This is a genomic window from Sphaerimonospora cavernae, from assembly GCF_042435035.1.
Taxonomy (GTDB): Bacteria; Actinomycetota; Actinomycetes; order Streptosporangiales; family Streptosporangiaceae; genus Sphaerimonospora; species Sphaerimonospora cavernae.
This window is the reverse complement of record NZ_JBHMQT010000058.1, coordinates 1-55,241: the sequence shown is the minus strand read 5'-3', so window position 1 is coordinate 55,241 and position 55,241 is coordinate 1. Positions and strand designations below refer to the sequence as shown.

Genomic DNA, 55,241 nt, shown 5'->3' with positions numbered 1-55,241 from the left:
CCGGAGGCGGGCTTCCGGGCATGCACGGCGGCGCCCCTCCTGACGGTCGGCCGCTGGATAACCGGCCGGGCCGGGTCTCCGGGGCGGTCGGTCCGGGACGGTCCGGCCGGGCCAGGCGGGCCGGTTATGTCGCGGTGGGAGTGGCCTCCGCCGCCATGGCCATCGGGACGATGTTCATGGTGAACGGGGCGGGCGCCCACCAGCGGCCGGTCCCGGGTGAGGGCTTCGTCAACCCGCCGGTTCAGCACCTGGTTCCGACCGCGAAGATCTCACCGACCCCGTCGCGGAGCGCCACCCCAGGGCTCTCTCACTGACCGCTTTCTCGCCGGTGGTTTACCGTAGACCGTGTTGTCCGGATGGATGACGTCGTGTGCGAGGAGTGAGTGTCCCGATGACCGATCACACGCGTTCCTCGGGCGCGACGGACCGGCCCGAGTTCCTGCCTCCTCCGCTGCCGGGGGAGCACGGGGAGCCCCCCGATCAGGGTGGCCGCGGGCAGGGTGACTACGGGCAGGGTGACTACGGGCAGGGCGAGCACGGAGGGTCCTGGGAGCCGGGGGAGGCCTGGGGCCGTGGCACGGATGACGATCCCTACGGGAGGGAAGAGCCAGGCGGCTGGGGGCGGCCTGACGGCGGCCCGGCAGGGGATGCGGCCGGGGATTCGCCGGGTGGTTGGTCGGGAGCCTCGCCCGGCGGGGCGGCCACCGGTCCGTTCGGTGATCCGCCACCCCCTCGGAACGCGTACGGATTGGGGCCCGAGTGGGCGCCGCCGCCGGAGCCGTACGGCGGTCAGAGCCCGCACGGCCGCCAGGAGCCGTACGAACTGGGACACGGACCGCATGGGGCTTACGGCGGCCCGTTCGGTGGCGGGGGGCCGACCGGCGCGGCGACCGTGCGGCGCGGCCCGAGCGGGGCGCTGTTAACGGTGCTGGCCGTGATCATCGCACTCGTGGCCGGCGGCGCCGCGAGCTGGGGAACGTTCCTGCTGACCCGATCGTCCTCGGGCATCGACCCCGGATACACCCTGCCCTCACCCCGCGGCGCGGCCACGTCCCGGCCACCGGAGTCGGTCGCGGGGGTCGCGGCCAGGGTCCTGCCGAGCGTGGTGTCGCTCGAAGTCAAGGGCAACAGCGAGGCGGGCACCGGGTCGGGCTTCGTCATCAAAGGCGGCTACATCGTGACCAACAACCATGTGGTCGCCGTCGCCGCCCGGACGGGGGAGATCCGCATCCGGTTCAACGACCACACGTCGGCAAGCGCCAGGGTCGTCGGCCGGGATCCCAACTCCGACATCGCAGTGGTGAAGCCCGACGGTCCCGTCAGGGCACCGGAACTGCCGCTCGGAAACTCCGACAGCGTCGTCGTCGGCGACCCGGTCATCGCCATCGGTTCACCGCTGGGCCTCAGCGGCACCGTGACCACCGGGATCGTCAGCTCGCTCAACCGCCCGGTCGAGGCGGGCGGATCGACCGGCTCCGACTACGCGCTGATCAACGCGATTCAGACCGACGCGGCGATCAACCCGGGCAACTCCGGCGGCCCGCTGGTCAACGCCTCAGGCGAGGTGATCGGGGTCAACTCGGCGATCGCCACCGTGGGGGCGAACTCGCTGCTCGGCCAGCAGTCGGGCAGCATCGGGCTCGGATTCGCGATCCCGGCCAACCAGGTGCGCCGGATAGCACAGGAGCTGATCACGACGGGTACGGCCCGGACCTCGCGGATCGGCGTCAGCATCGACCAGAGCTACCAGGGCCAGGGGGTGCGCATCGCGAACCAGAGCGGATCGGTCACGGCCGGCGGCCCCGCCGACAAGGCCGGCCTGCGGCCCGGGGACATCATCCTGGAGGTCGACGGCCAGCCGGTGGGCGGCAGCCGCGAGCTGATCGTCACCATCCGGAGCAAGGCCCCGGGCGACAGGGTGAGCATCAAGTTCCGGCACGGCGGCGAGGAACGGACCGCCATGGTGACGATCGGTGCGGCCCCCGCTCCGACCGCCCAGCCCTCCTGAGTCCTGTGGGGCATTAGTCTGAAAGCCAGCCGTTGTCGCGGGAGGAGAACGCCGTGTTCGGACTGGGCTGGCCGGAGATGCTGGCGCTTGTGGTGATCGCCCTGCTCGTGTTCGGTCCGGAGAAGCTTCCTCAGGCGGCCGCGCAGGCGGGCCGTACGCTGCGGCAACTCCGCCAGATGGCGAACAACGCCAAGACCGATCTGCAGACCAATCTGGGGCCGGAGTTCTCCAACTTCGACCCCGCCGATCTGAATCCCAAGAATTTCGTGCGCAAGCACCTGCTCGACGACCTCGAGAAGGACTGGAACGCCCCGGCGGCGATCGACCGCGACCCGCTGCCGCCGACGGTCAACCCGGAACTGGGCTTCGGCGAGATCCCGCCCTACGACAACGAGGCGACCTGAGGCACCGCGTCGCCCCTGTACCGGCGCGGACACCGCCGCTTTCTCGCCGAGCGAGGCGGCGTCCTCCGCCGGAGGTGCTCAGGATCCGATCGTCTGACCGAGTGGCAGCTCGTCTCGCACTGGCGACCGCCGTACGGTCGCGGACTGGGCGAGCATGGCGCCGGCGAGCACCACGGCCCCTCCGATGATCTGGGCGGTGCCCAGACCCTCGCCGAGCAGTACCCACGCGATGAGAGCGCCCGCGATGACCTCGATCGACGAAACCGTGGCGCCGACGGCGGCCGAGAGCCTGCGTACGGCGATGACGCCGGTGACGTAGGCGGCGACCGTCGCGACCAGCACCATCCAGGCCGCGGCGCCGGCGACCGGCAGTGCGTGATCGCCCACCGCGGCGGTCCGGGCGAACGCGGACCAGGGGATGTCCCAAGGGCGCGAGATGGGCAGCAGGATCACTGCGGCGCCGACCATGCCCCAGCAGATCAGGCCGAGCGGGTCGATGTCGTCCCCGAAGCCATCGCTCATCAGGAAATACCCGGCGCTGCAGGCAGCGGAGGCGAGGGCTGCCAGGACACCGATCACGTCCAGCCGCATCCCGTGCCAGACCTCCACGACGACGGCGAGGCCGACGACCGCGACGAGCGCGCCCAGGTAGGCCGTGGCCGCCAGCCGTACCCGGCGGATGAGACGCACCCAGACGACGACCAGCACGGGCGAGGTGTATTCGAAGAGCAACGCCACCCCGACCGGCAGCCGGGTGATCACGAAGAAGAACAGGCCCTGGACTCCGGCGACCGCGATCACGGCGTAGGCGGCGAAGAACAGCATGCGGTCACGGGGGACGCGCAGCGCGCGCGGCCGGACGATCGCCAGCACCAGCAGCATGACCAGCCCGGCTCCCGCCATGCGTACCCAGACCGACTCGAGCGGGCTGAGGCCCGCCTCGCCGAGGAACCTCGCCATCGGCCCGGAGAACCCGAAACTGAAGGCCGAAACGACCGCGATCGCCAGGCTGACAGCCTTCATCCATCACCTGCTCTGTAATTACCATGGAAGGGATTTGATCCTGTCATATCCCGAACTTCTCCCGCCAGGTGGCGCCGCGCCCCTCGGCGGCGGCCCTTGCGTACCCTGACAGGGTGGATCGGATCTTCTTGGCACGGCTGGCCGGGCTCGCGGTCTTCGATCCGGTCGGCGACCAGATCGGCCGGATCCGGGACGTCGTGGTTTCGCTGCGCGGACCGCTGCCGCCGCGGGTGCACGGGTTCGTGGTCGAGGTCCAGCCACGCCGCAGAGTGTTCCTGCCGATCACCAGGATCACCAGCATCGAGGTGGGCGCGGTGATCTTCACGGGCAAGCTCAACATGCGGCGGTTCGAACAGCGCAGCACCGAGACGCTCGCCATCGGGGAACTGCTCGACCTGGCCGTGGAGTTCAAGGGCGAGCGGGTGACGGTCCAGGACCTCGCCATGGAGCAGCCCCGTCCCTCGGACTGGCTGATCGCGAAGGTCGCCGTACGGCGCGGCACCCGGCGCAGGGGCGAGACCCACGTGGTGGACTGGGACGAGGTCACCGGCTTCGGCGTGGCCCAGAAGGACCAGGGCGCGGCCAACCTCCTCGCCGCCTTCGAGGCGCTGCGCCCGGCAGACCTCGCCAACATGCTGCACGAACTGCCGGACAAGCGGATGGCGGAGGTGGCCTCCGCGCTCAACGACGATCGGCTCGCCGATGTGCTGGAGGAACTTCCCGAGCGGGATCAGGTGATCGTGTTGAGCCGGCTGAACCGGGAGCGGGCCGCCGACGTGCTGGAGGCGATGAGCCCCGACGACGCGACCGACCTGCTGCAGGAACTGCCGCCGGAGCAGGCGGAGGGGCTGCTGCGGCTGATGGTGCCCGAGGAGGCCGCCCCCGTACGGCGGCTGCTGACCTACGCCGAGCACACGGCGGGCGGCATGATGACAACGGAGCCGGTGATCCTCCCCCCGACCTCGACCGTGGCCGAGGCGCTCGCGCACGTCAGGCAGCAGGAGCAGACGCCCGCGGTCGCGGCCCAGGTGTACGTGACCCGTCCGCCCGGCGAGACGCCGACCGGCCGCTTCCTCGGCGTCGTGCACTTCCAGCGGCTGCTGAGAGAGCCGCCGTCGACCCTGCTCGGCGGCGTGATAGACATCACCGTGGACCCGATCAGACCGGAGTTCACGATCCCCGAGGTGGCCTGCTACCTCGCCACGTACAACCTGGTCGCGGCCCCCGTCGTGGACGAGCACGGGCGCCTGCTCGGCGCGGTGACCGTCGACGACGTGCTGGACCACATGCTGCCGCAGGACTGGCGGGAGAGGCAATGACCGAACGACTCGACCAGCCGCGTGAGTTGGCCCCCCTCCGCATCCGGCCCTACTACGACCCCGAGGCGTTCGGACGCCTTTCCGAGCGGATCGCCCGGTTCCTGGGGACCGCCCGGTTCATCGTGTACATGACCGTGTTCATCGCGGTCTGGCTGCTCTGGAACACTCTCCTGCCGGTCAAGTTCGATCCGTACCCGTTCATCTTCCTCACCCTGATGCTCTCGCTCCAGGCGTCGTACGCCGCGCCGCTCATCCTGCTGGCGCAGAACCGGCAGGCCGACCGCGACCGCGTGCAGTACGAGCAGGACCGGATGCGAGCCGAGCGCAACCAGGCCGAGATCGAGTACCTCATCCGTGAGATCGCGGCCCTGCGCCTGGCACTCGGCGAGGTCGCGACCAGGGACTACATTCGATCCGAACTGCAGCACCTTCACGAGGACCTCAGGGAAGACCTCAGGGACGGCGCCGCCCGGCACTGATCCGGCCTGGATTGTCCGTCAGATCACCCGCCCCGCATTAGGAAGAACCCGCCCGCGTCCATAGCATGGATTCATGGCACCATCCCCAGAACTGGTCAGGGCTGCGCTCGCAACCGTCAACGACCCCGAGATCCGCCGGCCGATCACCGAACTCGACATGGTCAAGGAGCCCATCGAGATCTCCCCGGACGGGGTGGTGCGCGTCGGGATCTACCTAACGATCGCCGGCTGCCCGCTCAAGGACCGGATCACTCGGGATGTCACCGAGGCGGTCTCGAAGGTCGAGGGCGTGACCCGGGTCCATGTGGACCTGGACGTCATGAGCGAGGGCCAGCGCAAGAACCTGCAGACCAAGCTCCGCGGCGACCGGGGACCGGAGAAGGAGATCCCCTTCGCCAAGGCGAACTCGCTGACGAGGGTGTTCGCGGTCGCCAGCGGCAAGGGCGGCGTCGGCAAGTCGTCCGTCACCGTCAACCTCGCCGCGGCGATGGCCTCCTCCGGCCTCAAGGTCGGCGTCGTGGACGCCGACATCTACGGCCACTCGGTGCCGCGCATGCTCGGTGTCGGCGAGCGGCCCACCAAGGTCGAAGACATGATCATGCCGCCGGTCGCGCACGACATCAAGGTGATCTCGGTCGGGATGTTCAAGCCGGAGGGGAACACTCCGGTGGTCTGGCGCGGGCCGATGCTCGACCGGGCGCTCTACCAGTTCCTCACCGACGTCTTCTGGGGCGACCTGGACGTGCTGCTGATGGACCTGCCGCCGGGCACCGGTGACATCGCGATCTCGGTGGCCCAGCGGATGCCGACGGCGGAGATCCTCGTGGTCACCACCCCGCAGCAGGCCGCGGCCGAGGTGGCCGAGCGGGCCGGTTCGATCGCGGCCCAGACCCACCAGCAGATCGCCGGCGTCATCGAGAACATGTCGTGGCTGCCGTGCCCGCACTGCGACGAGCGGGTCGCGGTCTTCGGCGAGGGCGGCGGCCAGGCGGTGGCCGACGCGCTGACCCGGACGCTCGGCGCCCGCGTGCCGCTGCTCGGCCAGGTGCCGATCGACCTGCGGCTGCGTGAGGGCGGCGACGAGGGCAAGCCGCTCGTCCTGACCGACCCCGACGCGCCCGCCGCGGTCGAACTGCGCCGCATCGCGGCCGAGCTGGGCAAGAAGCCCGGCGGCAGCCTCAAGGGCCGCAAGCTGGACCTCTCCCCGATCAAGCACTGATCCACTCACCCGGGACCGGCCGCCGTGAGCGGCACGACAACAGCGTGACGGCGGCCCAGGGGATGCGGTTTCCCGCTATGACTTCCGACCTGGTCGTACCGGTCCGCTCGAACTGAGCGCGAAATGAATGAGGCTATGCGGCGGGGGTGAGTCGTACGACGAAGGACTGCTCGGCCCAGCGGGCGAGCAGTCCTGCGGCGTCGTGGGCGTTGAGCCGCTCCCTGGCGAGCGCCGCCACCGCGTCCCCGGTCGCCGACTGATCGACGATCTCGACGGCGGCGGGGAAGCGGACGAGTTCGGCGCCGTTGTCCTTGCTCCTGAGGGTGATCTCGACCTCGGTCATTTCGGTCAACCCGGGCAGGGACTGCTCGTCGCCGCCGGTCACGACGTAGATCGCCCCGTCGTGCCACACGTGCCAGGCCAGCCGCCGTCCGGAGGGGAGCGTGATCCACAGCACGCTCGACTTCTTCGCACCCTCTTCGATCAGCGGCAGACTCATGCCTTCAGCCTCTCACGCCCTCGGAGGCGCGGTCAGCGGTTGGCGAGCTTCCAGGCGGCGGGGAGGATGCCGGCCGCCAGAGAAATCTTGAGGAGGTCGCCGACGACGAACTTCCCGGCGCCCGCCCACAGGGCGGTCCCGAGGTCGAGGCCGGTCACCGCGACCAGCACCGGCAGACCGAAAGCGTAGATGACCAGGTTGCCGAGGACCATCGTGCCGACCGTACGGAGCACCGTACGGTCACCGCCACGCTGCGCCATCCAGCCGACGAGAGAGGCGGCGGCGATGAAGCCGAGCACATAGCCGAACGTCGCGCCGCCGAATCCGTGCGCGCCACCGGCGAACCACGGGATTCCGGCCACCCCCGCCGCCATGTAGAGGAGCATGCTGAGAAACGCGCGGTTCATGCCGAGCGCGGCTCCGACCAGGACCACGGCGAACGTCTGGCCGGTGACGGGGACGAGGTCGCCGGGGAGAGGAATGCTGACCTGCGCGGCCAGACCGGTCAGCCCCGCGCCGGCCGCGACGAGTACGGCGTCGCGCACGCGGGCGGCGGTACTGCCGGGAACGGCGGGGATGAGGTCGGACAGCACGGCGGGGCGTGCCCCGGTGGCGGTGGCGTTGGCCATCGATCACTCCTAACAAGGCTGCGCGGTCGCCTCCACAGCCTGGCGGTCCTTCGGTCTGGCGCGGAGGTCTCTTTTACCGTTGACCATTCTTTGCCGAATCGCGGCGCGAGTCGTACAAGCTGAAGACCAAGAACGTCTGGCATGATTTGTAGGTATCCGATAGCGGCTGCCGTGCCGCACCGGGAAAAGTGCGAGATATCAGACGCCTGGTGAAGACGGGTTGTAGCAGTCCTACCAAGGGTGTCCGCGACCTCACCCTGACCTGCCGAGGCGGGAGGGTACCGCTAGCGTGGAGCTCATGCGTGCACGACGTTCGTGCCTGGCCGTGCCGGGCAGCAATCCCCGCTTCATCGAGAAGGCTCAGGGGTTGGCGGCCGATGAGATCTTCCTCGACCTGGAGGACTCGGTGGCGCCCGACGCGAAGGAGGACGCGCGTAAGAACGTCGTCGGCGCGCTGCGCGAGGGCGACTGGACCGGCAAGACCGTCGTCGTCCGTGTGAACGATCTGACCACGCAGTGGACCTACCGCGACGTGATCGAGATCGTGGAGGCGGCCGGTGACCGGCTCGACTGCGTCATGCTGCCGAAGGTTCAGGACGCCTCGCACGTGGTCTGGCTGGCCACACTGCTGGGCCAGATCGAGAGGGCGGCGGGGCTGCCGGAGGGCGGCATCGGGATCGAGGCCCAGATCGAGAACGCCGCCGGGCTCGTCAACGTGGACGCCATCGCCGCGTCTTCGCCGCGTCTGGAGACGCTGGTGTTCGGCCCGGCCGACTTCATGGCCTCGATCGGCATGCGGACGCTGGTCGTAGGCGAGCAGCCGCCGGGGTACGGCGAGGGCGACGCCTACCACTACATTCTGATGCGGATCCTGATGGCCGCCAGGGCACACGATCTGCAGGCGATCGACGGCCCGTACCTGCAGATCCGTGACGTGGACGGCCTGCGCAGGGTGGCCCGCCGGTCGGCCGCGCTGGGTTTCGACGGCAAATGGGTGCTCCACCCTGGTCAGGTGGACGTGGTCAACGAGGTCTTCTCGCCGTCGCAGCGGGATTACGACCACGCCGAACTGATCCTCGACGCCTACGAGTACTACACGACGGTCGAGAAGCGGGGCGCCGTCATGCTCGGCGACGAGATGATCGACGAGGCGTCCCGCAAGATGGCCCTGGTCGTGGCCGCCAAGGGCCGGGCCGCCGGCCTCGCCCGCACCGCCGCCTTCATCCCGCCGTCGTCCACATAGCCGTCGTCCATTCACCACCTGGCCGTCGTGAGTGATCCGATTAGTCGGGTATGAATGACGAGGTGTACCCGCCGCCATATCAGTGGCCGCCGCCCGCTCGCATGCCTTGGGTCATGCCGCCTCCGGCGGCGGTGAGGTACGACCAGTTGGCTCGAACGCCGCTGCATCGCTGGTGGCGGCCGATCCTCGGCACGCTGGCCGCGGTGGGCGGTTTCCTGATCGTGTCGCTCGGGCTCGTCATGGCCGCGTGGACGGTCGCCACGCTGGCACGCCTTCCCCTCGTGATGAGCGGGGACCGGATGTTCGTCGATCCGCTCCTCGACCTCGGCTTCCATCTCAGCGTGATCGCGTTGGCCATTCCGGTGGTGTACGGCACGGCATGGGCGATCCAGCGTCGCCCGCCGGGGACGCTCTCCTCGGTCGTCGGCCGGCTCCGCTGGAACTGGCTGGCGATTTGCCTGCTGGTGGCGGTCGGGGCCGTCGTGCTCGGCCAACTCGCTGAGGCGGTGACGCTGCTGCTCACGGGGATGGATCCGGTGTACGGCTGGGCCGGCTGGGAGACGTTCCTCCCGCCAGCGATCGTCATCCTGGTGCTCGTACCCTTCCAGGCCGCCGCCGAGGAGTACATGTTCCGCGGATGGATCATCCAGGCCTTCGGCGCCTATCTGCGTAACCCCTGGCCCGGCATCCTGCTGGGCGCGAGCGCCTTCGCCGCGCTGCACGGCTACACCGACTGGGGGATCGCGTACGTCTTCGGGTTCGGGGTGCTGATGGGGTGGCTGGCGGTCCTCACCGGAGGCCTGGAGGCCCCCATCGCGCTCCACGCGACGAACAACGTCATGGCTTTCGGCATCGTCGCCGCCTCGGGAGACCTGGACAGCGCGCTCCAGCAGGGAGAGCTGCCCTGGCAGTCCGTCGTCGGCACGGTCGTGCAGTTCGCTGTGTACGGCGGTGCGGTAGTAGTAATCGCCCGAAGACGGGCAATTCGGTCCCTCTCTAGATAAATCTGTCCCTGGAGGTCTGGTCGCATCGGCGTTCGCGTGTTGCTCTTGATTGGTGTTCGGGTATCACAATGATCACGTTCGCCTTGGCGTAACCCCGGTGGAGCGGCCAGGCACATCCTCCAGGAGGTACTGAACGTGGCCCCGGGCCCTCATGAACGTGACCACCCGTCCGCCGGCGACGGTGACCACCGGCCGTCGCCGCCGACACTGCACCATTCGCCGCCGGCCCCGTCCCCTTGGGCGCTTCCGCCGTTCGCCGCTCCTTTATCCGAAGACCCCGAATCCGAAGACCCCGAGTCATCGACGCGTGCGGAACCGTCCCGGCAGCCTCCCGCCGACGAGTTCGAGGAGATCCGAGAGCTGGAAGGGATCCAGGAACTGGAGGGGATCCACGAGCCGGCGGGCGTTCAGGGTCTCGGGGCCCAGGGTCTCGGGACAGCACAGGATTTCGGGACAGCCCAGGATCCCGGGGTGACACAGGCCACCGAACGGCCGGATGACATCGGGTCGGATGCCTGGGCCCCCCGGACTGACCCCTCGCACTCGGATCTTTCACAGTCCGAACAGCGGAGCGGCCGCAATCCCTACGCCGCGCCGTACGGCATGGCCCAATCGAGACAGGCCCAATCGAGACAGGCACAGCCACAGCCGAGACATGGCCGGAAGCCGGAATCCGAACCCAAACCTGAACCCGACCTCGACCTCGACCTTGGGCTCGATCCCGACCCCGATCCCGACCCCGGGCGCGGAAGCGGCACCGGATCGGCGGCGACGCCCCGGAGCGGACGACGGCTGGTGACGCGGCCGGACAAGCTGGTGGCCGCCGGCCGCACCAAGAGCTCGCCGGTGTCACCGGTACCACCATGGGAGACACCGGGACGTACGCCCCAGACCTCCCCGCCGAGGATCCCGGGGACGCCCACACCTCGCGCCCACATCGCCTGGGGCGAACCGGAGGTGAGGCCCTGGGAAGGCGCGAGCGGACCGGAGGTGAGGCCCTGGGAGGGCGCGAGCGGACCGGAGGTGAGGCCCTGGGAAGGCGCGAGCGGACCGGAGGTGAGGCCCTGGGAGGGCGCGGGTGAGCCGGAGGCGGAGCCCTGGGAGGGTGCTGAACCGCACCATTTCGCGTCGAGGCCCAGTGGCTTTCCGAGGCCGACGCGTCCCCTCGTGGTGGCGGCGGTCATTCTGGTGGCCGCCGTGCTCGGCGTGGTCGTGGTCAACCGCGTCGGGAGCCCCGCTGGAGCGGGGCTGACGTTGGCGGCGGGTGAGGGCCGCTCGGCCGACGCCGTGTTCACGGCGCCCGGCCTGCCCGGCAGCGGCTCGAGCCAGGTGCTCAACGCGATCGCCTCGGTCGGGTCGACGATCGTGGCGGCGGGCAGCGACACCACGGGCCCGGCCCCGAGGCCGCTGTTCCTGGTCTCCGTCGACGGCGGCAGGCGATGGGAACTGGGCAGGGTCGAGGGCTCTACCGCTGTCTCCGCTGGGGGATCGACGGTGAGCGCCGCCGGATATGAGCCGGCCACCGGGGCGGTCGGCCGCGTGGCCGGGGGCACCGGCGGGTGGCTGGCGGTGGGCACGGATGTCCCTGGCCGGGTGAGCGGGCCGCCCCCGGCCGAGCAGGCGGACCAGGAGGGCGAGGCCGGCCGGGGCGGCTGGGCGAACCCGGTGGCCGTCCGTGGAATGTGGGTCTCCTCCGACGGCAGATCCTGGACGGCCGTGGGCGCGGACCGGCTCGCCGCGTTCCGAGGTCAGGACAGGATCGTCGATGTGACGCGAACCGCGAGCGGCTTCCTCGCTGTCGGGGTCACCGTACTGGGCGATGGCACGGTCGGCCCCGTGGCCTGGGTGTCACCCGACGGCACGAACTGGACCAGGGTGGACCCCGACCGGATCGGCTCCGGGAACGGGGCGCGGGGGATCCGGGCGGTGGCCGCCAGGGGAGACCGGGTGGTGGCGCTGGCCGAACCGGGTTCGAACGGCACCCGGGGTGGTGATCGGGGTTCGGTCGTCCTTCGATCCGATGACGGCGGCCGCAGTTGGCTGCGCACGGCGGCGGCCCTCCCAGGCGTCCGCCCGGAGCCCGGGACGCTCACCGCGACGAAGAAGGGCTTCGTGCTCGTCCCGATCCGGCAGAGGTCGGCGTCCGGGGACGTACGGGTGCGCTGCTCGCGGGACGGCGTCCGCTGGAGCCGGTGCGGGACGATCGGGCGGCTGGGCCCGGACGGAACCGGGGTGCGGGGTCTCACCTCGTCGGCGGCCGGGGTCGCGGCCGTCACCGAGTACGCCTGGGAGAAGTACGCCGTCTACACCAGCAAGGACGGACGCGGCTGGACCAGACGTGCCGACCTGGGGGAGATCCCCGGCACGCTGCGCGGACTGGCCATCACCGACAAGGGTCTGCTGGTGGCGAGCGGGGACAAACGCGGCCCGGGTGACGTGGAGAACCTGCCCGTCCTGGTCGAGATCAAGAAGGGGAAGCCGGTCAGCGCCGTACGGCTCGAGGAGATCGCCGGGCTCGACCGGACGGTCAGGGACCCGGCGGACCTCGTGGCGGCCGGCGGCGTGTTCGTGGCGGTGGGCTCGGCGAACGGCGACGCGGCGATCTGGACGAGTGCCGACAACGGCGAGACCTGGACGGACGCCGGCTCTCCCGACCTGCTCGGCGGCCCCGGACGGCAGGCCCTGAGCGGAGTGGCCCACGGCCCGTACGGCTGGCTCGCGGTCGGTGGCACGATGACGGATCCGGCGGTGACCCGGCCGCTGCTGGTGACCTCTGCCGACGGCAGGTCATGGCACCCCGTCCCGATGCCTGAGGTCGCCGCCGGCCATTTCCTGCTCGCGCCACGTGTCGTGGCGGCGGGGCCGAAGGGATATGTGCTCGCGGGTGAGGATCACGGTTCGACCGGGGTGTTGCCCGCCCTGTGGTTCAGCCCCGACCTCAAGCGGTTCGCACGCGTGCCGCCCGAGAGGATGCCGGCCGGGGGCGCGGGAGTGCGCATCGCCGACGTCGCGGCGACGCCGTACGGGTTCGTCGCCGTGGGCGGGGCGGGTGCGGCCGACCGGGAAGCGGGCGTTGTCTGGGTCTCCCCGGACGGCCTCAACTGGACCTCCCGCGGCCGGGTGATCCCACCGGACGCCCGGTCGGCGGGGCTGCGTCACGTCGTGACCACCGCGGCCGGTGCTGTCGTGATGATCGGCGTTTCGGTGACCGGCGAGGGTGCCCGTCCGTTCTCCGCACTGTCCGACTGGAAGTCGGCTTCGGCTGAGGCGGCCGCCGAGGCCGGTGGCATGCGGTGGGAGTATGGCGCGATGCCGGCGGAGGCGGGAGCGAGCGTGCTCGACGTCACCGTCACTCGCTCGGGACTGGTGGCGGTCGGGGCGTACGGCTCGGCGGGCGAGGTCGACAGCACGGCGTGGATCTCCGGGGATGGCCGTGGATGGACCCGGGTGGCGGGTGACGGCCCGGGCGGGCCGGATGCCCAGACGCTCGGGGGGCCGGGGGCCCGGTGGTTCGGCATGGTCGCGGCGTCGGGTGACGCGGTGGTGGCCATCGGCAGGTCCGCCGCCGGTGATCACCTCACGGTCTGGCGCAGCCGGGTCATGACGGGAGATCAGTGACGCCCTGCTCCCTGCTGCCGTGGTCCCTGATGTCATAGTTTGGGGCGTCTTGCGACAAAATGCCCCATTCGTGGAGGGCCTCGAGGAGGCCATGTGTCAGCGGGAGCCGTACCAGATCGGTGGGCCGGCACCAGCGGGCGTCGGCGGCGTCGTCACCGGGGGAGAGCGGGGCCGGGGGATCCGCCGTCGCGACGTAGTCGTGGATCTCGTAGGTGACGCCACCGGGCCCGGGACGCTCGACGGCGCCGGCCCACCTGTCCACGGTGACATCGAGGCCGGTCTCCTCGCGAAGCTCACGGCGGACCGCCTCCGCGTCGGTCTCGCCCGGCTCGACCCTGCCGCCGGGCAGGGACCATCTGCCCTCGGCGGGCGGGCGCCCGCGGCGGATCAGCAGCAGCCGCCCGCTCTCGTCCACAACGATCGCCCCTACGCATCTGATGGACTGCACATGCCAAGATTACGACTAGATAACGGGAAATGCCTTGACGTTGGGCATGTCTCCGAAGCACCGTGAGTATTTGTGAGAGCCGTGCCTATCTGCCCGCGGTGCTTCGGGCCGCTGCACGAACCGAGCGTCTGGTCCAGTTCGTGGCGCTGCGCCGCGCATGGGGACGTCCTGCCGTTCCAGCCTCCCCGTCGCCCGTCGGAGGCCGCGGCCGACGCCATCCGGCAGGCCGCGCGGGTGCCCGTCTGGATTCCCTGGCCGCTGCCGGCGGGCTGGCTGGTCACCGGTTTCGCCGAGGTGGGAGACGAACGCAGCGGAGTGCGGGCGAGCGTGGTCGCCCTGACGGGGCCGTCGATCACCCCTGGCCCGGCGGACATGCTGGTCATCGCCGAGGAGCCCGGAGTGGGACTCGGCGCCACCTTCGCCGGGCTGCCCGGTCCCGACCCCGGGGTCGGCTTCGATGCCGGTCCACCGCACGCGAAGATCGACGTACGGGGCCACCCGGCGGCACTGTGGTGCGCGGGCGAGGTGCCGGAGGACAGGGCGGTGTACGTCGGGGAGGCGCTCGGCAACTGGCTGTGGACGATCGTCTGGCCCGCCGAGGTCGGCTGCTTCGTCGCGTTGGCGAACCTGACGCTCAGGGATCTGCGTGACCACGACCAGGCGCTCGATCTGCCGTTCGGCGCATTCTCCCCCCGCCTGGACGGTGACGCTCATTAGAACGCGAAGGAGATAGTAAGGTTCTGAGCCGTGACAGCGCGCATCGAACGAGTTGTGACCTCGGGCCCGGTGGAGATCGAGGGCGTCGAGCACAAGGTCGAGAACAACACCTGGATCATCGGTGACGACGACGAGGTGATCGTGATCGACCCCGCGCGGGACGCGGAGAAGATCCTCGAGAAGGTGGGCGACCGGGAGGTCCTCGCGGTCATCTGCACCCACGGCCTGCCGGACCACGTGGGCGGCGCCATCGAGACGGCCGCCAGGGACGAGGCGGTCATCGCGGTGCATCCCAAGGACAAGCGCCTGTGGCGGCAGACCTGGGAGGAGACCTGGCCCGACATCGAGATGGAGGACGAGGGCCTGTTCGCCGTCGCCGGTGTCGAACTGGAGGTCCTGACGACGCCCGGAGTGACCGCGGGTGGCGTGTCGCTCTACTGTGAGGAGCTGGGCGCGGTCTTCACCGGCAAGACGCTGCGCGCCGACGGCCCCGGCAAGCTCGGCGGGGAATATCCCGCGCTCGCGGACCAGCTCACCGCGATCGGTGAGCGGCTGTTCACGCTGGCGCACGAGACGCGCGTGCTGCCGGCGCATGGCGAGGAATGCCTGATCGGTGATCTCGAGCCGCAGTTCGACCAGTGGCTGTCGGGGTCGCTCGTCGGCACGGGCGAGGGCGAGGCTCAGATCGAGACGACGCCGCTCATGGACGGCAGGGGCGCGGCCGGCATCAAGCTGAACCTCGACGAGTAGCGGCGGCGGCACGACGGGCGGATCGGGCGGATCGGGCATGGAGCAACTCGGACTCGACGGCATGCCGAAGCGGCTTTACGCCTGCACGCCCTCGCGGCTGAACTCCTGGCTGGACTGCGCGCGCCGATATCGCTTCACCTACCTCGACCGGCCGGCGCCGTCCAAGGGGCCCGCCTGGGCGCACAACAGCCTGGGGGCGTCCGTCCACAACGCGCTGGCCGCGTGGTGGCGGGAGCCGTACGAACGGCGCACGCCGCTCATGGCGGCCATCCTCCTGACCAACGGCTGGATCGGCGAGGGCTTCCGGGACGAGGAGCAGTCGGCGTCATGGCGGGACCGGGCGCGGGAAATGGTGTCCGGGTACGCCTCGACGCTCGATCCCTCTGACGAGCCTGTCGGCGTCGAGCGTGTCGTCGCCACGCGGACGGCCGTCATCGCGGTCTCCGGCCGAGTCGACCGGCTCGACCGGCGGGGCGACGAACTGGTCGTGGTGGACTACAAGACCGGTCGGCGTCCGCTGACCACCGAGGACGCCAGGTCCTCGATCGCGCTGGCCATCTACGCGATCGCCTCGGCGCGCATGATGCACCGAACCTGCCGCCGGGTGGAGCTCCATCACGTTCCGACGGGCGCCGTCATCGAGTGGGAGCACACTGAGGAGTCGCTGAACCGCCACCTGCGCCGAGCCGAGGAGATCGCCCAGGAGGCGGCGGCGGCCGACGACGCCTACCGCGACTGGGCGGGTGGCCGCGGTGGCGGAGGCCGCCGGACGGATCGAGGTCCCGCTGCCGAGAAGCCGCTCCCACCTGAGATCGACGAGATGTTCCCGGCCCGGCCGGGACCGCTGTGCTCCTGGTGCGACTTCCGTCGGCACTGCCCCGAGGGCCAGGCCGCCACACCGGACCGCCTCCCCTGGGACGGTCTCGGCGACGGCTGACCTGGCGCCCAGGTCAGATGTGCTGCAACTGGAGCAGGCGGCTCTCCGCGGTGTTCCAGAACCGGATGAGCGCCGCCGCGGTCGTCTCGGGGGCCTCGACGGCGGGAGAATGGACCGCGCCCGGGACGACCACGCACTCGGCGTCGAGCCGGTGAGCCATCTCCGCCTGCAGGAGCGGCGACCAGCCGTCGTCGTGTTCGCCGTACAGGACCAGGACGTCCAGGTCGTGCCGGGCCAGCTCGGCGACGCGGTCGACCGCGTTCAGCACCTCCTCGGCCATCACACGGAGGCCGACGGGGTGATTGGCGAGCAGCCGCTTGCGCAGGAACGCCACGATCTCGTCGGGAACCCCCGCCCGGAGCGCCTCCGGCTCGAGCCGGTTGGCCCAGATGTAGTCGATGCCGTGCTCGGGCAGCTCGGCCAGCATCACCCGGCCGACTCGCTCCCGGGAACCGATGATGGCCGCCGGGCCCGAGCTCATCAGCGTGAGTGAGGCCGGTCGCGCCGTGCCGTCCAGAACGGCCTCCCGGGTCACCAGGCCGCCGAACGAGTGCCCGAGTAGGTGGACGGGCTCCCCCTGGCCGACCGTCTCGGCGATCGCGCCGATGTCGGCACCGAGGGCCGCGCAGGTGTACGCCCGCGGATCGTCGGGCCCCTGGGTTTCGTACTGCCCGCGCATGTCGATCGCGATGACCCTGCGACCCGCCTGGGCGAGTGTCTGCAGGACCGCGATGAAGTCCTCCTTGCTCCCGGTGAATCCCGGAACGAGTAAGGCGGGCCAGCGTTCGGCGACACCGCTGACGGGCCGGGCCTCCAGGGCGGCGAACGTGCCGACCGGAGTCTCGATCTGCCGTGTGCTGACGCCAGGGGGGAGAGCCAGGAATCGCGGCGTGCTCACGAAACCTCCTTCCCGTCAGGGACCCCTTCGACCGACGGGTCGGTGACCCGCGTCCTGGACCGTCTGCTGCAGACTCGCGCACTCACGTGGCATCACGATACCCAGAGAAGGTTGTACAGGCACCAGTGAAATCGCTGCGCCGGTTACGATCCGGCGCCCGCCATCCCGCACCCGCCTCCGTGGCCGACCACCTCGCAGCGGCCGGCCACGGTGCCGGTTGTTCGATGTGCCGGTTACCTCGTGCGGCGAGGCTGGGACCGGTTCGAACGCCGCCGTTGTTGCTGGTGCTGGATGCGCTCGGCCGCCGCTGAGGGCGCGAGATCGTCGTCATCGGTCGCCAGGTCGGGAGACTTGAACACCACGACGAACGGGCTCGGCGGGATGATCCGCTCCGGCTCGGGCCGCCGGGCCGGCAGCGGTTCGGCGATCGCGTCGTCGTCCGCCTCGATGTCGTCCGCCTCGATGTCGTCCGCCTCGATGTCGTCGGCCGCGTCCTCGTAGGTCGTGGCGACGGTCGGCGGAGCGTCCGACTCGGAGACGGCCGGCCCGATCTCGGCCAGCGCGTCGCTGAGCGCGGCCCCGTTGGCGCCCCTGCGGCTTCGCCTGCCCGCCGCCGGCTCCGCCGTCGCCCTGTCGTCCGAGTCGGAGGCCTCCGCGGTCGGCGCGGCCTGCTGCTCGACGGGATCGGCTGCCGTGTCCGCATCCTGCAGGCGGCCGCCGCGGGTGCGGCGGCGCTCCCGGGTGCGAGCGGGACGCTCACGGCGCTCCTCCCGTTCCGAGCGACCGCGCCGGTCCGCTCTGTCCCGGGAACGCGTACGGCCCGTCTCGCCGAGATCCTCGATCTCCTCGGCCTCCAGCCCGGCCCGGGATCGGCTGGCCCTGGGCAGAACGCCCTTGGTCCCCTCCGGGATGTCGAGATCGGTGTAGAGGTGGGGAGAACTGGAGTAGGTCTCCACCGGCTCCGCGAAGCTCAGCCCGAGCGCGTTGTTGATGACCTTCCAGCGGGTGAGCTCGGTCCATTCGATGAAGGTGACGGCCACGCCGGTGCGTCCCGCGCGGCCGGTACGGCCGATGCGGTGGACGTAGGTCTTGTCATCCTGGGGGCAGTCGTAGTTGACCACGTGGGTCACGTCGTCGATGTCGATGCCCCGTGCGGCGACGTCGGTCGCGACCAGTACGTTGATCTTGCCGTTGCGGAACGCGCGCAGCGCCTGCTCTCGCTGCCCCTGTCCGAGGTCGCCATGAACGGCCGCCACCGCGAACCCCTTGCCGCGCAACTGCTCGGAGACCATGTCGCAGGCCCGCTTCGTCTCGCAGAACACCATCGTCAGCCCGTTACCGGTGCTCTGGAGCAGCCGGGCGAGGATCTCGATCTTGTCCATACGGTGGGTGCGATAGACGAACTGCGTCGTCAACGTGGTGGGCTCGGCCTCGGCCGTGACGTTCTCCGCGCGCACGTTGGTGGGGCGGGTGAGGTAACGGCGTGACAGCGCGACGATCTCGCCGGGCATGGTGGCCGAGAACAGCATCGTCTGCCGCTTCTCGGGGACGATCTTGATGATGCGCTCGATGTCGGGGAGGAAGCCGAGGTCGAGCATCCGGTCGGCCTCGTCGAGGACGAGCATGGTCACCTGACCGAGGTCGAGGTGCTTCTGCTTGATCAGGTCGAGCAGCCGCCCAGGGGTGCCCACGATGACGTCGACGCCGCTCTTGAGCGCCTCGATCTGCGGCTCGTACGCCCGCCCGCCGTACACGGTGAGGATCCGCGAGCCGAGCTTGCCGGAGGCGAGGACGAGGTCCTCGGTCACCTGGAGGGCGAGCTCCCGGGTCGGCACCAGGACCAGGCCGCGAGGCTTCTTGCGGTTCTTCCTGGGCTTGCCGACCAACTGAAGCATGGGGACGCCGAAGGCATAGGTCTTGCCTGTGCCGGTTCGCGCCTGGCCGATGACGTCCTGACCGGCGAGTGCCAGCGGGAGCGCCATCTCCTGAATCGGGAATGGTGAAGTGATGCCCTCGGTCTCGAGCGCATCGGCGATCTCCGGGATGACTCCCAGGTCTCGGAACGTCGTTGTCAGCGTCGGCCTACCTAAATCGGTGCGAAGGCGACCCTCCGGGACATCCGGCCGGCAGATCGATCCCGGTCCGGGCCCTCACGGACGGTCACGCCCTCGTTGTCATCAGCGACCGCGACATCCAGCTTTCTGGGGACTCCAGAACACGGGCCTCAGACCGAGCTGTGTTCCCGAATCCGAGCCACACTCCAGATCGACACGCGCCCAGGGATGGACACAATGCGGTCGCACTTCCACGCGTCAGTGTACTCGATACCACAACCCCGAACCGATTTCCGTGCTTCCCGCCAGAAGTGCCCCCGGTGTCGCGGAGCCCGGGAGTCTCATGCCCTGGATCGGAACGGCTCGGCCGTACCCTGGCACCTATGACTGATTCCGCTCCCGCTCTCGGCGTCGTGGACCTTCTGGGTGTGCTGGCCTACGCCGAGCTCACCGCGTTCCTGCGCATGGCGGAGGACGCCGCGCTGCTGGCACCCAGTCTCAACGACAGGGCGGAGCTCGGCGACCTGGCGGCGATGGAGTACGGCCACTTCCGGATGCTCCGAGACCGACTGGCATCGCTCGGCGCTGATCCCGAGGAGTCGATGGCCCCGTTCGTCGACGCCATCGACGCATGGCATGCCCAGACGAAGCCGCGGGACTGGCACGAGGCGCTGGTGAAGGCATACGTCGGCACGGGTGTCGCGGGGGACTTCTACCGGGAGATCGCGAGGCGGGCGGAACCGGCGATTCGGGGCCTGGTCGACGAGGTGCTGGCAGACGAGGGCCGCTCGGAGTTCGCGGTCGAGCGGGTGCGTACGGCGATCGAGGCGGATCCCCGGCTGAGCGGACGTCTGGCGCTGTGGGCCCGCCGGATGGTGGGGGAGGCGCTGAGCCAGGGACAGCGGTTGGCGGCCGCCCGCCCTGAGCTCGCCGCGATGCTTGTCGGCGACGAGGGAGGCGAGGACCTGGCGGAGATCGGGCGGTTGTTCGCGCGGCTGACCGAGGAGCACGGCAAGCGGATGGCGGCCATCGGCCTCACCCCTGGGCCCTGAATTTCGGGTTTTTCCGTTTCCGGGGCGGTCCATCTCCTCATCGAGCGCCATGATGGCGCCGAACGGTTGTACCGTGCGAGTCATGAGGGCCTCGCGCCGCTACGGCAGTTCCTTGACAAGATGTGGGCCGAATCTCTGGACTTCGCGCGCTGTGCTGCGGAGAGGAAGCTTGGGGTGCCCGACCATCGGCCGTGGCCGGGACGACCCCCATCTGCCGGACCCGGTACGCCGCCCGCGCGGCTGCCGCTACCGGGATCGTCCGCAGTGCTCCGGCCCTTCAGCCCGGGGATGAAGCGGACACGACCTGGGACACGATCGGTTCGGACAGCACACCGGGGAGCCGTACCGGGAGGGGCCGTGATCTTCGCGCCCTCCCGCTCCCGCTCCCCGGATCCCGCTGGTCGAACGCGTCGAACGCGTCAGAGCGTGCCGCCGAAGCCGACGGCGCGTCGCTCGTCCTCGCCGATCTCGACGAATCCGAGTGAGGCCACGGGGACGACGACGCGGCGGCCCGTGGTGTCGGTGAGCGAGAAGATGCCCTTGTCGGAGGCGAGCGCCTTGCGGAGCTCCTCCTCGATCTGCTCGGCCGACAGGTCGGTCTCCACCACGAGTTCGCGGTGCACCGACTGAACGCCGATCTTGATTTCCATGGGGCTCCCCTTTCGCGCGGGCTCGTCCCTACCCATCGTCGTCTCCGGGGGCCGTGGCGAGCTCTGTGATCGCGTCAAGCGAACAGAAATCCTTCTCAACCGGGTACGGCCAGCCGGTACGGCCGGCCAGTACGGGCAGCCGGGTACGGGCAGCCGGGTACGGTCAGCCGGTCCGGGGGAAGCCGCTGATGCCGCGCCAGGCGAGCCGCGCCATGAGCTGGGTGGCCGCCTCCTTGGGGATCGAGCCCTGGCTGCCGAGCCAGTAACGCGCGCTGACCTCGGCCATGCCGACGAGACCGACGCCCAGCAGGTGGGCCTCGTCGCTGGAGCAGCCCGTGTCCTCCTGGATCACCTGGCTGATCGCCTCGGCGCTCTCGCGCAGCGAGCGCTCCATCCGCTGCCGTACAGGTGCGACGTTGCGCAGGTCGGATTCGAAGACCAGCCGGAACGCCTCGCCCTGACTCGACACGAAGTCGAAGAACGCACCGATCGCCGCTTGCACCCGCTGCTTGTTGTCCGTCGTGGAGGCCAGCGCCTCACGGCAGCGGGTGACCATGTCGTCGACATGCACGTCCAGCAGAGCCAGATAGAGCTCCAGCTTGCCCGGGAAGTGCTGGTACAACACCGGCTTGCTGACCCCGGCCCGCTCGGCGATCTCGTCCATGGCGGCCGCGTGGTAGCCGTTCTCCACGAACACTTCCTGCGCCGCGCTCAACAACTGGAGTCGGCGGGCCATCCGGGGCAGCCGGGTGCCCCGGGGCTTGGCGTCCGGGGTAGCGGTCACGGCAGTCTCCTAGTGAGGATGAGCATCGGGGGCTCGCCGGCCCCGGGGCCACATCCTACGCGCCGGTAAAGCGGCTCAGCGATAATCCTCGTCCTCGCCGAGGTCAACCGTACGCTCCTGCTCGGCCACGTCGGCCGGGTCGGCTTCGAACGGGACCCGATGGGGCCATCGGGGGTCCTCGGAGACTTTCACGAACTGGTACTGCTCGACGGCGTCCGCCTCCGGCGCCTCGGTCGAGATCTCCTCGACGATCTCCTCGAGGGGGTCCATTTCGGACATGTGTCCGCCTCCCGTTCCGAAGGGTCCCTTCTGCGGGATCCTCTGTGAAAGCACAGTTGTGAAAGCACAGTGCGACAGGTCCACCCTACGGCCCGGGTGCCCACGGAAGCGCGAGCTAAGCGTGCGCGTGGGCGAACAGGTCGCCGTGTTTCGCCACCCGATCGAGCACGTCGGGAGCGGTGAACACGAGGTCCTCCGGACTTTCGCATTCCTCGATCTCCTGCCAGGTCAGCGGAGTGGAGACGGTGGGGAGGCGGTCGGCGCGCATGGAGTAGGGCGCCACGGTGGTTTTCGCCGGGTTGTTCTGACTCCAGTCGATGAAGACCTTGCCCGGCCTGGCCTTCTTCGCCATCACGCTCGTGATTCCCAGGTCGCGGGACTCCAACTCCCGGGCCAGCGCCTTGGCGTAGTCGGATGTGCCGGCACCACGGTCCCACGGCACGTAGAGCTGCATGCCCTTCTTGCCACTGGTCTTGGGGAAGCTCTCCAGGCCGTCGTCGTACAGCGCCTCCCTCAGCAGCATGGCGACCCGGCAGCACTCGACGATCGTGGCGGGCGCGCCGGGGTCGAGGTCGAAGACGAGGGTGTCGGGCGGCAGCGCGCCGCCGTCCGCTGCGACCCGCCACATCGGGACGTGGACTTCCAGGGCCGCCAGGTTGGCGTAGTAGACCAGGGTCGCCAGATCGCCGATGACGGCGAATTCGATCTTCTCTCGGTTCTTGCCGCTGCCCGGCGCCGGCAGGGTCACGGTACGGACCCAGTCCGGCGTGTGCGCCGGCACGTTCTTCTCGAAGAAGAACTGGCCCTCGACGCCGTCGGGGAAACGCTTGACCGTGAGCGGGCGGTCCGAGATGTGCGGGATCATGTTCGCGGCGATCTTCGTGTAGTAGTCGATGACCTCGGCCTTCGTGAAGGCGGTGTCGGGATAGAGGACCTTGTCGAGATTGGTCAGCACCAGCTCCCGGTCGTCGACCCGCACCAGCACCTTCCGTTTCATCGCCTCATCGCCTCATCGCCTCGAAGCACCTCCGCCGGGGGCCTTCGGGGCATAGGACCGCCCGGGTACGGCACCCCCCTTTGTGGGTACCTGCCCATCTGGTGAGTCTGTTGAATCACGTATGGCGGTATTCGAACTCAGAGACGAGAATGTGGCTATGCGCAGCATCTGGAAGGGCGCCATCTCGTTCGGGTTGGTCACCATCCCCGTGAGGCTGTATTCGGCGACCGAGCAGAAGGACGTCACGTTCCACCAGGTGCACCAGGCGGACGGCGGGCGGATCAAGTACAAGCGGGTCTGCTCCCTGGATGGTGAAGAGGTTCCGTACTCGGACATCGCCAAGGGATACGAACTCGCCACCGGCGAGGTCGTCATGCTGACCGAGGACGACTTCGCCGAATTGCCGTTGACCACGTCCCGCCGGATCGACGTGCTGCAGTTCACCCCCGCCGAGCAGATCGACCCGATCTACTTCGCCAAGTCGTACTATCTCGAGCCGGAGGCCCAGGGGGCCAAGCCGTACGTGCTGCTGAGAGACGCGCTGGAGCGCTCCGGGCAGGTCGCGGTGGTGAAGGTGGCGTTGCGGCAGCGCGAGTCGCTGGCGACCCTGCGCGTACGCGACGGGGTCTTCGTCCTGGAGACGATGCTCTGGCCGGACGAGGTGCGCACGGCGGACTTCGCGTTTCTCGAGGAGGACGTGGAGGTCCGGCCCCAGGAGCTGAAGATGGCCGAGTCCCTGATCGAGACGATGGTCGCCGACTTCGACCCCGCCGAGCACCGGGACGCCTACCGCGAGGCGCTGCAGGAGGTCATCGAGGCGAAGGCGGCGGGCAAGGAGATCGTCGCTCCGGAGGCGCCCGCCGAGGGACGCCCGGCCGTCGACCTCATGGCCGCGCTGCGAGCCAGCGTCGAGGCCGCCAAGAAAGAACGCGAGGGTACGGCGGCCGCGAAGCGGAAGGCACCCTCCAAGAAGACCCCTGAGAAGGCCCGTGGCAAGGCCCCGGAGAGAGCCGCGGAGAAGGCCCCGGAGAGAGCCTCAGGGAAGTCCTCGGACAAGGCGGCTGCCAAGGTCGCGGGAGAAGAGAAGAAGCAGGAGAAGCGGAGGACGCGCCGCACGGCCTGACCGCGGTCGGCCGCCCCCGTTCTCCTCTGGCCCCGGTTCTCCACGCTCGCTTGGCTCCTTCCGCTGCTCGGAACCGCTCTGCTTCCGTGGTCTGGAGGGGCTTGGAACTGCTGAGGCTCCGGCGGCCGATGGCGCACCGGAGCCCGTTCACAGCGATTTCGACGATCTCGGTTTTCGACGATCCCGGTCGGTCCGGGACTGAGGGGCGGAATCCCGCGCCTCAGCCCGGACTACGGAGATCACCCCCCATACCGAGGATCAGTCGAAGTCATCGTCGCCGTCGAAGTCCACGACCGCGTCGGGACCGGCGAAGATGACGGCGTGCCGGTCGGTCTTCTGGAACCGGTGCCGGTCGATATGGGTGGGCCGCCAGTAGTTGAGGTTGGCGTTCTGGTTGCGGAGCTTGTTCTTGTTGCAGTTACGGCCGCGGCAGCCGTGGCCCCAGCCCCATCCCCCCCAGCCGTGGTAGGTGCTGACGCTGGCGGGTGTGGTGGCTGCGGCGGCGGTGGTCGCGGTGGTGGCGGCGAGGGTGAGGGTCCCGCCGGCCAGTGCCGTACTGATCGCCAAGCTCGTAACGACGTTTCGGAATTTGGGCATTGCGTTCCTCCTTGCAAGGATGGATCGCCCTGTTGGCGGCACTTCCACCGTTAGGGGAAATGTACGACGATGGGCTTTTTGTCCCTATCGTCCCGCGATGTCTAAATTGCCGAAGCGCCCGAGTGGCAAACCCGACCGGGTCATGTTTGAGGGGTTGTTGCACCTTCGTGACCACCCATAAAACGGTCATTACCCGCCCGTCATGTGCGGCCCGATCTCCTGGCTCTTCCCAGGGCGGCAGGCAGGTTTTTTGATGCGGTTTTCTTGGGCGCCTGTACGTTTCGAAATCCCCCGGTGAGGCAACGCGCGCGGCAACACGTGCGGCAACGCGCACGCGGCGGCTGTACCGGCCGTACGGCAAAGGCCGGATCAGGCGGGGAGGGGCCCTGGGGAACCGGGACGGGAACGTGTGCTCTGGGTGCGGCCCCGATGGTCGGCGGGCGGGGGTGGGGAGGTGGGGCGGGGATCCTGGGGGCGCTACCGGAGTGGGGGCGAGTCGGCCTGATCGGGGTGAACGGGCAGGGGCCCCGGCGAACCGTGTTCGCCGGGGCCCTGTTGTTCCTGAAGCGCGGACTCTATGTCCACGATGCGGACGAGGTCTCGAGGAGACCTGGGTCGTGTTTCAGATGGTGGATGACGAACCACTCAAGGGGCTTCGCCGGTTCCCATCTCTGTCGGCGCGATCAAGGACGAGCGACTCCGTCGGAGTCGGCGGGCTCAGTTCCCGTTGCGCTGCCTGAGCCGCTGCAGGGCGGTCTGCCGGTTGAAACTGTCGTTGACGTTGATGCTGTTGTCGTTGTTGCGGTTGCCGCCGTCGGCGAACAGCGCCCTCACGAACTCCCTGCGCAGCCTGTCCCTGGCGAAGCGGCCATCGACGAACCTCCCTTCGGCGAACCTCCCGGCGACACCGTCGTCCACGAACGCGCCGTCGGCGAAGCCGTCACCGCCGAAGTAGCCCTGGACGACGGCGGCGTTGGCGGCCGTGGCGCTCGTGATGGCACCCAGGGCCACGGCCCCACCGGCGAGGGTGGTGCCGACCGCCAGGCCCGCGATGATGTCACGGAATGTGGGCATCGTGTTTCCTCCTTGAAGGATCAATTGCCCCGATTTTTTGACATTTCCCAGAAATTAGGAAATGTGAAGTGATGGTCATATGTGCGACCATCTCCTGCGCTATTTAGATTTCCTGTCCTGCTGAGTGATAAACGAGCATCTAAGCCATTTAGAGACTTATTGCCCCGCTATAGATCGTTTAGAGGACATATGTGTAGAATGTCCGTTTCTTTCGAATGGATGGAGGATCCGCCCGCGGTTCCTGGTTCTGGCAACCGGGTGCGAGTGGACCCGCCGGAGTCAGCGGGCTCAGTTCCCGTTGCGCTGCCTGAGCCGCTGCGGGGCGATCTGCCGGTTGAAGCTGTTGTTGACATTGACGCTGTTGTCGTTGTTGCGGTCCGCCCCCAGCAGCCTGTTGAAGCCGGCCAATCCGAGGCCGGGAGCGAAAGCCCCGTCGAGGCCGAAGAGGCCGAGGCCGTCGTCGAAGGCCCCCTGGACGACGGCGGCGTTGGCCGCGGTGGTGGTCGTGATGGCACCCAGGGCCACGGCCCCGCCGGCGAGGGTGGTGCCGACCGCCAGGCCCGCGATGATGTCACGGAAAGCAGGCATGTGTTTTCCTCCTCGAACGATTGGTTGCTCTGGATTTCGATGTTTGGTCTGAAGAGCGATTTATCCGTTCGCCGTTCCGCATATGGGAGTGCGTCCGGCGGGCGCACGGCAGCACCGCTGGAGTCGGAGCCGGTCCTACTCGTTGCGCTGGTTGAGCCGCTGCGGGGCGATCCGCTGGTTGAAGCTGTCGACGATGTTGACGGCGTTGCCGTTCGTGCGCGCGACGGGCACCACCGGTGCCAGACCGACGTTGCTCGCCGTGTTCGCGTTGAGGTTCCTCAAGAGGATGAGGTCCTCGAGGGCGCGGAGATCGCGGTAGTGCCCGTCGCCCTCGGCGAGGGCGAGGGCGAGTCCGTCGCCACCCGCCAACTGTTGCGGGACGACGGTGGCATTGGCCGCGGTGGTGGTCGTGATGGCGCCCAGGGCGACGATCCCGCCGGCGAGGGCGGTGCCGATCGTCAGACCCGTGATGACTTCACGGAATGTGGGCATGGTCTTTCCCCCTTGAAGGATCAATTGCCCGGCCTTCGACATTTCCCATAAGACGGGAAACATGGATCGATGGTCTGTCGTATGGCCTTATCATGCGACATATTGATTGCCTGCCCGGCGAGGGGATAAACGGCTATCTAGACCATTTGGTAACTTATTGCTCCAATATAGATCATTTAGGGGATATATGTCCCGAATGACCGAATTGTACGAATCGCTCCCCAGGCGTCCCGGGATTTCGAGAATACGGTCGAGGCTATCGGCCAAGGTGCGGATGAAGGGCCATCCCAGACCCTTTCGGGCACAGCAGAAGGGCTCCGGCGGATGTTTCCGCCGGAGCCCTTTCTTCTGTGCGGCGCGGCACCGAAGCCCAGCCCGTACCGTAGGCGTCTGTCAGGTCGCCGTAAGCCGCTGATCGGAAATCTCCTGCACTCTCGCCGGCGTAATAAATGCGGCCGGCATCTCGCGCTGACCGTGTCCTCCGGAGCCCTCCGCACGGGTTGATCTCGCGGTCGGTCCCGGAAGCCCATAAGACATCGGATCGGGTGGCCTCAGAAGCCGTAGTTGTTGTAGTTGTTGTTGTTGCGCCACCAGTTGTTGTTGTTCATCATGTTGTTGTTGTTCCACCACATGTTGTTCCGCCAGTTGCTGTTGCGGTTCGTCCGGTCCTGGAAGCCGATGGCGACACCCTTGGCGACGATGCCGAAGTTGGAGTTGTCGTCGTACCGGTCGTTCCACATGTTGTTGTTCCAGAAGTTGTTGTTGTTCCACCAGTTGTTGTTGTTGGTGTACATGTTGTTGTTGCAGGCGTTGATATAGCCGCCGCCGTAACCGCAACCGCCGTTGCCGCCGCCCATGCCGCCGCCGTTGCCGCCGCCGCCCCAGCCGCCGCCGCCCCAGCACATCGGCATGTATGTGGTGCCGCCGAACATGCCCGGGCCGCCCATGCCGCCGCCCATACCGCCGCCGCCGCCGCCGTTGCCGCCGCCCATGTTGCCGCCCCAGCCGCCCGTCATAACGGCGCCGCCGCAGCCGCCGAAGTTGCCGATGCCGCCATTGGCCGGGATCACGGTGGCGCTGGCGGCGGTGGCACCCAGGGCGAGGGCACCGCCTGTGATCGCTGTGCTCATGGCCAGCCCAGCGAGGATTTTCTTGAGAGCGGGCATTGCGTGTCCTCCTTGACAGGATTCGATTGCCCTTGATGTACGAGACATCTCTTCACATGTGAAGAGGAGAAATGTCCAAGTGGCCCCGGATGGGGCCATTTTCTACACTATCGTGATTACCTTCCCCGGCGAGCGATAAACGGGCATCTAACTCATTTAGCAACTTATTGCTCCAATATAGATCAATTAGATAATAAATGAGCAGAATGTCCATATTGTCCAAATCGCACCCGTGGGTTCGGAGCGGTCGCGACCGGACTCGGCTGAGGCGCCCAGGGCGGGGAGCCGTGGAAGTGGCGGTCGTGTTTTGAAGACCATGAGCAAGGGCTCCAGCGGAATGATCCGCCGGAGCCCTTTCCTCTACGCGGTGCGGTAACGAACGCCCGCGTCGATATCGAAGGCGTCTATCAGGACGCCGTGCGCCGATGTTCGGGTTTCTCCTGCGCTCTCGCCGGCGCGATCCGGCCGGCCGGCACCTCGTTCTGAGCCGCGGGCGTATTCGAGTTCGCCCCGTGCGATCTCAGGCCCCGAGGTCGATGCCGGAAGGCCGTCAGCCATGAGATCGACCGGCCCCGTCAATCGTCAGCGGTTGGGGAACTGGTTGTAGTGGTTGTTGTTGTTCCACCAGTTGTTGTTGTGGTTCATGTTGTTGTTGGTGTGCCACATGTTGTTGTTCCAGTTGTTGTCCCGGTTCGTCCGGTCCTGGAAGCCGATGGCGACGTCCTTGGCCGCGATGCCGAAGCCAGAGTTGTCGTTGAACCGGTCGTTCATCATGTTCTGGTTCCAGAAGTTGTTGTTGTTCCACCAGTTGTTGTTGTTGTTGAAGTTGTTCTGGTTGTTGTTCCAGAACGGGGTGTTGTTGCCGTTGTTGTTGTTGCCGTTGAAGAGCAACGGCGTGACGAAGGCACCACCGCCCAGGCCGCCGAGACCGGTGCCGAGACCGGTGCCGAGGCCACCGCCGAGACCGCCACCCGCCGGAATCACGGCGGCGCCTGCGGCGGTGACACCCAGGGCGAGGGCGCCGCCCGTGATTGCGGTGCTCATGGCCAGCCCAGCGAGGATCTTCTTGAGAACGGGCATTGCGTGTCCTCCTTGACAGGATTCGATTGCCCCCTGATTCGCAGAACATTTCCCGCCATAATGGAGAAATGTCCTCATGGCCCCCGATTGGACCATCTTCCTGCGCCTTCTTGATTTCCCGGGGCGTGATGTCGCAAACGAGGATCAGGTGCCTTTAGTCTGGTGTTATCAGTTTATAGACCGGCTTAGACTAATAATGCCTACTTTGTGGCGAGATGTCCGATTCTGTGAATGGGTCCTCCGCCTGTCCTCACCGGCACGCGATCGAGCGGGGCCGCCATAGGCCGCCCCGAGGCTGCTCATACGCCGCTCAGCGGCCGCCCAGAGACCGTCCTGTCAATCGGAGACGCCGGCGGGTGGCCGCGCAGGCCGACACGTGCCTTCCGGCGGCGTACAAGAGCCTGGGGCGTACACGACCGCCAAAGGCGGCAAGCGGTGGGTCGCGGACCCTCGCGGCGGGCGAAGGCGCACCGGGGGACGTGGCGGGTGCGGCAAGGAGGCGTGGAAAAGCGGCGGGAAACCGGGGAGGAGCCGGCGCGGCAAGGAAGAACGCAGAGGGGAGGGGGAACGGGAGGAGGGCGGAAGAGGAAATGACAGCGCCACGCGTGCCCATCCCCTCGGATGGGCACGCGTGGCGGAACAGAATCTATGGGCGATGCCGTGCCGCCGATTCGGCGAAGCACGGTGAGTATGAGTTCCCCCGGCCGGTACCGTGATGTTCGGATGGTCGAGGTTTCAGGGAGAGCCGGCCCACGGTGGGCGGGCCGGCTCTCCGCTCATGCCGGGCATCGTGGCACTGCGGGCGTGGTTACTCCGCCTCGGGTCCCTCCAGTTCTCCCCTTGTCCGCTGCAGCACGGGGCCGCGGTTCAGGACGTTGTTCTCCCGCACGGCGGGGTCGGCCTCCACCCGCTGACCCTGCAGCGGCTCGACGTCCGCGGCCTGGTGCTGCGCCGGCAGCACTGCCGTGCCCTGGTTGCGGCGCGGGTTGTTGAAGGAGTGCATCTGCTCGTACTGGTTGTTGTACGGCACCGCGTAAGAGTTGGACCACTGCGTGTTCCAAGGCATGGCCCCGGAGTGGTTCGCCGACTTCTGGAACGGCGTGAGGACGAGCGTGAAGTCACGCATCAGGAACTGGTCCTGGTTCTCCATCTGGCGGGTGTGCTGCCACTGCTTGTTCTTGTTCTTGTTCTTGTTCTTGTTCTTGCTCTTGCCCTTCTGGCCCTGGCCCTGCTTGTTGCGGTTCCCGTTGGCGTTCCGGTTGACGTTCACCGGGTAGTAGCGCGGCTTCGGCGCGGGGGGGATGTAGCCCCCCATGACGACCCCGGCGTTGGTCGCGACGGTCGGTGCGGCATTGGCCGCCGTGCTCGTCGCGGCGCTGATCGCGATTACCGCGCCCGTCATCGCCGTGCTGACGGCGAGAATGCCGCCGACGTTCCTCAACGTGGACATGAGACTTTTCCTCCTGATAAATGATTTCCATCCCGGTGATCGGCCGATTCCAAGTCCGCGAATTGGGGAGCGGCCCGAATCTGTCGGGACGTGCCCGCGGCGTGTGCCACAGCCGCGGATATGGCTGAATTCACTGATCGTCACAGGGCGTCGTGGGTGGCTGTCCGCCGGCCGGATGACGGTCCGGCCGCTGATGGACTTCGAAGAGCGCCCATGCTCACTGTGTGAGCGCATACGCGGAAGACATCGCTCCGCAGGAGGCATGGGCGCTTTCGAGGAGCGCGGGCGTCGGCCGCCGGCACCGGCTACGAACCACGGCCGGTACGGGCACCGGGGCGGCGCGAAGGCGCGGTCGCCCTTTCGCCGAGCCCGCGGGGACGGTCACCCAGCGGCCCGGTTACCCGGCCGCGGCGCCGTCGCCGTTGTTGTTGTTCTGCTCCGGCCCTTCGAGCTCGCCGTTCACGCGCTGCCTCATGGGTTGCGGAGCCACGTTGTTCGTCCGGACGCGCGGGTCGGCCTCCGCCCGCTGGCCCTGCAGCGGTGCGACGTCGGAGGCCTGCCGCTGCGACGGCAGGACTCCCGTGGTCTGCCTCTCGCGCGGGAGGTTCTGCTGGTTCGCGGTGCCCAGCTGGTGGTTCCACGGGAGGGCGTACGACTGGCCGTACTGCCAGTTGTACGGCAGGGCACGCGAGTCGCTGTCGGTCTTCTGGAACGGTGTCAGGACGAGGGTGAAGTCGCGCAGCAGGAACTGGTGCTGACCCTGCATCTGGCGCTCGTGCTGCCACTGCTTGGTCTTGTTCTTGTTCTTGTTCTTGTTGTGGTTCTTGCCCTTCTGGCCTTGGCGCTGCTTGTTGCGGTTGCGGTTCCAGTTGTCGTTCCAGTTGCCGTACGGGCCGGGGCCGCCGACAAAGCCGCCCATCACGGTGGCTGCGTCGGCGGACGCGGTGGTCACGGCGGCACCCAGGGCGACGGCGCCGCTGGTCAGCGCGGCGCTGATCGCGAGGATCCCGACGAGGTTGCTCAGCTTGGGCATTTCATTTCCCCCTTGAAGGATTATTGCCCCGACACTCTGGCATTTCCCAGATGAGCTGGAAAATGTCCCTTCGAACGATCCTTGCGGATCATCTCTGCATTGTCTTGATTTCCTCGCCACCCAAGGGACAAACGGCGATCGGCCGCTTTTGCCCTCCGCTTATCGCTTTATTGACGACGTTGGGCTGCTACCGCTCATTTCGCTCGGAAATGTCATTTATGTCGGATTTAGAATGTCCCAATATGGGCGTTATAAGTCTTCTGTCGGGCCGAGTGGACGCTGGCGGCGGTGCCCCGTACGACCTAGTGTCGAAGTGGAACGAATGGCACGAAGGAGGACGTATGGGAGCCGAGCCGATTCCGCACTGGCCCGGCGGGCTGATCGACACCGGGGACCTGCGGATCCACGTGAGAACGACGCCGGAAGGTCCGGAGGAGACGGCGGTCTTCGTACACGGCCTGGCCGGTTCGGCCACCAACTGGACCGACCTCATGGGGGAGCTGTCCGGCGAGGTGCGGGGCGTGGCGATCGATCTGCCCGGGGCCGGCCACTCGCCCGCGCCGCCCGATGGCGACTACTCGGTCGACGGCCATGTCCGCGTGGTCGCGCGGCTCGTCGAACGTCTCGGTGCTCCGGTCCACCTCTTCGGCAACTCGATGGGCGGAGCCGTCTCCGTACGCCTCGCGGCGACCCGGCCGGACCTGGTCAGATCTCTGACGCTGGTCTCGCCGGCGCTCCCCGACCTGCTGCTCCGGTACGGCCCGGCCCGCATCGCGATGTCGGCCGCGCCCAGGGTCGGGGAGCTGGCCCTCCGCTGGCTCAGCGCGCTGCCGCCCGAGCGGCGCGTCCGGGCCTCTCTGGGTATGTGCTACGCCGATCTGTCGATGGTGCACCCGGAGCGGTTCCGCGACGCGGTGGAGGAGTTGCGCCGGCGCGACGACCTCCCCTATTCCGGTGCGGCGGTCGTGGGGTGCGCCCGGGCGATCGTCAGGGAGTATCTTCGCTTCGGGCCGGACAACCTGTGGTCTCAGGCCGCCCGGATCACCGCGCCCACCCTGCTCATCTACGGCCTGCGCGACCGGCTGGTGCACTCTCGCATGGCGTACCGGGCGGCCAGGACCTTCCCCGATGCCCGGCTCGTCCTGCTGCCGAGCGCCGGCCACGTGGCACAGATGGAGTTTCCTGAGGTCGTGGCGAGGGAGGTGCGTCGCCTTCTCGACCAGACCCGGGTGTCCATCCATCGGACACCGTGATTGGGGAATGCGGGGGTACCCCGGTTAAGTTGTGAGAAGAGCTTGTGAGGCGCCCATGGATCCGAGCACGACCATCGGCACGAAAACGGGAGTGGAACTGTGTCGTTGCCACCGCTGGTAGAGCCGGCAGCCGAGCTGACCGTCGAAGAGGTGCGCCGCTACTCGCGCCACCTGATCATCCCCGATGTGGGCATGGCAGGCCAGAAGCGGCTGAAGAACGCCAAGGTGCTGTGTGTGGGCGCGGGCGGCCTCGGCGCTCCCGCGCTGTTGTACCTCGCGGCCGCCGGGGTCGGGACGCTCGGCATCGTCGACTTCGACGTCGTGGACGAGTCCAACCTGCAGCGGCAGGTCATCCACGGTCAGTCGGACATCGGCCGGCTCAAGGCCGAGTCGGCCGCCGCCACCGTCCGCGAGGTCAATCCGCTGGTCAACGTCGTGATCCACAACGTGGCGCTCACGACCGACAACGTGATGGACATCTTCTCCGGCTACGACCTGATCGTGGACGGGACCGACAACTTCGCCACCCGGTACATGGTCAACGACGCGGCCGTGCTGCTGGGCAAGCCGTACGTCTGGGGATCCATCTACCGCTTCGACGGCCAGGCCAGCGTGTTCTGGGCCGAGAACGGCCCCTGCTACCGGTGCCTCTACCCCGAGCCCCCGCCGCCCGGCATGGTGCCGAGCTGCGCCGAGGGCGGCGTCCTCGGCGTGCTGTGCGCCGCCATCGGGTCCATCCAGGTCAACGAGGCCATCAAGGTCATCACCGGCATCGGCGAACCGCTGGTGGGCCGCCTCATGATCTACGACGCGCTGGAGATGAAGTACCGGGACGTCCGGGTGCGCAAGGACCCCGAGTGCCCGCTGTGCGGCAAGAACCCGACCATCACCGAGCTCATCGACTACGAGGCGTTCTGCGGCACGCTCTCAGAGGAGGCGCAGCAGGCCGCCGCCGAGTCGACGATCACCGCGGCCGAGCTCAAGGCGATGCTCGACGGGGGCGAAGACATCCAGCTGATCGACGTCCGCGAGCCGAACGAGTACGAGATCGTCAACATCCCGGGCGCCGTGCTGATCCCCAAGGGCGAGTTCCTGAACGGCTCGGCCCTGGAAGGCCTGCCCCAGGACAAGAAGATCGTCCTGCACTGCAAGTCGGGTGCCCGGTCGGCGGAGGTCCTCGCGGTCCTCAAGAACGCCGGCTTCTCCGACGCCGTCCACGTCGGCGGCGGCGTGCTCAGCTGGATCAAGACCGTCGACCCCACCCTCCCCACCTACTGACAACCATCCCGTGATCTTGCGATTGCTCGCACGGTAGGGAGGTGACCAGGGAAAACGATCCTCGTGATCTTGCCGAAACGCGCAGCTGTCCGCCGTGACCTGCGACTTCGGCTTCCGTGATCTTGCACTTGGATGGGATCGTTCGCTCTGGTCGACCGATGAGTACGGCCTTCGCTTCGGCGAAGGCCGTACTCATATGGAGTCTGTGAGGTTACGAGGTGCCCGGGGTGTCGGCGGGCGGGAGGACCGCCAGGCCGCTGGGGGAGACGATCTTCTGTAGGTTGCTCACGTAAGTCCTGAACGCCGCGCGGCCCACGTCGGTGAGGCGATACCAGGTCCTCGGCCGCTTACCGATGTGGCCCTTGCGTACATGCACATATCCGGCGGCCTCGAGTGCGCTGCCGTGTTTGGACAGGACCGAGTCGCTGACGCCGAGGGTGTCCCGTACGAAACCGAACTCGACCTCCTCGCCGGCGGCCAGCAGCGAGACGATCCGCAGCCGGACCGGCGCGTGGATGACCGGATCGAGATCCATCAGAGTCCCGCTTCGAGCTTCCTCGCCATCCGGCGGGCCACCCAACGTGAGATCAGCGGGCTGGTCGCGGCCATGAAAGCGGTGAATGCGAGGCCGCCGTAGGTCCGCCCGTACGGGACCTCCATGGCGCTGAAGAAGAACGCCGACCCGAGTGCGAGGCCGAGGCCCACGGCCAACCACGGCAGGAACACGGGGAGGAAGGCGGGCCAGGCCAGACCGTTGTCGACGGTCATCCGCCGGGTTCCGACGAACACGGCGGCCAGCGCGCCCAGTCCGGCGGCGAGCAGCGCGGCGACCACGGCCTTCACCGGGCTTCCGGCGCCCGGTTCGGTGACGAACTGGATCCCGGTCACGAACAGTCCGATCCCCGCCATGTACCACGCCGGAAACCAGCGGTGCGATCCCACCGCCCTGACCTGGGTCTCGCGGATCGTCGCGAGGTTCTGTGCCGCCTCTTCCGGGTTCATGCCGCGTTCCTCCCTCGTTTGCTTTCTACTGTGGAAAGTACTTTCTCCTTTCCGTAGCGTCAAGTACTTTCCGGGACGGTTTGCGGGGATCTCGACTCCGAGGGGCGTTAAGGTCACTGTCAGTGGGAATCGTGCCGGGGCGGGCGAACGGAGGCGTGGTGGGCGAAAGGCGGACCTGGCCGGCCCTGGCCGTCGCCTCCGCACTGACCCTCGTCTGCGCGATCGTCGCCGGCGTCGCGGCCAACACCGCCCTCGCCGAGCTCACCCGTGGCCCCAGCGCCGACGAGGTACGGCAGGCCGCGGCGGCCGAGGTGGCACGGCGCTGGGAACGCTGGCCGGTGGGCAGGATCTTCCCCGCGACCCTGACGTACAACACCGAGCAGGGCGGCGTGGAGCGGGCGCGACGGGTCGGCGTCTCCTCCCGGTACGACTGCCGGTCCGCGACGGACACGCGGCTCCACAAGGCGCTGCGGGCAGCCGGTTGCCGGGCGATCCTGCGGGCCACCTACCTGGACGCGCTGCAGGGCATAGTGATCACCATAGGCGTCGCGGCGTTCCCCGACGCCCGCTCGGCGGCCTCCGCCGAGCACGCCTTTCCGCGTGACGGCGCCCCCGTCCCCGGGCTGCGCGCCCTCGCCTTCCCCGGGACCGTGACCGACCGCTTCAGCCAGGCAGGCCGGCAGGCGGCCACGGTACGGCAGGCCGGGCCGTACGTCGTGATGACGACGGCGGGACAGGTGGACGGGCGTCCGGCCCGCGCGGTGGGCAGACAGCGGCCGACGATGTTCTCGTTCACCGACGACCTGGCCGGTCAGGTCGCATCCGCGCTCACCGCTCCGACAGCCCCCGACTGTGCCGCCGAGGAGTGGCGGTGCTGAGGTGCTGACCTCGCTGAAGACGATCGCGCGCATGGTCGCCGCGGTCCTGGCCGCCATGGTCACGGTGCTGTCACCGGCCTTTCTGTCACCGGCCTTCACGACGTCGGCATCCACCCCGCTGGGTGCGGTGGCGCGGGCCGACGACGTACGGCTGAGCCAGCGCGACGTGCTGCGGACCCTGGACGCGGCCAATGCCTGGACCATCACGAAAGGGCGCGGCGTGACCGTGGCGGTGCTCGACTCCGGTGTCGACCCCGGTCACCGCGACCTCGTCGGCTCGGTGGTCGTCGGCAGGGATTTCACCGTGGGTGCGAACCCCCGCGGCGTCGGCCCGCTGCGCCTGCACGGCACCTACATGGCGTCGCTGATCGCCGGCCACGGGCACGGGCCGGGCGGCCGCGACGGCATCATCGGCGTGGCGCCGGAGGCGAAGGTGCTGTCGGTCCGGGTGATCCTGGAGGACGAGGAGCCGGGGTTCCGCACGTTCAACTCCGACCCCCGCTTCGAGGGCGTCGTGGCCAAGGGCATCCGGTACGCCGTGGACCACGGCGCCGACGTCATCAACCTGTCTCTCTCCAAGGATCTGCCCACCGAGGCGGAACGAGCGGCCATCCGCTACGCCATCTCCAAAGGCGTCATCCTCGTGGCCGCCGCGGGCAACGACGGCGCGGGCAAGCGCACCGCGCCGTACTCCTATCCGGCGTCGATCCCGGGGGTGATCTCGGTGGCCGCCGTGACCCCCGCGATGCGCCGCGCCTCGTTCTCCAACCGGAACTCCTCGGTGCTGGTGGCGGCGCCCGGCGTGGACATCCTCGGCGCCGGTCCCGGAGACGAATACTGGGTGGGGCGCGGCACCTCCCAGGCGACCGCCCTCGTGTCGGGCGTCGCCGCGCTCATCAAGGCGCGCCACCCCCGGATGGCGCCCGCGCTGGTCGCTCAGGCGCTGACCTCCTCCCCGGCGAGGAAGGGCGCCTACAACACCGCCATCGGCTTCGGCGTCGTCAACGCCTACCGGGCGCTGAACATCGCGGAGGGGCTCTCCCGGCATCGGGTCACGGCGACGGGACGCGGCGTGCGGGATCCGAAACGTGCCGTACGCGCCGCCGCCGCCGGCCGAGCCGACCCCATCGTCGTCGTGCGGCGTGACCGGAACGCGATCGTGCTCTACAGCGGCATCGGCCTGGCGGGCCTCGGCGGCGCCGGCGTCGGCCTGACCGCGATCACCGTGCTCGTGCGGCGGACCAGAAGAGGGGACGACGGTCTACCGGGCCGTTTCGATTCGACGGCTCCGCCGTATGACGGTGATTCGACGGCTCCGCCGTATGACGGTGACTCGACGGCTCCGCCGTACGGCATCGGTTCGCCGGCTCCACGACCCGAAGCGGCGAGATCGGCGACGTCGCCTCCTTGGTCGACGGGCCCCCCGACGTAGCATCGGAGTATGCCGCCTGAGCACGACCGGCGCGCGCGGCCCGGCGACCGGCGACGCGATCTGACGTCCGGACCATCCGCCGGTCGGGCGCACGCGCGTCCCTGGCCGGGGACGAGACGGCGGGCCGCGGCGGAGCGGGCGGTCAGGCAACGGGCCGAGCTGGCCCGGGGGGTGCGGTTCCGCTCGGTCTACCTCGCGATCATGAGTGTCGTCCTGGCCGTCGCCGCGATGAACGTGCTGCTCGGCTCGATCGGCGTGATCAACGAGAGGCGCCCGCGCCCTCTCACCGAGGACGAACGGGCGAGGTACGTCGCGCAGGACGTGGCGCGCCGCTGGCACGCGTGGCCGATCGGCATGGTCTTCCCCGAAGAGTTGCCGTACACGGCACTCGGCCGGGCGCGGCAGGACGCCCGCAGGGTGGGGGTGGCACCCGAGGCGCCCTGCACGGCGGCGCTCGACTCGCAGGTCACGTCGGCCCTCGGCCGGTACGGCTGTCGCACCGTGTTGCGCGCCACCTACGTCGACCAGACGGCCACCTTCGTCGTCACGGTGGGCATAGCCGTACTACGAGACGAGGAGGCCGGGCGGCAGGCGGCCGCCGAACTCCCGGTGGACGACCGCGTCGGCGTACGGCCGGCGGCGTTCCCCGGCACGATCACCGACACCTTCGGACCGGCACAACGGCAGTGGACGGGCTGGGTCGGGGCCGGCCCGTACATCGTCTTCGCGACGGCGGGGTACGCCGATGGCAGGACCCGGGAGTCGGTCCCGCCGGAGGAGTTGCCGAACAGCGAGGTGTTGCCGGTGGCCCAGTCGATCGCCGGGCGCGTCGCACGCGCCCTCGTCGAGCCCCCCGATGTGCCGCGCTGCACCCGGGGAGACTCATGCTGAGGCGGGTCGCACTGCTCGGGATCGCACTGTGGGCGGTGCCGGTGGCCGTCCTGCCTCCGCTCGCCGCCGGACCCGCCGCCGCCGAGCCGGGCGGGGACGTGCGGCGCTGGGCCTTGGACGCGGTCAACGCCCCGGCCGCCTGGCGGGTCACCAAGGGCTCGGGCGTGACCGTGGCGCTGCTGGGCGCGGATCGCCCGGATGAGGGTGTGCCGGAGTTGCGGGGCCGGGTCACACAGGGGCCCGACATGACGGGCCTCGACAGGGCGGACGGCGCGTACGGCGACGGGCCTGTCGGCCGCGACGGTACCGCGATCGCCTCCTTGATCGCCGGAAGTGGACGCGGCGGCGGGATCTCCGGTGTCGCCCCCGAGGCACGCGTCCTGGTCATCCCGGTTGTGGAGCGTGAGACCGGGCAGCCGTCCGGAGGGGGCTTCGTCGAACCCGATCCGGGGCCGGGCCTGCTCGACGACACGCCGTTCGCCCGCGGGATCCGGTTCGCCGCCAACCAGGGGGCGGCGGTCATCTTCCTCCCCGCCCCGCACTATGGCGTGTCGCGTGCGGAGCGCGAGGCCGTCTCCTACGCGCTGTCACGGGGGGTCGTGCTGGTCGCCTCCGTGGGAGACGGTGGGCGCTCGGAGTATGCCAGGCGGAACGGCACGTCGTACTGGCGCTTCCCGGCCGGCTATCCCGGAGTCGTGGGGGTGGCCGCCGTCGACCGGCAGGGTCGCGGGACCCCGGAAAGCAGTGACAACCTGTCGGCTCTGGTCGCCGCGCCCGGGGCCGGTGTCCCGGTGGCGGTGCCGGGGGGCGGGTCCGGCACCGCGTCCGGGACCGGGGTGGCGGGCGCGATCGTCGCCGGAACTGCTGCATTGATAAAAGCCAAATATCCCGATATGCCGCCCGAATTGGTGTCGCGGGCGCTGACCTCGACTTCTCGGCCCCACCCGCGTGCCGGTTACGATGACAAAGTGGGATTCGGCGTGGTGGACGCGGCGGCCGCCCTGACCAAAGCGGGGGAACTGCGCGGGTACGCCCGGACGGCGGGCGTGCGGGACGACGCGCATTTCGGCGGCGGCCGGCTTTCCGGGGCACCCGAGCGACCGGGCCCCGATCCCGTTAGGCTCTGGGTCTACGGCATCGCCGCGGCACTCGGGGTGGTCGGTTTCGGGGTCGCCGTCGGTGCGCTGGCCCGGCGTTGATCACATTCCTGTGTGATCACATGTTGGCCGCCATTTGGCCGCGTTTCGGACGCGTTCATCGGTGTGTTCGCGTTTTGTGTTACAGGGCGGGGTCAAGTTTCGCTAATGTCGCGCCTCATGGGGTACGAGCTGCGCGTAGAGCGTGAAGCACCGCTTGCCTACGCCGAACTCGCGAGCGCGGTTTCGGCGGAGGCCGGATTCGAGCTGCGAGGGTCGCAGGAGGCCGGCGAGGTCGTCGCGTTTCATGGCGACTCGGCACACCATGTCGCGGCATGGTCCGGGCGCCTGTCCGGCGCGCCCGGGTCGGACTGGCAGGTGGCCCAACTCGCCCGGCTCACCGCGCTGGTGGGAGCGAGGCTGGTGGGCGAGGACGGCGAGTCCTACGGCATCAGGGACGGCATCGTCGAGCAGGTGAACGGATCGTCGGCCTACGAGTTCGGCAAGCTCGAAGAGATCATCGCCGCCGGGCCGGCCGAATGGAGCGCTTGAGCGGCGGGCGCGGCGAGCCGTCGCCGTACGCGGAACGGGTGCTCGACGTGGTCGAGCGCATCCCGTCCGGCAAGGTCATGTCGTACAGCGACATCGCGGAATACCTCGGTGAGGGCGGCCCCCGGCAGGTCGGCCGCGTAATGTCCGTGTGGGGCGGCGGGGTACCGTGGTGGCGGGTCGTCCACACGGACGGCACTCCGGCGCGAGGCCTGGAGGACCGGTTCCTGGCCAGGTGGCGGGAGGAAGGAACTCCCGCGCGCGGGGCACGGGTGGACATGCGTTCGGCGCGATGGGACGGACGGGCCTCCTGACCGGATTACCATTTCTAGAACGCCGGTCTCCGAAGGGTGGTGCCCCCTATGACACCCGCACGCGTCAGCGAGGCGGTCGCCGATAGATTGCGGGCTGTCCAGGACTTGTACGACCGTGGTGAGCCTGTCGAGGCCCTGGTCGCGTCGATGCGCGAGGGAGGGCTGTCCCGGGCGGAGCGTGCCGAGGTCGACCGGGAGGCGATTGTCGGGCCCCTGGGACTCCGGCTCGACGCCGCCGCCAAGCGCGGCCCGGGACGGCGCCGTCAGACGATCGACGCCCTGCGGCCGTATCTCGCCGAGGTCGACCCGAAGGTCAAGCGTGCTCTCCCGGTCGGTCGCCGGGTGGCCTGCCACCTCATTGAGACGCGGGATCCCGGGGAGCTCGCCGAGAGCGACGCGCTGGCCAAGCTGGCCGCCGCGGCGGCCGAGCCGTCCCGCCGGGTGCGCAAGGGCCTGCGGTGGTACGCGGACCTCCCGGTGGAAGTCGAGCAGCAGACGCTGCTGCGGCTGCGCGCCGCCGATCTCGTGCCGGTCACCCAGATCGATGACATCAGGTGGGAGGGCGGCCGGCTGCGCGTCAGCGGCTACGCCTACCTCGCCGGCCTGTCGGTCCGCAGCAGGCGGTTCAATCGTGCCACCGTGGTGCTGCGCGGCCCTCGGTGGCTGCCGCCCGTGACGCTGAAGACGCGGCGCACCCACCGGCCGGAGGCCACCTACGCCGCCAAGGAACCGGGCTGCAACTACGACTGGTCCGGCTTCACCGCCGAGCTGAACCCGTTCTCGCTGCGCTGGCGGGCCGGGCTGCGTGCCGTGGTGCGCGGCACGCAGCGGCTGCTGCGCCGCCGTCACACGGTCCAGGACACCACGACATGGCGGGCCGAGATCGTGATCTGGAGCCGCGCCGCACGGTCGGCCGGCCCACTGCGCGGCCCCGCGATCGGCCGCGCCGAGCGGCCGGCCGGACTGCGGATCCGCCCGCGTTGGTGGGTGCGCCCCGTGTGGACCTCGGACAAGGCCCTGCAGGTGGTCCTTCAGCCGACGCGGGCCGAGCTCACCGATGTCCGCCTGGAGGGAGAGATGGTCCACCTCACCGGTTTCCTTCCGGGCCGCCCAGTTACCAGGGGCAAGGCCAGGGTGGGCGGGCACCGGATGTCGGCGGACTTCACCCCGGTGGAGGAGGGCACTGCCGAAGGGGGCACGCGGTTCTCGCTGACCCTTGCCGTACAGACCGTGCTGAACGCGGAGGCACGCCGGCTGTGGGTCGAGCCCAAGGGCGACCCGGCGGCCACCGTGATGCTGGAGGGCGCCGCGGAGACGCGGCTCATGATCGGTGATCGGGAGATCACCGTCCAGGGTGACCGCCGTGACCGCGTCGTCATCTCGGGACACAAGATCCGCCCCGTGATCACCTCGGCGGAGTGGCGCGAGGAGTCGCTCACGCTCGCCGGCCGCTACCCCGACCCGGACCCTGGCCCCCGTGACCTGGTGCTCCGGCACCGGGGCGGGCTGACGATCCGCGTGCCGCTCCAGCGGGACGGTGACACGTTCTCGGTACGGCTCTCGCCCGGCGCCATGCCCCGTTTCGGGACGGCCGTTCCGCTCGCCGAGGGCAACTGGAGCATCTCCGTGGCTCCTCCCGGCCAGTACGGCAAGGCCATGGTGCCGGCCCGCTTCGACCACGCGGGGCTCGCGGGGCTGGACGAGGAACCGCGCTCGATCGGCGGCCGGGTCTACCGGTTCGTCGCGACCCGCTTCGACGCGCCCATGCTGATCGCGGCGGAGGAGCGGCCCGGCGACGAGCGCAGCGCCGCGGGGGTGTGGGCGCTCAGCCGCACCTTCTATCCGGCCGAGCGGGCCCGCCCGCTGCGGGAGGCCACCGTCTACGTCTCCTTCGACGGCCGGTCCTACTCCGACAACCCGCGTGCCATCTATGAGGAGCGTCTGCGGCGCGGGGACGACGGCGAGCACATCTGGGTCGTCCGTGACGGCGCCTTCGTCCCGCCGGGATCGCGTGAGCTCGGCCTGGGCGACGGCATCGTCCCCACGGTCGTGCGTGAGGGTAGCCGCGAGCACTACGAGGCGCTGGCCCGCGCCCGTTACGTGGTTTCCAACGGTTTCCTGCCGCAGTGGTTCCGTACCCGCGAGGACCAGGTGTGCGTGCAGACCTGGCACGGCACCCCGGTGAAGCACATCGGCCGCGACCAGGCGCACATGAAGCGGGAGCCCAGGCCGCCGGTCTGGCACCGCCAGGCCGTCGAGGTCCGCGGCTGGGACCTGCTGCTGTCGCAGAGCGCGTGGGCGTCGTCGGTGCTGCGGAAGGCCTTCGGCTACGAGGGCGAGATCCTGGAGGCGGGATACCCGCGCAACGACGTGCTGGTCGCGACGGAGCGGGACGCGATGGCCGCCGAGATCAGGCGGCGCGTCGGCTTGCCGGAGGGCAAGCGTGTGATCCTCTACGCGCCGACGTTCCGCGACCATGACCGCAGGAACGCCGCGGTCAAGCTGGATCTGGCCGACGCGAAGCGGGCTCTCGGAGACGATCACGTCGTGCTGGTGCGCGGGCACATGATGCAGGCGTTCCCGCACGTGCACAGCCATGATGGCTTCGCTCTCGACGTCACGACTTATCCGGATATCGCGGACCTGTTAGTGATCGCTGACGTACTGGTCACCGACTACTCGTCCGTGATGTTCGACTTCGTGGCCACTGGACGGCCGGTCGTGCTTTTCACCCCTGACCTGGCCAAGTATCGGTCGACCCGCGGGCTCTACCTCGACCTGGAGTCGCAGCGGCCCGGCCCCCGGCTGGAGACCTCGGCCGAGGTGGTGGAGGCGCTGCGCAACATCGACTCCGCCACCGCCAAACTGGCCGACCGCTACGCGGCCTTCGTCCGCACCTACGCCCCCCACGACAACGGCAAGTCCGCTGCCCGCGTAGTCGACCACGTCTTCAAGTCCTGACGCGGCGTCGCGGGCGGGTGGCCGCGCGCCCGAAGCCCGCCTGCCGTTCTGAGAGTCGTACGGCAGGCGGACCGGCGATCTGTCATCACAGAAAGTGAGCTTGGTGTAGCGTTACGTGTCATGCCGTCCCCCCAGCACGACACACTCAACCTCATGTTTCGCAACAGGCCCGAGTTCGCCGTGGAGATGCTGCGCGATCAGCTGGGTGTTGAAGTACCCGACGGGCTTCCGGTTCAGTTGGTGAGCAACGAGCTCAACGACCGCCCGTCCAAGGACCTGTATCCCGACACCGTGATCACGGTTGGTCCACGGCACGACCCCAAGCACGCCATCATTGTCGAGATCCAGCAGAAGAAGGACGAGACGAAGCGCAAGCAGTTGCCGCGGTATGCGGTAGCGCTGTGGCTGCAACTGTCCTGTCCGGTCACCGTGCTGGTCATCTGCCCAGACGTGAGGGTCGCCGCATGGGCGGCCGAGCCGATCCCTTTCGAGGTGCCGGGCTGCGCGCTGACGTGCGAGGTGATCGGCCCAGAGCAGATCCCGCCGGTCATCGACCCGGCGGAGGCGGCGGCGCATCCGGAGCTGGCCGCATTGTCGGTGATGGCGCACGGGGAGGACGCTCCAGTGGTGGAGGCGTTCATGTCCGCGCTGCAACGTCTCCCCGACGAACACGCTCCGCAATATTATGAATACGCGTACCGCTTGGCCTCGCTGGCTGCCCGACACGTCATGGAGAAGCTCATGGAATCAGCTACCTGGCCGGTCTATAGCCCCTTCGCTCGTAAGCACTACGGCAAAGGCGTCCAAGCCGGCCGGACAGAAGGCCGGACAGAAGGCCGAGCAGAAGGCCGAGCAGAGGACGTACTGACTGTCCTGCAGGTGCGGGGCATTCCCGTCTCTGACGCCGACCGCACCCGCATCACCACCTGCACTGATCTGAATCGGCTCGACGACTGGATGCGGCGTGCCGTCACCGCCACCTCCACCGCCGACCTGTTCGATGACGCACCCGAACGGTCGGTTGGATAGCCGGATAGGAATTCATGCAGCGATTGAGACCGCCAGGCCCGCCTCAACGCCTCTGATCTTTCACGCTGGGTCCGGGGTGCTCCCGGACTTACGCTCAGTCGGCGTCGGCCGGCGCCCCCAGGGCGATGTCCATGTTGGGGCCGTCCCAGCCGGTCGGGGTCTTCCAGATGGTGGAGATGTTGAGCGCCTCTGCCAGGAAGTCAACAGCCCACAGGTCCTGGGGAGCATCGGGGAGGACCAAGAAGACCTCGTCTGCCCGTTCCCCGCTCCTGCTCGGTACTGGTGCGGGGCCATACCTTCGTGAACATCGCGGCGAGGTCGGCCTGCTTCTCCAACTGCGCGCGGAACCGGTTGTCGTTGAGCGTGGTCCGGGTGGTCTCCGCGTACTGTCGCATGAGGTGGTCCAGCGTCCGGTCGACGAAGCGCTGCCGCCGGACGAGGTAAGGACCGCCCGCGTACATGGCCTCATCAAGGAGTTCCGCCAGCTCCGTACGAGCCAACCGCAGCGTGGCGCCGCGGAAGCTGAAAGCGACGCTTCACCGTTCCACACTTGATAGGCGGGAGCCGCCGGATGGGGGTCCGGCGGCTCCTGGCGTTCAGGCCGCCTCGGGGGTGGCGGGGTCGATTGTGCGGATGTCCGGCACGGCGGCGTAGAGCTGCCAACTGAGCGCCTCGCGGCGGGAGATGACGGTGACCCGTACGCCCGAAACGGTGAGCCAGCCGGCCAGCTCCGCGAAGTAGTGGTCCCCGGAGCCGATCACGACGTGATCGAAGCGCTGGTTGAGCTGATCACCGTAGGCGGCCTCGACGAGCGCCTGGTCGGCACCGTCGGGGCCGGAGCGGGCGAGTAACTGCGCGCTGTGGAAGGCCGTCCCGACCGAGACGAGCGCGTTGTGATTGACCGCGACGATGAACTGGTCCATCGAACCGATCGGGACGATCGTCCGGTAATGCCCCATCAGTGCGACGACCTCCGACGTGGTGGGCCGGGTCGAGCGGGTGAGGTTCTCGATGTCCAGCAGGTGTACGGCCCGTCCGATGCGCAGACTGCGCCTCGCGCGTCGCCTGCCGCGTCTGTGAGGAGCCCGGAACTGGTCCGCAGTGGGGGTTGTCACTGCCATCGATCCCTTCCGTTACGAAGGTGTGCTGTGGTCGATGGTCAACATTGAATCACGCGTTGATGGAATCGACCAATAGTTTACGGGTCGTTGTGCTTAGCGCGAGAAGTGGGGTACGGTCCCAGCGACACAGGACCCACGTATTGAGGAGCTCAAGTGAGCAGGGACGTCCGGGTGACCGCAGCGGACATTTCCCGCCTGGGAGACGTGGGCCGAGCCGCGGTGAGCAACTGGCGTCGCAGGCATGACGACTTTCCCCAGCCAGTCGGGGGCACCGCGACCAGCCCGGTCTTCTCGCTCAACGAGATCAAGGAGTGGCTGCTCTCCCACAGCGAGGGGAGGGAGCTGCCACCTCGCGAATGGCTCTGGCAGGATCTGCGCGCCAGCACGGCCGAAGAAGAGCTGCCGGACCTGATCGCCGGTCTCGGCGCCTTCCTCATCCATCTGGACGGCACCGAAGACTGGGCATCGCTGTCAGCCTTGGACGATGCGGCTCTGGCCGCCGCCCTGGCCGTACGGATCAAGTCGGATATCTCAGGCTCACTCACCTTGGCCAGGGTGCCGCTCGTCCGACAACTGGCCGATCTCGCCAAGCGGGACGGGGCCGCGGCGACTTTCACCTTCCTCCGTGACCGTTACTTCGAGCTGCACACCAAGCGGACCTACGCCACGCCGAAGGCTGTCGCGCAGTTGATGGCCGCCCTCAGCAACCCGTCGGCCTCGACGGTCCTCGATCCGGCCTGCGGCTCCGGCACATTGCTCAAAGCCTTGCGCGACCGTCCGGATGGCAAGGTGAAACGCCTGCTGGGCCAGGACATCGACGAGGCCGCCGCCCGGTTGACCGAGGTCCACCTCGCCCTCCAGGGCTGCGAAGCCGAGATCCAGGACGGCGACTCGCTTCGTAGGCCCGCGTTCCCCGGCATGACCGTGGACGCGGTGGTGGGCAACCCGCCGTTCAACGACCGTGCCTGGGGTTATGAGGAGCTGGCCGCCGATCCGCGGTGGGAGTTCGGCCTGCCGCCCAGGACGGAGTCGGAGCTCGCCTGGGCCCAGCACGCGCTCTCCTACCTGGGGCCCGGCGGCACCGCCGTACTACTGATGCCGCCGGCGGCGAGCAATCGCCGCGCGGGCCGCCGCATCCGCGCCCAGCTCATCCGCCGAGGCGTGCTCCGCGCCGTGATCACGCTTCCGCTCGGGAGCATCCCCAACATGGCGGTCGCGCTCAACCTGTGGGTGCTGCGCAAACCGCACGACTCACGGACTCCGAGCGACGTACTTATGATCGACACCTCCGGTTGCCCGGAAGCCTTCGTGCAGGTCGCTTCGACCGCATGGGGGCGATTCGATGGGGGAGACGAGGTCGGTGAGCCGACGATCAGCCGAGCCGTACCGGCCATCGACCTGCTGGACGACGAGGTCGACCTCACGCCTGCCCGATATCTTTCCGCCTCCGCCGCGGACATATCACCCGAGCGGGTGAACGACCAGCGCGAGCGGATGGCGGACCTTCTCCAGGGTGCGGCATCGATGATTCCGGCGGTCGAATCCGCTGTGGAGACGACCGCCGAGCTCTCGCTGGTGCCGCTGGCGGAGCTGGAACGGCGCGGGATGCTGACCGTCGAGCACCAACGCCTGGTGAAATCGGGCGAGGTGTCCGAGGCTCCGGATGGTGTGGCGGTGGTGATGCCGGAAGACGTCGTAGACGATCGGACTCCCACCGGCGCCATCTCGACCACGCCCGTCAAATACGAGATCGTCGTACGGCCCGGCGATGTGCTCGTCCCGCACCTGCTGCACCGGCCGGTGGCACGTGTCGTCGCTCGAGGCGACGGCGGAGTGGCCGGAGCACTTCTCGGGCCGCGGATCTCCCTCCTGAGAGTCGATCCCGACAAGCTCGACCCCTGTTTCGTGGCGGGGTTCGTGGCCGGCTCCGTCAACGCCCGAAACTTCGTCACGTCGGCCGGCAGCCGTGCCCAGGTGGACGTACGGCGGGCCGGCGTGCCGCTGCTGCCGATCGAGGAGCAGCGCCGGTACGGCGAGGCGTTCCGGCGGCTGGCCGAGTTCGAGACTTCCCTGCGCCGGGCGGCCGCGCTCGGCGATGATCTGATTCAGCTGATTTCCGATGGTCTGACGCAGGGCGGCGTCCGGCCCGCTACCGATTCCGAGAAGGGTGCGCGGTGAGTCTCAACCACCAGAAGTACGCGGATTTCATCTGGTCCGTGGCCGACCTGTTGCGGGGTGACTACCGCCAGTCGGAGTACGGCAAGGTCATCCTGCCGTTCACGCCGAAACCTATTTCTCTCTCCCTTGGGCGACTCCCGCCCTAGAGGCAATGCCACTCAGCATAAGTTGATCATGAGGTGAGGGCCAGTTCGGGGAGGTTCGCGAGATTGACTGTCGCCGGGCCGCCGTGGCATACCCCGACGTCGCCGGGCTTCTTGACCCGATAGGAGTTGTGGCGGGCACGCTTGATCACCCGCGGGTAGCTGCGGTGACGCCGCCGGGGATTGAGATGCTTGGTGCGGAAGATGTCCTTCTTGAGCTGTGCGATGAGGTGTTCCTGCCGGTCAGGGGGGAAAATCCGCGTCGGTTCCGGTGTGGCGCCGGACGATGCGGACGGTGCGGGTGAACTTGACCCGATCGGGGTCGATCTGCGCTTCGGTGGCGGCCTCGCAGATCAACGCCGACAGTGCGTAGTGTGTCAGCAGATAGCCGTAGATTTCCGCGAGCACCAGGTCGGGTTTCTTCGACCGCAGCACCCGGCCCGGCCCGCGCAGGTGCGTCTTGATCTGATCGTTGCCGGTCTCGTGTTCCCACCTTTGGTGGTAGGCCTCGGCCAGGGTGGCGGCGGGCCCGTCCCGTATATCGAGGATCGTGGTGATCAGGCAGATCAGCTCACCATCGCCGTCCGGATCACGGTCGGGGACGGTGTATTCGATCACCCGGACCAGCGCCGCCTGGCCGGGGTCCAGTTCTTGTCCATCACGGGCCGCCTCGATCAGCGCCTCCCGGCGCTTGCCGCGGATGCCGGGGTTGACCAGCACCGAGGTGTAGGAGCCGTCAGGCAGTTTCTCCACAACCGGAAGCCGCAGATCGGACTTGACCCGCCACAACAGCTGCGCCCCCGACGCTTGGGCGTCACACCAGTTGGCAAAGGAGTAGAAGTTGCGGTCGGCCAGCAGCAGCATGTCGGAATCCAGGTGGCCCCACAAGGTGGCCGCCAGCGACTGCTCGCCCGAGCCCTCACCCGCCCCGACTCCGCCGATCGCGGCGGCGAAGTAGGCGTGCGAGGCACACTCGCTCAACGCCACCACACGCACCTTCGGAAACGCCGACCGCTTGTCGCCCGACCCGGCGTACCCGAAGAACGCCGCGTTCTGCGGGGTGTCGGGGACATCCCACTCCATTCCGTCAACCGCCACCAGCCGCCGGCTCCCCAAGAACGCCCCCGGCGTCAACATGTCGGTAACCGGGGCCGCGACCTGCGAAAACAGCTCCCGCAAAGGTTCGGAGCCCAACCGTTGCCGGGCCTGGGCGATGCCACCAGAGCCCGGCGCCTCCCATTCGGCGTCCCAGCAGTCCGGCCACGAGGCCAGCGTGCCGGCCAGATGGGCCAGCACCCCTTCATAGTCGTCATCGGCGAACAAGGCCATCGCCAGCGTGAAGTACACCATCACATGCGGCGGCAGTTTGCCGTCCTTGCGCTTGGCCTGCTTTCCGGTGGCCACGACGGCCGCGTCAATCTCATCGCGCGGCACCCAGCGGGCCAGCACCCCCAGCGACACCGCGTCCGCAAACCGCCGACCAGGCTGTTCCTCGATCTTTGCCACGACCACGAACCGTAATGGATCTCCCTGGTCTCTATCCCCACAACACCAGGGAAGGCACATCCGCGCACGTCAAACCATGATCAAATTAGGCTGAGTGGCATTGGCCCTAGAGGAGCAGCGGCGCATCGCCGACTTCCTGGACGATGAGACCAACCGGATCAGCCGGATGGAATCACTTCGTGAGGTTCAGCGAAGAATCCTCGAAGAGCGTGCCGCGGCCGCGATCACAGAGATACTTCTCCCCGGCTCACTCAGTAGACCGCAAGGTGAGTGGCCTTGGTTATGGTTGCCCGAAATGCCTTCCGACCGACCCCTTGTGCGCTTGGGGTACATCTGTCGGCTGCAAACTGGTCTGACCGTTGACGGGAACCGGGAACTTTCCGGTGACGTAGTAACGCGCCCTTATCTGAGAGTGGCAAACGTTCAAGCAACTCATTTAGTGACGACCGCTCGTGGGGTCGGGGTATAAGGTTCGCGCGTTGGCCTTCACCGTCGGCGCAGGCCGGTCCGTACGACTGAGACGAGGAGGCGGGAGAAGAGATGGCGGAGCAGCGGATCTCCGAGTTGCGGGTGGAGTTCCAGACACCTGAACGTCCAGCTGCGGCAGAAGACCGACAGGCTGCGGCAGTGCCGGGTCGATGACGCGCCGGCACGCGCGGGTACGATGTGGAACTCGGCCAAAGGCCTGCGGGACGAGCTGACGGCGCAGCTCGCCCTCATGGCTCTGGGGATCCGAGCCTGCATGTACTGCGGCGGCTGTCTCAGCACCGGAATCGATCATTTCGAGCCGCTCACGCAGGCGCCGCTCCGGGCCTTCGACTGGCTCAACCACCTCCTGGCCTGCGCCCACTGCAACAGCCACCAGAAACGTGATCTTTTCCCTCGGGATGAACAGGGCAGGCCACTGCTTATCGATCCGTCGTCCGAGGACCCCGATGACCATCTGGAGCTCATGCTGGCCACTGGAACCTACGAGGCGTTGACGCCCCGAGGTGAAGCGACGATCGATGTTTTCGGCCTGAATCGCGACGATCTGGTGCGGAGCAGGCGTTATGCCGTCATCCGTACGGCATCCATGCTTCGCGACCGTTCTCGCCTCTTGCAAGAGGGCGACACGGAAAGGGCCGGCGAAGTCCTCGTCTCGCTGTTAGGCCAGCCGTTCGCTGGTGTTCTGCACGCCATGCTCCGCTATCGCGATCTCCCCGGCGCCGCCCTCGTCCTTGGCGGCCAGCAAGTCGTCGATATGCTCGCCGATCCGACCCTCCATCTCTGACCCTCGTCAGACAAAGGATCATGACTTCGGCTCCAGCGTCTCATGAGAACGGCGGCCGCCGAGCTACGTATCCTCGTCAAGCGCGTACCGCAGGTAGAAGTGAGGTTTGGCGAGGAAGCGTCGCCAGTGGTCGACCAATTGGAGCTTGTCCCATTCAGACGGGTGGATGCCGTGGTCGCCGAGTTCGAGGATCTGGGCACCGGGGAGGCTGGCCAGGATCGGGGAATGCGTGGCGCAGATGATCTGTCCGCCCTGGCGGGCAACACGGTTCATGAGGCCGACCAAGCTCAAGCATGATTGGAACGACAGGGCGGCCTCAGGCTCGTCCATGAGGTAGAGCCCTGATCCGGACACCATACGCTCCAAGACGGTGATGAACCCCTCGCCGTGAGATTGCTCGGTCAGGTCCTCCTCCCAGAACCCGTGTCGGCCTGACACGTTCTGACCAAGATTGAAGAGCGTTTCCGCGCGGAAGAAGAACGCTCGCCGCTTGGTGCGCGGGCCGTGGAGAAGACGCAGCCCTGCGGTGGTGAGTTCGGTCTCCATGATCTCGCCGAGGGGGGTGGCGGGGCCGGTGCTGGCGTACTTGGTGCCCGCCTTGCCTCCCTCGGAGTTGATGCCGCAGGCATCCGCGATCGCCTCGACGATGGTGGACTTGCCCGACCCGTTCTCTCCAACGAGGAAAGCGACGGGAGCGGTCAGGGTGAGCCCGTGTTCGGCAAGGTGGGAGATGGCCGGCAGCGTGGCGGCCCAGCCTGTCGGGGCCTGACGGGTGTGTAGCCGGGTGAGGAGCATGCGCTATCGCCTCTCTGCGGCTCGGATCAGGCTGATGGCGTGGGCGTGCACCGGCTTGGCAAGGGTTGGATAGTCGCCGCTTCGGGTTGCGCGGTCGAGAATGTGCGCGGCGGCGGACAGCTGCGCCAGACGGCCGGTCGGGGTGTCGAGCACATCGGCGAATAGATCGTGCACCTGGGCGGCAGTGGTGGGGATCAAGAGGCTATGCAGGTAGAGGACAGCAGCGCCATACCCGGCTGGGGCGTTCCCCCAGTACTCCCAGTCGAGCACGCACAGGCGGGGGTGGGTGAGGTTGGCCCAGTGCAGATCAGTGTGTTCGGTGCGGATGGTCGGGGCTCCGGGTAGGTCGAGCGGGCGACGGTAGAACGCTTCGACTCGTCGTATCAGCGCGGAGGGGTCGCGTTCGCCTCGGTGTGTGGAATGTGTCGCGAGGGTGTCTACGGCGGCACGCAAGTCCGTCCACCAGGAGGGGGACAGGTTCGGGGGGTCGATCAGGTGAGAGGTGGTTGAGCTGGGCGGATCGGGCGTATAGGAGAGCAGCTCGGCATATATGCACACAGGCGGCTCATTCCACTCGATGCGGGCGATCAGCGCGGGTTTGGGTACGCCGGTGATCGCTGCGGCGTCCTGATTGCCGGTCCACGCTTCGCCGTACGCCCAATCGCGGTGTTCGGCAGTTGCGCGAAGCCAGAAGTGGCCCCGGTCCGTGAGGGCGGCTGATCCGATGGTGCGGTCGTGCCAGCCGAACACCGCTTGCCCCGTTAGGGATACGCCGAGTCGTTCCGCGCCTTCGGCAAGGATGCGGTGCAGGAATCTGCGCTGTCCGGACTCGGCGTGGCGGTGCCGGCTGGTCATGGTGCCCCTTACTTGTGGCCCGTCGGGCGGCACTTGTTGGGGCTGCAGCTCATCACGGGGTTGCAGTTGCGATCCTTCGGCGCGCATGGCCCGCATGAGTAGTTGGGGGCGCAGTTGTTGGCCGGGCGGCAGTTGTTCGCTGGTTTGCAGGACGGGCTACAGTCCGGACTGCACGGGTCCGGTCGACATGGCCTGGCCATGCGCACCTGGAACTCCTCTTGTAGCTGGCCTGTGATCTGGGCGAATGCCTCGCCCTTGAGGATATCCGCGAGGGGCGTCTGTCGGACGTTACCGACCGGCAGCCAGCGGGAGAATACGCACGGCCAGACGTCGCCTGTGGGTGAGATGGCAATCTTCCGGTCTCCGCAGTTGCCGCAGAGTTGAGCGGTGCTGGGGCCGCTGTCCCGGACGCCGCGTCCGACTTCGCGAAGGTCGTCGTACCCGATCTCTGGGACGCCGAGACGTTCGAGTACGGCGATGCCCTGTTGCGTGCGCTGTCTGTTGAGAACTCCGATCACTCCGGCGCGGAGGGGGATTCCCAGGTCCTGGGCACGGGCGATGTTCCTTGTGGTGACCTTGAGCGTGGGTCGTCTGGTGATTGCCTCGTGTTCGTCCGGTTGGTCGGAGTAGTAGGAGGTCGCGAGCCGGACTCCTGGCAGGCGGAACGTCTCCCACATGGCCGGTGTCACGTGGACGAGGTTGGTGTAGATCTCGACCTCCATTCCGGCGTCGAGCGCGTGTCGGACGAGCTGGGGCATCGCTGGGTGCAGCGTCGGCTCACCTCCGATGAACTGCCCCATTTTCGCGCCAGCCTCACGAGTCTGTGAGATGACGCGCTGCCAGTCGGCGACGGTCATCGTCCCGTGGCTGCCATCGGGGCCGGACGAGGCGTAGCAATGATTACAGGCGAGCTGACACTTTTCCGTAATCTCCCACCAGGCGAAGTCGAGGAGATCGAGGCTCTGCAAAGTACCTCCCGCGCGTTCTGAGAGCCGCAAAAGAGCACGCCCTATTGCAGCCGTGCCTTCCGACGCTTGCATCACATCGGTCCTGGCTTCGACGTTAAGGCGGGATCGGACAGGGCACCATGAGTAGCGGAAGTTCGACGTACGACACACACGCCGGTGTGATGAAAATGCCCCCAGTGATTACCGGGGGACTTTTCTGTGCGTTGTAGTCCGACTAAAAATCGAACTCGCCGCGCTTGGCTCCGTCCAGGAATGCGTCCCAAACGCTCGCGGTCACCACGAAAGGCGCCTGACCTGGGCGCTCGGTGTCACGAATCGCTACACGTCCCCCGGACAGAGGGGCGACCTCAATGCAGTCTCCTCCGTTGGATCCGCTCTTGCTGGCCTTGCGCCAATCGGCGGTCCTCAATTCCTCGTTCAGGTCCACGTCTTTGCTGCCTTTCTGATCAGCTCGATAGACACATGCTGGGGGTGTGCCTCGGCTCGTATGGCGTCGTATCGCACATGGAGGGCCTCGACATTTTCCGACCGGTCGGTCACCTGGCCATCTCCGGCGGATTCGAGATACACGGTATCCGGACTTCCGGAAAGCTGCGCGATGACGAAGCCGCCGAGGAGTCCCGTGGTGGCTCCCAAGGCCAAGGGGACCACTTGGACAGCTATGCGGGGACTCTCGGCCATCTCGGACAAGCGTTCGAGTTGCCGGCGCATCACGTCCCGGCCTCCGATAGGGCGATGCAATACGCCTTCATCGAGTACTACCCAGAACATCGGGGGATTCGAGCGGGAAAGGATGATCTGACGCTCAAGTCGCGCCTGTACGGCCTTCTCTGCCTGTTCGTCCGTGACACCTGGCTCGCCTCGCAGCACCGCGCGGGCGTACTCCTCGGTTTGTAGCAGGCCGGGGACGAGGAGCGGCTGCCACGTTCGAAGGGTGTGGGCCTCCTGTTCGATGTCCAGCCATTCGCGGAACCATCTGGGGCTCGCCTCGCGGCTGATGAGAGGCCAAAGGCGCAGTAGCTCGCCGTTGGCTCCCAGGGCTTCGTCGCAGCGCTCGACAAAGTCCCTGCTTGGGGGTCGCTGGGCTCTCTCGATGAAGCCGACCAGGCTTGGGCTGAACCTGATCCTGTCGGCCAACTGCTCCTGCGACCAGCCGACATTCTTTCGGCATTTCCGCAGCTCCGACCCGAAGAAGGCTAACGGGCCTGCGCTGGGATCAAGCTCGACAGGCGCGGGCATTGGGACTCCGTCCGACGAGTAGCACACGAGTCGTACGCACATCGAACAGTCGGTACCACAAAAACTGTCCGAACGCTGTGTCATCCGTTCCATTCCGTAATGTAGCTCAACACGGGCAGGCTGTGGAGTGGCTATCGGGAAACAGGAACATATACGGAGAGGCGGTCACACAGCCTAGAGGCAAATTCAGTGTGACCGTCCGATTCGGGGCCTAGCTCCCCGGCAGAGGGTGATGACGATGGGCAGACAGAAGGCGATTAGCGAGCTTCAGGACGCTTTCATCCACCTGGCATGGCTTGGCTGGGGCCTGCGACGCATCGGCGTGTCCACGTCTCTGATCCTTTCTGCTGCCGGACCATCGTTCTTGGAAGTGATGTCCCCGAATGGTGAGCCGGTCCGTGTGCGGGTGACTCGGCGATCCTGGGGGTGGATCTTCACGTGGCGGCCTTGGCGGTCGCGTGTGTGGCGGCGGGATGAACGGGTTTGGGCGCTCGATGATGAAGCCACTTCCAAGATCAGGGCGACGGTGTCGGCATGAAGGCGCATCAGCGGGTTGGCGAGTGGCAGAGCCGCGGTCTTGACGCAGCGATAGCTCGGCGGTGTAGCGGGCTGCGGATGCTGGGTCGGGCGGACTTCCCGGGGCGGGCCGCGTCGGTGAGCGAGGCTCGGACATGGGCGAGGGAGACGCTGAAAGGTCTCGCCGCTGCAGAAGTAGTGGATGACGTTCTTCTGCTGCTGAGCGAACTGGTCACCAATGCGATCGTGCATGTGCGACATGAGGTCGCACACCTTGAGTGGCTACATCGGTTGGAGGTTGGAAGGATGA

56 protein-coding genes (1 of these 56 running past the window's edge) are annotated in these 55,241 nt (G+C 68.2%); 27 read left to right on the top strand and 29 right to left on the bottom strand.

The annotated features are described in order from the left end of the window. The 3 genes from ACFHYQ_RS26070 to ACFHYQ_RS26060 form a co-directional block, all read left to right on the top strand. Positions 1–314, top strand: partial view of an anti-sigma factor family protein gene (locus ACFHYQ_RS26070; protein WP_394303781.1) — the 3' portion only. The gene continues 265 nt to the left of window position 1, outside the view; only the last 314 of its 579 coding nucleotides appear in the window; the start codon falls outside the window, past its left edge; its stop codon occupies positions 312–314. 77 nt (positions 315–391) lie between these two features. After that, positions 392–2,008 carry a S1C family serine protease gene (locus tag ACFHYQ_RS26065; protein ID WP_394303780.1) on the top strand — a complete coding sequence of 539 codons (1,617 nt, stop codon included), beginning with the start codon at positions 392–394 and terminating at the stop codon, positions 2,006–2,008. Between the two features lie 53 nt (positions 2,009–2,061). Further along, positions 2,062–2,412: a sec-independent translocase gene (locus ACFHYQ_RS26060; protein WP_394303779.1), complete on the top strand. Its 351-nt coding sequence runs from the start codon at positions 2,062–2,064 to the stop codon at positions 2,410–2,412. A gap of 78 nt (positions 2,413–2,490) precedes the next feature. On the opposite strand, the gene ACFHYQ_RS26055 is transcribed toward ACFHYQ_RS26060, so the two are convergent. Beyond that, complete coding sequence (locus ACFHYQ_RS26055; RefSeq protein ID WP_394303778.1) at positions 2,491–3,435, bottom strand: EamA family transporter; 945 nt, start codon at positions 3,433–3,435, stop codon at positions 2,491–2,493. A 113-nt stretch (positions 3,436–3,548) separates the two neighbouring features. On the opposite strand from ACFHYQ_RS26055, the gene ACFHYQ_RS26050 reads away from it, so the two are divergent. The 3 genes from ACFHYQ_RS26050 (at position 3,549) to ACFHYQ_RS26040 (ending at position 6,452) form a co-directional block, all read left to right on the top strand. Further along, positions 3,549–4,754 carry a magnesium transporter MgtE N-terminal domain-containing protein gene (locus ACFHYQ_RS26050; protein WP_394303777.1) on the top strand — a complete coding sequence of 402 codons (1,206 nt, stop codon included), beginning with the start codon at positions 3,549–3,551 and terminating at the stop codon, positions 4,752–4,754. After that, the gene (locus ACFHYQ_RS26045; RefSeq protein WP_394303776.1) at positions 4,751–5,233 is read left to right on the top strand and encodes a DUF1003 domain-containing protein; all 483 of its coding nucleotides are present in this window, start codon (positions 4,751–4,753) and stop codon (positions 5,231–5,233) included. Before ACFHYQ_RS26050 ends, ACFHYQ_RS26045 begins: the two co-directional genes overlap by 4 nt. Positions 5,234–5,306: 73 nt before the next feature. Then, a complete protein-coding gene (locus ACFHYQ_RS26040; protein ID WP_204013587.1) occupies positions 5,307–6,452 on the top strand; it encodes an Mrp/NBP35 family ATP-binding protein in 1,146 nt (381 codons plus the stop codon). Between the two features lie 133 nt (positions 6,453–6,585). On the opposite strand, the gene ACFHYQ_RS26035 is transcribed toward ACFHYQ_RS26040, so the two are convergent. Then, complete coding sequence (locus ACFHYQ_RS26035) at positions 6,586–6,951, bottom strand: hypothetical protein (protein WP_394303775.1); 366 nt, start codon at positions 6,949–6,951, stop codon at positions 6,586–6,588. A 32-nt stretch (positions 6,952–6,983) separates the two neighbouring features. Beyond that, positions 6,984–7,580 (bottom strand): biotin transporter BioY, encoded by a 597-nt coding sequence (locus tag ACFHYQ_RS26030; protein ID WP_394303774.1) that lies wholly within the window; start codon positions 7,578–7,580, stop codon positions 6,984–6,986. Between the two features lie 298 nt (positions 7,581–7,878). Here ACFHYQ_RS26030 and ACFHYQ_RS26025 point away from each other — a divergent pair, with 298 nt between their 5' ends. The 3 genes from ACFHYQ_RS26025 (at position 7,879) to ACFHYQ_RS26015 (ending at position 13,445) form a co-directional block, all read left to right on the top strand. Continuing rightward, positions 7,879–8,823 carry an HpcH/HpaI aldolase/citrate lyase family protein gene (locus ACFHYQ_RS26025; RefSeq protein WP_394303773.1) on the top strand — a complete coding sequence of 315 codons (945 nt, stop codon included), beginning with the start codon at positions 7,879–7,881 and terminating at the stop codon, positions 8,821–8,823. Positions 8,824–8,936: 113 nt separating this feature from the next. Further along, positions 8,937–9,827, top strand: coding sequence for a CPBP family intramembrane glutamic endopeptidase (locus ACFHYQ_RS26020; RefSeq protein ID WP_394303772.1), 891 nt, complete (start codon positions 8,937–8,939; stop codon positions 9,825–9,827). A gap of 1,170 nt (positions 9,828–10,997) precedes the next feature. Then, positions 10,998–13,445, top strand: coding sequence for a hypothetical protein (locus ACFHYQ_RS26015; RefSeq protein WP_394303771.1), 2,448 nt, complete (start codon positions 10,998–11,000; stop codon positions 13,443–13,445). Here the strand turns inward: ACFHYQ_RS26015 and ACFHYQ_RS26010 are convergent. Continuing rightward, complete coding sequence (locus tag ACFHYQ_RS26010) at positions 13,426–13,893, bottom strand: NUDIX hydrolase (RefSeq protein WP_394303770.1); 468 nt, start codon at positions 13,891–13,893, stop codon at positions 13,426–13,428. The genes ACFHYQ_RS26015 and ACFHYQ_RS26010 overlap by 20 nt on opposite strands. Before the next feature lie 72 nt (positions 13,894–13,965). On the opposite strand from ACFHYQ_RS26010, the gene ACFHYQ_RS26005 reads away from it, so the two are divergent. From ACFHYQ_RS26005 to ACFHYQ_RS25995, 3 genes are read left to right on the top strand one after another with little or no spacing between them, the layout of a single operon-like run. Then, positions 13,966–14,610: a DUF6758 family protein gene (locus tag ACFHYQ_RS26005; RefSeq protein ID WP_394303769.1), complete on the top strand. Its 645-nt coding sequence runs from the start codon at positions 13,966–13,968 to the stop codon at positions 14,608–14,610. 30 nt (positions 14,611–14,640) lie between these two features. After that, entirely contained in the window at positions 14,641–15,360 is a 720-nt protein-coding gene (locus tag ACFHYQ_RS26000) for an MBL fold metallo-hydrolase (protein ID WP_394303768.1), read from the top strand. A gap of 37 nt (positions 15,361–15,397) precedes the next feature. Continuing rightward, complete coding sequence (locus ACFHYQ_RS25995; RefSeq protein WP_394303767.1) at positions 15,398–16,297, top strand: RecB family exonuclease; 900 nt, start codon at positions 15,398–15,400, stop codon at positions 16,295–16,297. 13 nt (positions 16,298–16,310) lie between these two features. Here the strand turns inward: ACFHYQ_RS25995 and ACFHYQ_RS25990 are convergent, their stop codons facing one another. Next, positions 16,311–17,195, bottom strand: coding sequence for an alpha/beta fold hydrolase (locus ACFHYQ_RS25990; RefSeq protein ID WP_394303766.1), 885 nt, complete (start codon positions 17,193–17,195; stop codon positions 16,311–16,313). 233 nt (positions 17,196–17,428) lie between these two features. Continuing rightward, the gene (locus tag ACFHYQ_RS25985) at positions 17,429–19,177 is read right to left on the bottom strand and encodes a DEAD/DEAH box helicase (protein WP_394303765.1); all 1,749 of its coding nucleotides are present in this window, start codon (positions 19,175–19,177) and stop codon (positions 17,429–17,431) included. A gap of 455 nt (positions 19,178–19,632) precedes the next feature. Here ACFHYQ_RS25985 and ACFHYQ_RS25980 point away from each other — a divergent pair, with 455 nt between their 5' ends. Then, entirely contained in the window at positions 19,633–20,301 is a 669-nt protein-coding gene (locus ACFHYQ_RS25980; protein WP_394303764.1) for a ferritin-like fold-containing protein, read from the top strand. 419 nt (positions 20,302–20,720) lie between these two features. Here the strand turns inward: ACFHYQ_RS25980 and ACFHYQ_RS25975 are convergent, their stop codons facing one another. The 4 genes from ACFHYQ_RS25975 to ligD form a co-directional block, all read right to left on the bottom strand. Then, positions 20,721–20,951, bottom strand: coding sequence for a DUF3107 domain-containing protein (locus ACFHYQ_RS25975; protein WP_394303763.1), 231 nt, complete (start codon positions 20,949–20,951; stop codon positions 20,721–20,723). 163 nt (positions 20,952–21,114) lie between these two features. Then, positions 21,115–21,735, bottom strand: a complete 621-nt coding sequence (locus ACFHYQ_RS25970) for a TetR/AcrR family transcriptional regulator (protein ID WP_394303762.1) — start codon at positions 21,733–21,735, stop codon at positions 21,115–21,117. 75 nt (positions 21,736–21,810) lie between these two features. After that, complete coding sequence (locus tag ACFHYQ_RS25965) at positions 21,811–22,014, bottom strand: Rv3202a family protein (protein WP_394303761.1); 204 nt, start codon at positions 22,012–22,014, stop codon at positions 21,811–21,813. A gap of 115 nt (positions 22,015–22,129) precedes the next feature. Further along, on the bottom strand, positions 22,130–23,011 hold the full coding sequence (ligD, locus tag ACFHYQ_RS25960; protein WP_394303760.1) for a non-homologous end-joining DNA ligase: 882 nt from the start codon (positions 23,009–23,011) through the stop codon (positions 22,130–22,132). Between the two features lie 157 nt (positions 23,012–23,168). Here ligD and ku point away from each other — a divergent pair, with 157 nt between their 5' ends. Then, positions 23,169–24,134: a non-homologous end joining protein Ku gene (gene ku / locus ACFHYQ_RS25955; protein ID WP_394303759.1), complete on the top strand. Its 966-nt coding sequence runs from the start codon at positions 23,169–23,171 to the stop codon at positions 24,132–24,134. Between the two features lie 258 nt (positions 24,135–24,392). Here the strand turns inward: ku and ACFHYQ_RS25950 are convergent, their stop codons facing one another. The 8 genes from ACFHYQ_RS25950 to ACFHYQ_RS25915 form a co-directional block, all read right to left on the bottom strand. Further along, on the bottom strand, positions 24,393–24,731 hold the full coding sequence (locus tag ACFHYQ_RS25950; RefSeq protein WP_394303758.1) for a hypothetical protein: 339 nt from the start codon (positions 24,729–24,731) through the stop codon (positions 24,393–24,395). Between the two features lie 717 nt (positions 24,732–25,448). Then, on the bottom strand, positions 25,449–25,805 hold the full coding sequence (locus tag ACFHYQ_RS25945) for a hypothetical protein (protein WP_394303757.1): 357 nt from the start codon (positions 25,803–25,805) through the stop codon (positions 25,449–25,451). A 288-nt stretch (positions 25,806–26,093) separates the two neighbouring features. Beyond that, on the bottom strand, positions 26,094–26,393 hold the full coding sequence (locus ACFHYQ_RS25940; RefSeq protein WP_394303756.1) for a hypothetical protein: 300 nt from the start codon (positions 26,391–26,393) through the stop codon (positions 26,094–26,096). 135 nt (positions 26,394–26,528) lie between these two features. Next, complete coding sequence (locus ACFHYQ_RS25935; protein ID WP_394303755.1) at positions 26,529–26,885, bottom strand: hypothetical protein; 357 nt, start codon at positions 26,883–26,885, stop codon at positions 26,529–26,531. 551 nt (positions 26,886–27,436) lie between these two features. Then, the gene (locus ACFHYQ_RS25930) at positions 27,437–28,051 is read right to left on the bottom strand and encodes a hypothetical protein (RefSeq protein ID WP_394303754.1); all 615 of its coding nucleotides are present in this window, start codon (positions 28,049–28,051) and stop codon (positions 27,437–27,439) included. Between the two features lie 582 nt (positions 28,052–28,633). Next, a complete protein-coding gene (locus ACFHYQ_RS25925; RefSeq protein WP_394303753.1) occupies positions 28,634–29,131 on the bottom strand; it encodes a hypothetical protein in 498 nt (165 codons plus the stop codon). Between the two features lie 808 nt (positions 29,132–29,939). Continuing rightward, positions 29,940–30,581: a hypothetical protein gene (locus ACFHYQ_RS25920; protein ID WP_394303752.1), complete on the bottom strand. Its 642-nt coding sequence runs from the start codon at positions 30,579–30,581 to the stop codon at positions 29,940–29,942. A 397-nt stretch (positions 30,582–30,978) separates the two neighbouring features. Continuing rightward, positions 30,979–31,614: a hypothetical protein gene (locus tag ACFHYQ_RS25915; RefSeq protein WP_394303751.1), complete on the bottom strand. Its 636-nt coding sequence runs from the start codon at positions 31,612–31,614 to the stop codon at positions 30,979–30,981. A gap of 341 nt (positions 31,615–31,955) precedes the next feature. Here ACFHYQ_RS25915 and ACFHYQ_RS25910 point away from each other — a divergent pair, with 341 nt between their 5' ends. Together ACFHYQ_RS25910 and moeZ are read left to right on the top strand one after the other, a co-directional pair. After that, positions 31,956–32,867, top strand: a complete 912-nt coding sequence (locus tag ACFHYQ_RS25910; protein ID WP_394303750.1) for an alpha/beta fold hydrolase — start codon at positions 31,956–31,958, stop codon at positions 32,865–32,867. 99 nt (positions 32,868–32,966) lie between these two features. Beyond that, positions 32,967–34,145 (top strand): adenylyltransferase/sulfurtransferase MoeZ, encoded by a 1,179-nt coding sequence (gene moeZ / locus ACFHYQ_RS25905; RefSeq protein ID WP_394303749.1) that lies wholly within the window; start codon positions 32,967–32,969, stop codon positions 34,143–34,145. A gap of 211 nt (positions 34,146–34,356) precedes the next feature. Here moeZ and ACFHYQ_RS25900 read toward each other — a convergent pair whose 3' ends face one another. Together ACFHYQ_RS25900 and ACFHYQ_RS25895 are read right to left on the bottom strand one after the other, a co-directional pair. After that, on the bottom strand, positions 34,357–34,680 hold the full coding sequence (locus tag ACFHYQ_RS25900; protein WP_394303748.1) for a winged helix-turn-helix domain-containing protein: 324 nt from the start codon (positions 34,678–34,680) through the stop codon (positions 34,357–34,359). Beyond that, positions 34,680–35,147, bottom strand: coding sequence for a hypothetical protein (locus ACFHYQ_RS25895; protein ID WP_394303747.1), 468 nt, complete (start codon positions 35,145–35,147; stop codon positions 34,680–34,682). Before ACFHYQ_RS25895 ends, ACFHYQ_RS25900 begins: the two co-directional genes overlap by 1 nt. A 122-nt stretch (positions 35,148–35,269) precedes the next feature. On the opposite strand from ACFHYQ_RS25895, the gene ACFHYQ_RS25890 reads away from it, so the two are divergent. From ACFHYQ_RS25890 to ACFHYQ_RS25855, 8 genes are all read left to right on the top strand, one after another. After that, complete coding sequence (locus tag ACFHYQ_RS25890) at positions 35,270–36,025, top strand: hypothetical protein (RefSeq protein WP_394303746.1); 756 nt, start codon at positions 35,270–35,272, stop codon at positions 36,023–36,025. Between the two features lies 1 nt (position 36,026). Continuing rightward, positions 36,027–37,457: a S8 family peptidase gene (locus tag ACFHYQ_RS25885; RefSeq protein ID WP_394303745.1), complete on the top strand. Its 1,431-nt coding sequence runs from the start codon at positions 36,027–36,029 to the stop codon at positions 37,455–37,457. A gap of 9 nt (positions 37,458–37,466) precedes the next feature. Next, a complete protein-coding gene (locus ACFHYQ_RS25880; RefSeq protein ID WP_394303744.1) occupies positions 37,467–38,348 on the top strand; it encodes a hypothetical protein in 882 nt (293 codons plus the stop codon). Next, positions 38,342–39,547: a S8 family serine peptidase gene (locus ACFHYQ_RS25875; protein ID WP_394303743.1), complete on the top strand. Its 1,206-nt coding sequence runs from the start codon at positions 38,342–38,344 to the stop codon at positions 39,545–39,547. Before ACFHYQ_RS25880 ends, ACFHYQ_RS25875 begins: the two co-directional genes overlap by 7 nt. 117 nt (positions 39,548–39,664) lie before the next feature. Then, positions 39,665–40,036: a hypothetical protein gene (locus ACFHYQ_RS25870; RefSeq protein WP_394303742.1), complete on the top strand. Its 372-nt coding sequence runs from the start codon at positions 39,665–39,667 to the stop codon at positions 40,034–40,036. Next, the gene (locus tag ACFHYQ_RS25865) at positions 40,024–40,347 is read left to right on the top strand and encodes an MGMT family protein (RefSeq protein WP_394303741.1); all 324 of its coding nucleotides are present in this window, start codon (positions 40,024–40,026) and stop codon (positions 40,345–40,347) included. Before ACFHYQ_RS25870 ends, ACFHYQ_RS25865 begins: the two co-directional genes overlap by 13 nt. 48 nt (positions 40,348–40,395) lie before the next feature. Continuing rightward, positions 40,396–43,308, top strand: coding sequence for a CDP-glycerol glycerophosphotransferase family protein (locus ACFHYQ_RS25860; RefSeq protein ID WP_394303740.1), 2,913 nt, complete (start codon positions 40,396–40,398; stop codon positions 43,306–43,308). 120 nt (positions 43,309–43,428) lie between these two features. Then, on the top strand, positions 43,429–44,337 hold the full coding sequence (locus ACFHYQ_RS25855; RefSeq protein WP_394303739.1) for an RpnC/YadD family protein: 909 nt from the start codon (positions 43,429–43,431) through the stop codon (positions 44,335–44,337). A 94-nt stretch (positions 44,338–44,431) separates the two neighbouring features. Here ACFHYQ_RS25855 and ACFHYQ_RS25850 read toward each other — a convergent pair whose 3' ends face one another. Further along, positions 44,432–44,578, bottom strand: a complete 147-nt coding sequence (locus ACFHYQ_RS25850) for a hypothetical protein (protein WP_394303738.1) — start codon at positions 44,576–44,578, stop codon at positions 44,432–44,434. A 355-nt stretch (positions 44,579–44,933) separates the two neighbouring features. Continuing rightward, positions 44,934–45,458, bottom strand: a complete 525-nt coding sequence (locus tag ACFHYQ_RS25845; RefSeq protein ID WP_394303737.1) for a PIN domain-containing protein — start codon at positions 45,456–45,458, stop codon at positions 44,934–44,936. A 153-nt stretch (positions 45,459–45,611) separates the two neighbouring features. On the opposite strand from ACFHYQ_RS25845, the gene ACFHYQ_RS25840 reads away from it, so the two are divergent. Both ACFHYQ_RS25840 and ACFHYQ_RS25835 read left to right on the top strand, forming a co-directional pair. Continuing rightward, a complete protein-coding gene (locus tag ACFHYQ_RS25840) occupies positions 45,612–47,636 on the top strand; it encodes an N-6 DNA methylase (protein ID WP_394303736.1) in 2,025 nt (674 codons plus the stop codon). Continuing rightward, positions 47,633–47,782 carry a type I restriction-modification system subunit M N-terminal domain-containing protein gene (locus ACFHYQ_RS25835; protein ID WP_394303735.1) on the top strand — a complete coding sequence of 50 codons (150 nt, stop codon included), beginning with the start codon at positions 47,633–47,635 and terminating at the stop codon, positions 47,780–47,782. The genes ACFHYQ_RS25840 and ACFHYQ_RS25835 overlap by 4 nt, the downstream gene beginning before the upstream one ends. A 26-nt stretch (positions 47,783–47,808) precedes the next feature. On the opposite strand, the gene ACFHYQ_RS25830 is transcribed toward ACFHYQ_RS25835, so the two are convergent. Together ACFHYQ_RS25830 and ACFHYQ_RS25825 are read right to left on the bottom strand one after the other, a co-directional pair. Then, a complete protein-coding gene (locus tag ACFHYQ_RS25830; RefSeq protein ID WP_394303734.1) occupies positions 47,809–47,931 on the bottom strand; it encodes a hypothetical protein in 123 nt (40 codons plus the stop codon). Positions 47,932–48,022: 91 nt separating this feature from the next. Continuing rightward, the gene (locus ACFHYQ_RS25825) at positions 48,023–49,285 is read right to left on the bottom strand and encodes an IS4 family transposase (RefSeq protein WP_394303733.1); all 1,263 of its coding nucleotides are present in this window, start codon (positions 49,283–49,285) and stop codon (positions 48,023–48,025) included. 664 nt (positions 49,286–49,949) lie between these two features. Here ACFHYQ_RS25825 and ACFHYQ_RS25820 point away from each other — a divergent pair. After that, positions 49,950–50,558: an HNH endonuclease family protein gene (locus tag ACFHYQ_RS25820; protein WP_394303732.1), complete on the top strand. Its 609-nt coding sequence runs from the start codon at positions 49,950–49,952 to the stop codon at positions 50,556–50,558. Positions 50,559–50,621: 63 nt separating this feature from the next. On the opposite strand, the gene ACFHYQ_RS25815 is transcribed toward ACFHYQ_RS25820, so the two are convergent. The 5 genes from ACFHYQ_RS25815 to ACFHYQ_RS25795 form a co-directional block, all read right to left on the bottom strand. Beyond that, a complete protein-coding gene (locus tag ACFHYQ_RS25815; RefSeq protein ID WP_394303731.1) occupies positions 50,622–51,353 on the bottom strand; it encodes an AAA family ATPase in 732 nt (243 codons plus the stop codon). A 3-nt stretch (positions 51,354–51,356) separates the two neighbouring features. Continuing rightward, on the bottom strand, positions 51,357–52,208 hold the full coding sequence (locus ACFHYQ_RS25810) for an aminoglycoside phosphotransferase (protein ID WP_394303730.1): 852 nt from the start codon (positions 52,206–52,208) through the stop codon (positions 51,357–51,359). Between the two features lie 8 nt (positions 52,209–52,216). Next, positions 52,217–53,176 carry a radical SAM protein gene (locus tag ACFHYQ_RS25805; protein WP_394303729.1) on the bottom strand — a complete coding sequence of 320 codons (960 nt, stop codon included), beginning with the start codon at positions 53,174–53,176 and terminating at the stop codon, positions 52,217–52,219. Positions 53,177–53,390: 214 nt separating this feature from the next. Next, positions 53,391–53,603, bottom strand: coding sequence for a DUF397 domain-containing protein (locus ACFHYQ_RS25800; protein ID WP_394303728.1), 213 nt, complete (start codon positions 53,601–53,603; stop codon positions 53,391–53,393). Beyond that, entirely contained in the window at positions 53,594–54,415 is an 822-nt protein-coding gene (locus tag ACFHYQ_RS25795; RefSeq protein ID WP_394303727.1) for a helix-turn-helix domain-containing protein, read from the bottom strand. The genes ACFHYQ_RS25800 and ACFHYQ_RS25795 overlap by 10 nt, the downstream gene beginning before the upstream one ends. Positions 54,416–55,241 lie beyond the last annotated feature (826 nt).

Bases quoted from the DNA above. Each gene is read 5' to 3' on its own strand.
- ACFHYQ_RS26065 (WP_394303780.1), top strand. From the start codon at position 392: ATGACCGATCACACGCGTTCCTCGGGCGCGACGGACCGGCCCGAGTTC.
- ACFHYQ_RS26055 (WP_394303778.1), bottom strand. From the start codon at position 3,435: ATGAAGGCTGTCAGCCTGGCGATCGCGGTCGTTTCGGCCTTCAGTTTC.
- ACFHYQ_RS26045 (WP_394303776.1), top strand. From the start codon at position 4,751: ATGACCGAACGACTCGACCAGCCGCGTGAGTTGGCCCCCCTCCGCATC.
- ACFHYQ_RS26040 (WP_204013587.1), top strand. From the start codon at position 5,307: ATGGCACCATCCCCAGAACTGGTCAGGGCTGCGCTCGCAACCGTCAAC.
- ACFHYQ_RS26035 (WP_394303775.1), bottom strand. From the start codon at position 6,951: ATGAGTCTGCCGCTGATCGAAGAGGGTGCGAAGAAGTCGAGCGTGCTG.
- ACFHYQ_RS26030 (WP_394303774.1), bottom strand. From the start codon at position 7,580: ATGGCCAACGCCACCGCCACCGGGGCACGCCCCGCCGTGCTGTCCGAC.
- ACFHYQ_RS26025 (WP_394303773.1), top strand. From the start codon at position 7,879: ATGCGTGCACGACGTTCGTGCCTGGCCGTGCCGGGCAGCAATCCCCGC.
- ACFHYQ_RS26020 (WP_394303772.1), top strand. From the start codon at position 8,937: ATGCCGCCTCCGGCGGCGGTGAGGTACGACCAGTTGGCTCGAACGCCG.
- ACFHYQ_RS25995 (WP_394303767.1), top strand. From the start codon at position 15,398: ATGGAGCAACTCGGACTCGACGGCATGCCGAAGCGGCTTTACGCCTGC.
- ACFHYQ_RS25985 (WP_394303765.1), bottom strand. From the start codon at position 19,177: ATGGCGCTCCCGCTGGCACTCGCCGGTCAGGACGTCATCGGCCAGGCG.
- ACFHYQ_RS25980 (WP_394303764.1), top strand. From the start codon at position 19,633: ATGACTGATTCCGCTCCCGCTCTCGGCGTCGTGGACCTTCTGGGTGTG.
- ACFHYQ_RS25975 (WP_394303763.1), bottom strand. From the start codon at position 20,951: ATGGAAATCAAGATCGGCGTTCAGTCGGTGCACCGCGAACTCGTGGTG.
- ACFHYQ_RS25965 (WP_394303761.1), bottom strand. From the start codon at position 22,014: ATGTCCGAAATGGACCCCCTCGAGGAGATCGTCGAGGAGATCTCGACC.
- ligD (WP_394303760.1), bottom strand. From the start codon at position 23,011: ATGAAACGGAAGGTGCTGGTGCGGGTCGACGACCGGGAGCTGGTGCTG.
- ku (WP_394303759.1), top strand. From the start codon at position 23,169: ATGCGCAGCATCTGGAAGGGCGCCATCTCGTTCGGGTTGGTCACCATC.
- ACFHYQ_RS25950 (WP_394303758.1), bottom strand. From the start codon at position 24,731: ATGCCCAAATTCCGAAACGTCGTTACGAGCTTGGCGATCAGTACGGCA.
- ACFHYQ_RS25945 (WP_394303757.1), bottom strand. From the start codon at position 25,805: ATGCCCACATTCCGTGACATCATCGCGGGCCTGGCGGTCGGCACCACC.
- ACFHYQ_RS25940 (WP_394303756.1), bottom strand. From the start codon at position 26,393: ATGCCTGCTTTCCGTGACATCATCGCGGGCCTGGCGGTCGGCACCACC.
- ACFHYQ_RS25935 (WP_394303755.1), bottom strand. From the start codon at position 26,885: ATGCCCACATTCCGTGAAGTCATCACGGGTCTGACGATCGGCACCGCC.
- ACFHYQ_RS25930 (WP_394303754.1), bottom strand. From the start codon at position 28,051: ATGCCCGCTCTCAAGAAAATCCTCGCTGGGCTGGCCATGAGCACAGCG.
- ACFHYQ_RS25925 (WP_394303753.1), bottom strand. From the start codon at position 29,131: ATGCCCGTTCTCAAGAAGATCCTCGCTGGGCTGGCCATGAGCACCGCA.
- ACFHYQ_RS25920 (WP_394303752.1), bottom strand. From the start codon at position 30,581: ATGTCCACGTTGAGGAACGTCGGCGGCATTCTCGCCGTCAGCACGGCG.
- ACFHYQ_RS25915 (WP_394303751.1), bottom strand. From the start codon at position 31,614: ATGCCCAAGCTGAGCAACCTCGTCGGGATCCTCGCGATCAGCGCCGCG.
- ACFHYQ_RS25910 (WP_394303750.1), top strand. From the start codon at position 31,956: ATGGGAGCCGAGCCGATTCCGCACTGGCCCGGCGGGCTGATCGACACC.
- ACFHYQ_RS25900 (WP_394303748.1), bottom strand. From the start codon at position 34,680: ATGGATCTCGATCCGGTCATCCACGCGCCGGTCCGGCTGCGGATCGTC.
- ACFHYQ_RS25895 (WP_394303747.1), bottom strand. From the start codon at position 35,147: ATGAACCCGGAAGAGGCGGCACAGAACCTCGCGACGATCCGCGAGACC.
- ACFHYQ_RS25880 (WP_394303744.1), top strand. From the start codon at position 37,467: ATGCCGCCTGAGCACGACCGGCGCGCGCGGCCCGGCGACCGGCGACGC.
- ACFHYQ_RS25875 (WP_394303743.1), top strand. From the start codon at position 38,342: ATGCTGAGGCGGGTCGCACTGCTCGGGATCGCACTGTGGGCGGTGCCG.
- ACFHYQ_RS25870 (WP_394303742.1), top strand. From the start codon at position 39,665: ATGGGGTACGAGCTGCGCGTAGAGCGTGAAGCACCGCTTGCCTACGCC.
- ACFHYQ_RS25865 (WP_394303741.1), top strand. From the start codon at position 40,024: ATGGAGCGCTTGAGCGGCGGGCGCGGCGAGCCGTCGCCGTACGCGGAA.
- ACFHYQ_RS25860 (WP_394303740.1), top strand. From the start codon at position 40,396: ATGACACCCGCACGCGTCAGCGAGGCGGTCGCCGATAGATTGCGGGCT.
- ACFHYQ_RS25855 (WP_394303739.1), top strand. From the start codon at position 43,429: ATGCCGTCCCCCCAGCACGACACACTCAACCTCATGTTTCGCAACAGG.
- ACFHYQ_RS25845 (WP_394303737.1), bottom strand. From the start codon at position 45,458: ATGGCAGTGACAACCCCCACTGCGGACCAGTTCCGGGCTCCTCACAGA.
- ACFHYQ_RS25820 (WP_394303732.1), top strand. From the start codon at position 49,950: ATGTGGAACTCGGCCAAAGGCCTGCGGGACGAGCTGACGGCGCAGCTC.
- ACFHYQ_RS25815 (WP_394303731.1), bottom strand. From the start codon at position 51,353: ATGCTCCTCACCCGGCTACACACCCGTCAGGCCCCGACAGGCTGGGCC.
- ACFHYQ_RS25810 (WP_394303730.1), bottom strand. From the start codon at position 52,208: ATGACCAGCCGGCACCGCCACGCCGAGTCCGGACAGCGCAGATTCCTG.
- ACFHYQ_RS25795 (WP_394303727.1), bottom strand. From the start codon at position 54,415: ATGCCCGCGCCTGTCGAGCTTGATCCCAGCGCAGGCCCGTTAGCCTTC.